Here is a 54,809-nt window from a genome sequence, read left to right on the forward strand (position 1 = left end):
CCCACGACAGAAGGAGAAACCATGGCGACTCAGCGTATTGCTGCCGCCGAGGCTTCCGGCGACGCGACCAGCGGCGGGGGCCTGACCGACGACCAGAAGGCGAAGCTCCGCGAGGTGCTCGGCCTCACGGACGCCGCCGACGACGCAACCTTCGCGGCCGCCCTCGAGGCGCTCGTGAAGAAGGCGCAGGCCGACGCCGGCGAGGACGCCGCGGATGGCGGCGCCGACGAGGGCACCGAGGCCGCGCCCGCGGATGGCGGCGCCGACGAGGGCACCGAGGCCGCGCCCGCGGACCCCGCCCCGGCCGAAGGTGCGCCCGAGGAGGACCCGGCCAAGAAGAAGGTCGCCGCCTCCACCGGCACGCAGGCCCCGGAGACGGTGACCGTCGACGCCGAGCAGTGGAACCAGGTCCAGCAGTTCATGGCCTCGGCCCGCCAGCGCGAGGAGGCCGAGCAGGTCAAGCGCGCCGACGACATGGTCGACGCCGCGTTCCGCGCCGGGAAGATCGGCAAGCCGTCCGTGTCTGCGTACAAGGGCATGGCCCGCAGCGACTACGAGGGCACCAAGAAGGTCCTCGACACCCTCGCCGCCTCGTCGGCGTTCCCCGTCAGCGAGCTCGGCCACAGCGTCGACGTCGCCGACGCCCCCGAAGACGTCCGCGACAACGCGGTCTACAAGGCCTGGGAGGTCTGATCATGTCCGGCATCGCACAGTTCACGCAGGGCGGCCCCCGCACCTTCGTCCCGGCCAGCGGCGAGGTCATCCTCGGCGGCCAGCTCGTCGAGGCCCGCGGCAGCGGGCGCATCGGTGTCGCCGCCGCCGGGTCCGCGAAGGTCCTCGGCGTCGCGCTCACCGACGCCGTCGCCCCGGAGGGCTTCCCGCCCGCCAACACCACCGACACGCTCGGCCGCCCGGTCGTCTCGGCCGTCCCGATCCCGACGTCCGTCGCCGTCGCCTACGCCGGCACCGAGGTCAAGGTGAAGTACAGCGCCGCGGCGAACTTCGGCGACAAGCTCGTCGCGACCGCGACCGGCACCGTCGCCCCCGCGGCCGCCACCCCCGACGCCCGCACCATCGTCGGCGTCTGCACCGAAGAGTCCGGCGTCGCGGCCAACGCGACCGGCCTGATCCGGCTCGCCTGAGCCCTCACGAAAGGACAACACGCACATGGCTACCAGCATCGTGAGCGTCTCCGACGGGTCGCGCTTCACCGTCTCCGACCTCATCAAGCAGCCCCTCTTCGTTCCGACGAAGCTCAAGGAGCTGATGGAGAACCAGTTCATCAGCGAGGCGCTGTTCCGCAACGCGGGCGCCAACCCCGCGGGCGTCGTCGCCTACCGCGAAGGCGATCCGACGTTCCTCGACCGCGACGTCCAGGAGATCGCCGAGTTCGGCGAGATCCCCGTCGCGACGGGTGAGCTCGGTCTGCCCCGCACGGCGTTCGCCGTGAAGAAGGCGCTCGGCATCCGCGTCTCCAAGGAGATGATCGACGAGAACAACGTCGACGCGGTGAACAAGCAGATGACCGGTCTGCGCAACACGTTCATCCGCGCGAACGACCGCTCCGCGAAGGCGCTGCTGCAGTCCAACGCGGTGCCGACCATGCCTGTGTCGGCCGGGTGGGACACCACGAACGGCAAGCCGCGCACGGACATCGTCCGCGCCATCGAGAAGGTTTCGACCGCCGCGCCGGCCGAGGCCACCGCCGACGAGTACTACGGCTTCCAGCCCGACACCCTCGTCGTGCACCCGGGCCTGCTCGCCACGCTGATGGACAACGAGCAGATCCTCAAGGTGTTCAACGGCAACGTGGCGGGCGAGTCGATCGCCTACACCGGCGCGATCCCCGGCCAGCTCCTCGGCCTCAACGTGATCCAGTCCCGGACGTTCCCGATCGACAAGGCGCTCATCCTCGAGCGTGGCACCGTCGGCTTCTACAGCGACACCCGTCCGCTGCAGTTCACCTCGCTCTACCCGGAGGGCAACGGCCCGAACGGCGGCGCGCGGGAGACGTGGCGCTCGGACGCCTCGCACAAGCGCGCCCTCGGCCTCGACCAGCCGAAGGCCGCGATCTGGCTGACCGGGCTGGTGACCCCGTGACCCAGTACCGGCTGGCCGCCATCGAGTGGTGGCAGGAGGTCGATCACACCACCGTGTGTGACGCCTGCGGCGCGCGCGGCGAGCGGCAGGTTGAGACCATCCGGCACCGTCAGGGCGACGTGGTCGACGTCGACGGTGCCGACGAGGCCCGGCTGTTCGCCGCTGGCGCGCTCGCGCCGCTCGAGGACGAGCCGGCCGAGGACTCGGACGACGACGCCGGCCAGGCCGACGCCGACGCCTCGGGCTCCGACGGGGACGGCGATGCGGACACCCCGCCCGCCGACACCGACGCGGGCGACCAGCCCGCCGAGGACCCCGACACCGACGGCCCGGTCGGCACCGTCGAGTCCGGCCTGATCTCGGCCGAGGTCGAGAAGCCGAAGAAGGCCGCGCCCGTCGACGACTGGCGTGCCTACGCTGTCGCGCAGGGACTCGACGCCGAGGCCGTCGCCAAGATGAGCAAGGTCGACCTGATCGCCAAGGTCGGCGGCTGATGTCCGCGTTCGCCACCCCGGGCGAGCTCGCCGCCCAGTGGCGGACGCTCACCACCACGGAGAACGCCGCGGCCGGCTCCTACCTCGAGTCGGCCGCGGTGCTCATCCGCGACGCCTTCGAACTCGCCTACGGCACCCGCGACGTGCCCGCCGACCGGCTCCCGGCGGCGAAGACGGTGTCGCTCGACATCGCGAAGACCGCGCTCACGACCGGCACCTACGCGGGGCACCTCGTGTACGGGCGCACCGAAGGCCCGCGGGCGAAGTCCGGCACTCTCGCCGCCGCGGGCGGCAGCCTCACGCTGCTGCCGTGGCACCGCGAGCTGCTCGGCCTCCCGGTCAATCCTGAGCCGCGCTACAACTTCCCGGTCGGGGACTACTGATGCTCGGCACCGAGACCGTCGGGTTCGCCCGCTCGCTGGGGGAGGACGACGACGGGAACCCGATCCCGGGTGGCGACTGGACCGTCGAGAACTGCAACGTCCAGTCGGGCAGCGGATCCGAACAGATCGCCGTCGACCGCAACGCGGCGGCGCAGACCCTCACGATCTACCTGCCCGCCGGCGCGCCCGCCGTCGACCACCGCGTCACCCTCACAGTCCGCGGGCTGCCCGGGTGGCGGATCATCGGCGACCCCCTCGAACTCGTCTCCGACGAGGAAGACCCGGACCTCACCGGCTGGGTCCTCATCGTCACTCGCGGGAAGGGCTGACCATGACCGTCCGCGTCCAGGTCGACCCGATGCCCGCCATGCGCGACTGGCTCCGCACCAACATGCCCGCCGCCGGATGGGTCCGCGCGACCCTCCCCGTCGACTGGACACCGAAGAGCGGCGCTCCCGGCGTCATCCTCTCGGACGACGGCGGCCCCGCCGAGTACCCCGTCCGCACGATCCACACTGTGCGGATCACCGCCTGGGGCGCCGACAAGACGACGGTGCGCGAGCTCGCCGCCGAGGCAGCCGGACGGCTCGTCGCCGGCCGCCCGCCCGGCATCGCCCACACGTCGAAGAACGCGGGCGCCGTGCTCGACGCCCGCGACCAGGCGACGGGCGCCTACCTTGCGTCGGTGCTCATCACCACTCAGGCACGGATGAAGGACCTGTGATGGCTGACCCGAAGTTCAAGCTCGACAAGCGCGGCGGCGCCGAGGTGCTCAACCAAATCGCGGCCGAGCAGATCAACGCGCTCGCCCGCCAGATCGCCGCCCAGGCCGGCCCCGACGCCGAAGTGCAGGCGTACACGACGGACCGCGCCGCGGCGTCGGTGTCCGTGCCCGCCTACCAGCAGGCCGCCGACGGCGTGCTCACGCGCGCCGCAGCAGCGGCGGGCGTCGAGGTGCGGCTCAAGTAGCCGCACCCTTCCCTGTTGTCCCCTGACCCCCACCGCCGGTGGGGGTTTCGTTATCCCCTTGAAGGAGGGAAACCCCCATGGCCGAGAATCCCGACGCCACACTCATCCCCGACGAGGCGGAGGTGTGGATCTACCTCGCCACCGCCGGCACCGCCATCGACGAGAGCCTCATTCCCGACGGACCCGACGACGACCTCGAAGCCCTCGGCTGGGACCTGGTCGGGCTCATCGACGCCGCGAAGGGCATCCCCCTCACGCCGTCCGGCGAGCTCAAGGAGTACGACGCGTTCGGCCGCCCGCGGTTCCGCGTCAAGTTCAAGAAGGGCAAGCTGTCCACCGGGTTCACCGCGCTCGAGGTGACCAACCCCGTGGTGCGGAAGATCGTGCTTCCCGGCTCGGCGCCGAACAAGATCGGCGCGCCGAAGGACGTCCAGATCTTCGTGCTGTACCGGTACGTCGACGAGGCCACCACGCAGGGCCAGATCGTCTGGTGCTCCCTGACGAAGGCGCCGGTGCAGCTCAAGAGCCACAGCGGCATCATCGACGGCGAGCTCGCTTCCGCGGAGATCGAGATCGCGCACACGACCGACGCGGCCGGCGACATCTTCATCGTCATCGACGGCACCACCGACGACGTCGAGAAGACGTTCACCATCGCGGCCGGCGTCACCGAGTACACCGTCACCGCGGGATCGGACACCACGGCCGCGATCACCACGAAGACCGCGGCCGCGCTGCAGTCGGCGCTGCGCGCGGTCCCGTCGGTGCAGGCGCTCCCCGCCCCGGGCGTCACGGTCACCGGCACGACCGGCGGCCCGCTCGTCGCGAAGTTCACCGGCCCGATCAGCCCGGTGTCGGCGACCGGCACGGGCGGCACCGTCGGCGTCGCCTGACCCCGTGATCGTCGGTCCGCGCCGTAGGTTCCTCCCTCGGCGCGGCGCGGGCCGGCTTCACCACCTCCTGCCGAGGGAGACGATGCCGAGGGAGGCACAGCCATGTCCGAGAACGATTCCAAGATCCCCGCCCACGCCCCGCAGCCGCAGGACCACAAGAAGAAGAAGTCCGACGCGGCACGCGAGGCCGAGGCGAACGGCGGGTTCGTCGACATCGAGTACAAGGGCCTCGAGCTGCGGGTGCCCGTCCGCGGCAAGGTCCCGCTCAAGGCGCTGATGGCGTTCAAGCGCGGCGACGAGTTCGAGGGCACGCGGATCCTGTTCGGCGACGAGCAGTGGGAGGCCTTCCTCGAGACCGACCCGCTGGCCGAGGACTTCAACCAGATCGGCGCGCTGATCCAGGAGGCGGCGGGAAACTAGTCCGCCTCGCGCTCCTGCTCACCGAGCACGGCGACGAGATCGAGGCGGATCTCTTTCACTACTACCGCATTGACCTGCTCGGCCTGTACCGCGGCAAGCTGTCGCCCCGCCGACTCGATGTGCTGATCACGGACCTGTTGAAGCGCCCGGGCTCCTCGCTGGTCCGGGCGCTCAACGAGGGCCACCCCGGGTGGTCGCAGACCGATCACCTGCTCGCCGATCTCTGGGCGATCATCGTCCGCGCGAACAGCACCGCGGACAGCACCCCCGATCATCCCGTGCGCGCCCTCATGGAAGCGCGCGCTCGCGCCGCCCAGAAGGCCGCGCGCACCAGCGAACTCAAAGACCGCTTCCGGCGGCTCAAGACCAGGTACAGGAACAGGAGGGGGCCGAGTTGACCACCATCGGGTACGCCACGCTGCAGATCATCCCGTCCCTCGACGGCGTCTCGGCGGCGGTGCAGCGCAGCCTCGGCAGCGTCCTCCCCGGCATCGGGCGCGCCGCCGGTCGCAGCCTCGGCGAGGACCTCGCCGCCGGCGTCGACCAGGCCAAGACGAAGGTCGAGGCCGCGTCGGCGAAGATCGTCGCGGCGAACAAGAAGGTCGAGGACCAGGCGGGCAAGGTCCGTGTCGCAGAGCAGCAGCTACAGGCGCTCCGCGACCGCGGTGTCACCGACGCCGGGCGCCTCGCCGCCGCCGAGGAGAAGGTCGCATCGGCGCAGCGGAACCACACGGCCGCGCTCGGTCAGCAGGAGAACGCGACCCGCGACCTGCAGGTGGCGCGGCAGCGGCTCGCGACCGCCCGTGCAGAGTCGGCCAACGCCGCGCAGAACGAGGGCGAGCAGACCCGCCGGTTCGCGGGTGCCGTCGACACCGTCGGCCAGAAGGCCGGCGGCGCGATCGGCAACCTCAAGAACCTCGCGGTCGCCGCCGCCGGCATCGGCTCGGCCATGGAGATCGCCTCCGCGGCGATGGACATGCAGGGCGCCACCGCGAAGATGAACGCCTCCCTCGGCGCGACGGGGCCGCTGGCCGAGGAGTACGGCAAGACCGCCGCGTCGCTGTACGGCAAGGGGTTCGGCGCCTCGATGGAGGACGTCACCAAGGCCGTCGAGTCCGTCGCGACGACGTTCCCCACCCTCGGCGCCGAGGGTGAAGTCGCCATGGACAAGGCCGCTGGCCGCGCCCTGAACCTCGCGAAGGTCTTCGACATCGACGTCGCCGAGGCTTCGCAGACGGCGTCGCAGCTCATCACGAACGGGCTCGCGAAGGACAGCACGCAGGCGATGGACATGCTGACCGCCGCGTTGCAGCGCGTGCCCGCCGCGATGCGTGGCGAGCTCCCCGAGGTGCTCAACGAGTACGGCAAGCACTTCCAGACCTTCGGGCTGTCGGGTCAGGCCGCGATGGGCCTCATCGTCGACATGGCGCCGCAGGGGAAGATCGCGCTCGACAAGACCGGCGACGCGATCAAGGAGCTGTCGATCCGCGCGACCGATGGGTCGAAGTCGACGACGGCCGCGTTCGAGGCCATCAAGGTCGACGGCGACGCCATGGCGAAGGCCATCGCGTCCGGCGGCCCGCAGTCGCAGGCTGCGATGCAGGAGATCGCGAAGGGGCTTCTCTCGATCCAGGATCCGGCCGATCGCGCGCAGGCGGCGATCGCCCTGTTCGGCACTCCGCTCGAGGACCTCGGCGTCGACAAGGTCCCGCAGTTCCTCACCGCCCTGTCGGGGTCGTCGAAGTCGATGACCGACACGGCGGGCGCCGCCGACCAGCTCGGCGAGACGCTCAACGACACCGCGCAGTCGAAGCTGACCGCGCTGAGCCGCGGGATCCAGACCGGCCTGGTCGAAGGCCTCGGCTCCGCGATCGGGTTCATCCAGGAGAACAAGCAGCTCCTCGGCGATCTCGGCATCGCGGCGGGCGTCGCGGGCGGCGCGCTGCTCATCATGGCCGGCCCGGCGGTGCTCACCGCGATCAAGACGATGGTCACCTCGACCCGGGTGTGGACCGCGGGGCAGTGGCTCCTCAACGCCGCGCTGAGCGCGAACCCAATCGGCATCGTGGTGACCGCGATCGCCGCGCTCGTCGCCGGCATCGTCATCGCCTACCGCAACAGCGAGACCTTCCGCGACATCGTCGCCGGCGCGTGGAACTGGATCAAGGACGCCGCGTCGGCGGTCGTCTCGTGGTTCACCGACACCGCGTGGCCGTTCCTGCAGGGCGCCATCGACAACATCGGCGAGAAGTGGCAGTGGCTCGTCTCGGTCGCCCAGGCGGTGTGGGACGGGGTCCGGGACAAGTTCAACGGCATGGTCACCTTCGTCACCAGCCTCCCCGAGAAGATCAAGGCCGCCGCCACCGGAATGTGGGATGGGATCCGCGACGCCTTCAAGGGCGCGATCAACTGGATCATCCGGGCGTGGAACAGCATCGAGTTCAAGATCCCCGGGTTCAAGGTCGGCCCCGTCGGCTACGACGGATTCACCCTCGGCGTGCCCGACATCCCCGAGTTCGCCCAGGGCGGCTGGACTGGCCCAGGCGGCAAGTACGACATCGCCGGCATCGTCCACGCCGACGAGTTCGTGCTCTCGAAGCGCGCCCGCGCGGCGATCGAGGGCACCAACCCCGGCCTCCTCGACTTCATGAACGCGACCGGGCAGGTCCCCGGCTACGCAGACGGCGGCAAGGTCGAGAGCTACGGGCTCCCCGCCAACGCGAACAGCGGCGGCTACGGCGGCAAGGGCGTCGAGTTCCCCGAGTGGCTGCTCGCGCTCGGCCGGCAATTCAACGTCAAGCCCAGCACCTACGAGAACCACCAGACCGGTGAGGGATCCGGCGGCGCGGCATACGGGTACGCGCCGAACCCGCAGGGCCTCAACCGCGGCGTCGACTGGTCCGGCACGGTCGCCGACATGCAGCGGTTCGCCGACCACCTGATGACGATCGCGCCGTCGCAGACCGGCCTCGAGCAGGTCATCTGGTGGAACCCCGAGACCGGCCAGAAGGCCGGATGGGCCGGGCGTCGCAACGTCACCAGCGACTCGTACTACGACTACCCGCAGGGCTACCCCGACCACCGGGACCACGTGCACACGCGGTTCGCCTCCGCGGTCGGCGCCGACGCCGGCACCACGACGACAACCACGGACACGGGCGCAGGCGCCTCGCCGATCTCCGCGGCCGCCAGCACCACCAGCACCGCGGTCGCGGACTACACCGGCCTCACCGGCGACGCCCTCAAGACCAAGTACGACGAGGACACCGCAGCCGCCAAGGCCGAGTACGACACCGCGCTCGACGCGCTCAAGGCGAAGTACGGCATCGGCGGCGGCTCGTCCGCGCTGTCCGACCGAGCCCGCGACCTCGCCAAGCGCAAGCGCGACCTCGCGGCCCAGTACCGCAACGACAAGGACGCGGCGAAGGGCGACAAGGACAAGCTCAAGCAGCTCGCCGACGCCTACACCGCCGCGTCGAACGCGCTCAAGGACGAGGGCGACCAGCTCGCCGACGACAAGGACACCGCGTCGTCGAAGAAGACCGGCGACAAGGCCGCCTACGACGCCGCGAAGGACGAGCTCGACGCAAAGTTCAAGGCCGCCACCGACGCCCGCAAGAAGGCGTACGAGGCCGCGAAGGGCGACGGGAAGGGCACCGGCACGGGCACGGGATCCGGGTCGGGCAGCTACCCGACCACGATCTCCGGGTGGGCCGGATTCATCGGCGAGCACTTCGTCGGCGGCCAGATCAAGTCGCTGCTCTCCGTCTTCGGGATCCCCGACAACCCGAGCTGGATGCAGGGCCTCGGCCAGCTCGTCGGCGGGATCAAGGTCTCCGACAAGAACGGCAAGTCGCTGTTCGACGGGAGCAACCCGCTCGCCGCGCTGACCGGCGCGGCCGACGGCAAGACGACCACGCCCGCCACGGCGGCTTCCAGCACCGGCACCGACAGCAAGACGGTGATGCCGGGCGGCGCGCTGCCCCTCACCGGCCAGCAGGCCACCCCAGCGCAGCCCGCCACCGAGACCCTGACGAGCACCCTGTCGGCGCCGCCCGCGAAGTACAAGGGCGGCAGCCAGCCGATCTACGACGCGGTCTACAAGGAGTTCCGCGCCGCCGGATTCACCGACGCCATGTGGCCCGACTTCGTGAACATCGAGAACAACGAGGCCGCGTGGGACCCCGAGGCCCGCAACCCAAGCTCGGACGCCTACGGCTTCGCGCAGTTCCTCGGCAAGGGCAACGTCGACAAGTACCTCGGCGGCCAGAACCGCAACGTCCCCGTCGACGTCCAGGCGCGCGGGATGATGCAGTACCTCAAGGACCGGTACGAGAACCCCACCAAGGCATGGGAGTTCTGGCAGAAGAACGGCTGGTACGCCGAAGGCGGGCACACCGGCCCCGGCGGCAAGTACGACATCGCCGGCATCGTCCACGCCGACGAGTTCGTGCTCTCGAAGTGGGCGCGCGGCTCCATCGAGCGCAAGGCGCCCGGGCTCCTCGACCGCATGAACGCGACCGGGCAGGTCCCCGGGTACGCCGAGGGCGGCCGAGTCGGGTTCTCGCTGGACTGGACCGACATCGCCCGCCGCGGCATGGACGTCGCTATGGCGACGGTCCAGGGGCAGACCGGGAAGAAGCTCCCGGCCGGCGGGCAGGTCGTCTACAACATCGCGGCCCGGGACACCGAGGACGCATTCATCCGTGCACAGCGGCAAGAGAAAGAGCGTGCCGCAGCCAAGCTTTCGAGGTTCTGACATGCCAGTTGCAACGATCACCCTCGAGTCGCTCCTCCACGGCGAGGTCGTCGACACCGTCGTCGTCTCCTCATCGAACGACGACTTCCTCGAGGGCGACATCATCCTCGACACCGAACCCGACGGGATCTACGACGCCGCGTTCACCGCGCGCACCGTCACCGCCGCGTTCGCGCCCGGCGGCCGCATCATCGGCGACTCGATCCCGATCCGCGAGCTCACGCTCCCGTTCCACCTCACGCCCGCGTCCCGGCCGCGGTTCCAACGCCTGTGGGGCACACCGGGGAACTTCCGCAAGGTCCGGTACCACTACGACGGGCCGAGCGGCCGCCGGTCGCTCACGCTGCGCCTGTCGAAGCAGGTCGCCTACCAGACGGAGGACGGGTTCGACGCCGCCATCGACGACGCCTACCACGCGGTCGCGGTCGCGCTGGCCGTGAACCCAATGTTCGAGGGCGTCGAGGATGTCCAGGCGTGGACCAACCCCGACGACCGCTTCACCGTCAAGATCACCGCGACGGGCGGCACATTCACCCTCACGTTCGGCGGCAACACCACCGCGGGGATCACGTACAACGCCGCGCCGGCCGCCGTGCAGTCCGCCCTCGAGGCCCTGCCGAACGTCGGCGCAGGGAAGGTCACCGTCACCGGCACCGCGGGGAACTACCTCGTCGTGTTCGCCGTCGGCACCAACGGCGTGCTCACCGGCTCGGCGTCGAACCTCACCGGCCTCGGCAAGGAGGTCGACATCGACTACGCGCCGAACACCGGCTGGTTCGAGGTGTGGAACCCCACCGACCAGGACCTGTGGCCCGAGTGGGAGCTCGACCCGGCGAAGGAGTGGCAGTTCCCCGACTTCGCGTTCAACGGCGCCGAGCGTAAGTGGAACCGGCCCATCGGGTCCGACGCCGCGCGGATGATCGTGACCCCGGAGCTGACGCAGATGCTCAGCATCATGTCCGACCCGCTGATGGACACGTACGTGTCGGCGGACCTGTCCAACGCCGCCGGTCTGTTCAACGGCGTCGAGCCGGTCTACCCGGTGCCGCAGTACACCGGCACCGCCGACGACCCGATCCTGATGCCGGTGGTGTGCCGCGGCCCGGCCGGCGCGAAGGCGTCGCTGTCGATGCGGCGGTTCTGGTCGGCCGAGAGCGGACTCGAGGCCGCAGCATGACGACCGCGACGTACGCCGAGCCGTACACCGGCACCGACCACGCCGACTTCCGCGAGTGGGCGCGCGAGCTCCGCGACTACCGCATCGAGCGCGCCTACGACCGCCCCGTCATCGAGCTGTACGACGGCAACTGGGTCTTCCGCGGCCGCGTCTACGGCGAGCTCGGCGGCAGCTTCGGCCTGATCGTCAACGAGACCGGCACCATCCAACTGCGGCTGCCGATCGACCTCGACGACCGCCGCGGCACCTGGGCCGCGTTCTGGGCGCTCGACGAGGAAGCCCGCGGCACCAGCAACATCCACGTCATCATCGAGACGATGGGCGCCCGCATCGCCGGGCGCATGAAGCCCAAGGACGGCGTCACCCTCACCCGCAGCGACCAGGGCGACGAGGTCACGATCGACTTCCTCGAAGACACCGAGGAGTTCAAATACATTCACACCGCGGGGAATCCGTTCCTGCCGATCAGCCTGATCCAGCAGCCGAAGGCGTGGATGCTGCCGCTGCAGGCCGACCACGGGCTGCTGCTGACCCTCGCCGCGAACATGCCGCGACTGCAGCTCGCGAACATCAACGTCGACGGCATCATGAAGCTGCTCAACCCCGCGAACTGGACGATCGAGGGCGCGCTCGACGGTCTGCTCCACCTGTGGCACGAGTCGCAGATCGTTATCATGCCGCGCCATTTCGGGGACTCGGTTGCGCCGCTCGCGCTCATCGTCGGCAGCATCAACACCTCGTGGTTCGACGTGGCCGCGCCGATCCTCGAAGACGCCGAGCTGCAGATCGTCACCCGCCGCTGGAAGAACGGCGACCCTGAGCCGTGGCCCGGCGCCGGCACCAACTGGCGGCAGGGGCAGCTGTTCGTCGGCATCGAGGACAAGTCGGCGTTCCGCAAGGGCACCAGCATCGGCGGCAACCTCCTCACCGGCTTCACGCGCACCATCGCCGACGTCCTGTCGAACCACGTCGAGGACAGCTACGACCTGTTCACCGGCGAGACGATCGACGAGACCGGCTACCGGCTCCCCGGCAAGCTGTTCACCGCCGCCGAGCACCCCTATGTCGTGTACCGCGACGCCGACATCACCGGCATCCTCACGTCGTCGTTCTCCCGCGGTCCCGGCGGGCCGTGCCGCATCACCGTCGGCGGCCAGTCGATGCCCGGCGTCAACGAGCTCATCAGCGCGCTGGTGCAGTACGGCGGCGACGTCCTCGGCGACAACCTGTCCGCGGCGATCTCGGCCGGCGTCGGGTTCTCCGTGTCCGTCGGCTCCCTCGGCGGCGCGCTCGACTCGTTCCTGAACCCGATCTACAAGGACTCGATCCTCGCGCACATGAGTGTGCCGCTGCTGCTGCGCGCCCAGCGGCAGGGGTGGGGCCACTACCTCGAGACCACCAGCACGAACGTCACGCAGGCATTCACCGCCGCGTCCGTGATGGACCTGCGCGCGCGGCGCCGCGAGACCGACCCCGACACCGCGTTCACGCTGCAGGTCGCGAACGCGCTCCCGTGGCTGATCGGCGACAACGGGTTCGGGCACTGGTGGCTGGGCGACCGCGTCGGCGGCACTTCGAAGTACCTGATGCCGCGGGTGTTCGTGCGCCGCAACCGGAAGCTGTCCGGGTCGTGGGACGGCGGGAAGGGCATCGCCCTCGAGGCCGAGTTCGGTTCGACGCGGAACTCGAAGGACGCCATGGAGCGGATGACCGAGCTCGTCGCGAAGGCGATGAGCGGACTACAACAGATCGGACTCTGGTGATGACCGAACTGACCCCGGAATTGGTGGCCGACGAGCTCGTCGCCGGCCGGCGGGTGCTGTACGTGACGGACTCGCACGCTCGGGACCGTGCCGCGCTCGAAGCGATCCTCGCGGTGACGCCGACGCAGATCGTGACGAAGGTGTACCGCAGCTACGGACAGCACGAGATCAGGTGCTCGACGGGCGGGCGGGTCTGGTTCGTCGCCGCGACCACGTCGGCGGCCCGCGGATGCCAGGCGGACACCCTGGTGCTGGACACCTGGCGCGAGGACGTCCGCGCTTCCGTCCTGCCGGTGCTGTGCGGCGCCGCCGCGCCGCGCCTGTTCGCGCAGCGGCGCCCCCTCGTCGAGGAGGTGCTCGGTGCCTGACGACCTGACCCCCGAGGCCGCGAAGGCCATCGCTGACCAGGTGATCGACGAGACGGTCATCCCGAAGAAGGTCCCCGCCCTCGACGACATCGAAGGGCAGAAGACGGCGCTCGCCGGCGCGCTCGCCTCCGCGCTGCTCACCGCGACCGAGATGCCGATGCACATGCTGCAGCCCTACGTCGCCGATCTCGCTTCGCAGATGGTCGCGTTCGGCGTGCGCCAGACCGACCAGATCGACTCGACCGCGATCCACGCGCCGACGTGGATCACCGACGGCGTCCGGCAGGAGGCCGTGCAGCTCCCCGAGCAGCCGCAGCCCACCGAGGCCGAGCCCTACGTCGCGCGCACCGCGACCGCGCCGGCCCCGCCGAAGAAGATCAAGGCCGCCGCCCGGGCGGTGCCGCTGTGACCACACCCGGCGGCGTCACGAACCTGCCGACCGGCGCGCTCACGCTCGAGACAATGCAGGCCCGCCTGCAGGACATGTCCGGCGGCGCGATGCGCTCCCGCGCCGGCGAACGGTTCCCGTCGATCATGGGCGGCTCGTCGGGCGGCAACCCGCTGCTCGACTACACGCCGTTCGGGATCCTCGTTCGGATCTTCTCCGAGTTCAACAGCGCCGTCGCCAACGCGGACCCCGCGGACATCAACGGCCCCGAGGACCTCCCTGGGCTGCTGCTCAACTTCATCGAGAACCTGCCCGTCGTCGGCGAGTTCGTCGGGCTGCTCGAGGCGATCCTCGGCACCTACGACGGCGACGACGAGGTCCTCCTGCAGATCCAGGCGCTGTTCCGGTTCCTGCGGCCGGACGGCTTCATCGACGCCGGGAAGCTGTTCGGCGACCTCCCACAGGAGATGATCGACCGCCTCCGCGGATTCCTGCAGTTCATCCTCGACCCCTCGTGGCTGGCGAACCTCGTCCCCGGACAGATCGGCTCCGGCTGGTCCAACAACCTGCTCACCAACCCCGGATTCGACGGTTCAGTCTCCCTCGACTCCGACGACGGATGGGAGCACGACGCCACCGTCTTCCAAGGCGACTCGAAGGGATCGGCGCGGCTCACCGCCGACGGTGCGCGCCACTCCCTGTCGAACAAGGTAATCCAGGGCGCCGCGGGGCAGACGCTCCGCGTTGGCGGCTGGGTGAAGTGGTCGGGGGTGACCGCAGCGGCCGGCCGCGCCTTCGCGGTGGAGATCCGTCCGTTCGACGCCAACGGAGTCGAGGGCGCACCGATCGTCGTCGGGGCGATCAACTCCCCGACGGCCTCGGGCGGCTGGCAGGAGATCGTCGCCGATGTGTCCTGGCCGACGGGTGCCGCGTGGATCCGCACGCGCATCGTCGTCGAGGCGTCGGTGACCGCGGGCACCGTGTGGTGGTCGAGTCTGCAGACCCGCAAGGGCGGGTTCATGCCGCAGGATCGGATCAAGGACCTGCCCGACAATCTCGCGTCGCTGTTCGGCAACTTTTTCGGCCTCGGCAACGCGCTCAACGGATTCCTCCGCGGCAATGGCGCACCAACCACGGGCGGCGAGGGTGACAACCTCCTCGAATGGGTGCGGGAGGCGCTCGGGCAGTTCACGGGCCGCACCAACACGACGTCGACCACCGCCGACAAGGCGCAGGGCGTCGGCTCCAACGCGCTGACGAACACCGTGAGCATCCAGGCCCAGGTGCAGGACCTCGTGACGGTGCAGGATGCCGGTTGGACGGCGCGCCCGCTGTGGGCGTCGATGGACTACACCGCCGACGCGACGTTCCCGCTGTACCTGATGCAGCGCAACACGTCCCACTCGCACAGCTGGTCGGGGAGCCTGGGCGGTTCGACCGGCAGCGCGGGCGGCTCGGTGAGCATCAGCATCAGCGGCACGACCAGCACCGAGAGCGCGGGCGGCTCGTCGCACTCGCACTCGTTCAGCGGCAGCGACTCCGAGAACATCGCGCACACGCACTCCCTGTCGGGCGGGACGGTGTCGGGGTCGAACTCGGCGACCAGCGCCGAGTACGGGGCCTACACGTTCACCAGCTCGCAGGCCTACGTCGGGTTCATCCGCTGCGGCAGCGTGCAGGAGAAGCGCCTGTTCAGCTTCCGCGGCTACTACACCGCCGCCGTCGGCGACCTGCGCCTCGACATCTACCGCCTCGACAAGGCCACCGGCACCATGACGCTGCTGCACACCTCGAGCAACCTCGCCGGCGCCCTCACCACGTCGGCGCAGTGGATCCAGTACGTCATCCCCGCCGGCACCGCAGGGATCAACGTGCAGCCCGGCGACATCCTCGGCGTCCAGTTCCGAATCGGCAGCGGCACCATGGCGCTGCAGGGAATCGACAGCCTGCTCACCGACAACCCGCCCGGGTTCCTCCCGCGGCGCGTCGGGATGCTCCGCTCCGGCACGATCACCGCCCCGGCGACCATGGCCGAGAGCGTGTGGAGCGCGGGCGCCGGGTTCGTCCCGTACATCGAGTGCGGCATCGACACCGGTCAGGCATCGGCGCCGCTGTCGATCGCCGACAACTTCGACGGCTCCCTCTCGCGGCAGTGGCTGATGACCGGGGTCAACGAGATCGGCATCGCGTCGAACAACATCGGCATCGTGCAGTCCGGCACCGAGCTCACAACCGGCTGGGCGTGGGGCAAGTTCAACACGCAGCTGCGCACCGACCAATCCGAAGTGGGGATCACGGCCACCGCGACGACCGCCGAGGAACAGGTCGTGTGGTTCAAGGGCAACGGTCCGAACCAGCACGTCGGCCTGGCGGTCTCATCGAGCTACGCCACGCTGTACACGATGAGCGGCGGCACACGCACGAACCGGACGCAGATCCCGATCGGCACCGTCGACGCCGACTACCGCGTGCGGTACACCGCGAGCAGCAAGCTCTTCGTGGTCTACCGCAACAACGTGCAGATCGGCTCGTGGACCGACTCCGGGAACGTCGCCCCGACAGGGCTCGGCAACCGGTTCGGCGGTGTCGGCCTGCACGCCACCCGCGGGCAGTGGTTCGGTCTCGGGTCGACGAAGGCGAGCCCCATCGACAACTGGCTCCTGGCGGACGTATGACCGAGGCAGGCGAGATCCAGGTTCCCGGCGCTCCGGATCGCTACTACCGGGCGGGCGAGGTCGTGAGCCTTCCAGCGTCGGCCGGGAGCATGTACGCGGTCTACGAGGTCGGCGCGCAGATGTGCGTGTTCCGCGACGGCCAGTGGTGGTGCAGCCCCACCGAGCTCGTGGTCGAGGTGCTCGGACTGTGAGCCTCGGGTGGTCCGACGACGGCCCCGCTCTGGACCTCGGCCGCGCACTCGGATGGTCCGACGATGGCCCGACAGACCCAGATCCCGACCCCGTCCTCGGGTGGACGCCCGAGCTCTGGCAGACCGCGGCCTTCTCCGCCGACGGCACCCTCGTCGTCAGCGGGTACCCGCGCCTGTACGTGCCGGGGCCGCAGCTCGCGGCCGACGGCGTACTCACGGTCAGCGGGTACCCGCGGCTCTACGTCGCCGGGCCGCAGCTCGCCGCCGACGGGGTCCTCGCCGCGAAGGCGTGGGCCAAGCTGTACGCCAGCACCGCCGCCGACGGTGACGGTGTCCTCGCCGCCACCGCGACGATCCCCGCGCGCGGCCCGCTCGCGCAATCCGGCGCCGGCACGTTCACCGCGCCATGGTGGGCGCGCTACGCCGACGTGATCCTCCTATCCGGCGGTGCATCCGGGCAGACCGGCAACGGCGCCATCGGCACCGCGGGTAAGGGCGGCAACCCCGGCCAATGGGCCACCACGACGATCGACCTCGGCCAGTACCACGGCCCCTGGTCCATCACCCTCGCCGTCGGCCAAGGCGGCGCGCAGGCCGCGAACAGCGACAACGCGGCGCCGAACCCCGGCGGCAACACCACCGCCGCATGGACCGGCGCCGGATCGCTCACCGCGACCGGCGGATCCGGCACCGTCGCATCAGGCCAGAACGGCGGAACGCCGGGCACCCGCACCTACCAGGGCATCGACTACACCGGCGGCGCGGGCGGCACCGGCAACGCAGGCGCCGGCCAAGCCCCCGGCGGCGCAGGCGCAGGCGGCAACGGCGGCATCTTCGGATCCCGCACCCGCGGCGGCCCCGGCGCGCCAGGGCAGGCGTGGATCGTCTTCCGACAGAACTAGGAGCACCCCCATGGGAATCAAGATCGCCGGCACCCGGCAGGATCTCGCGAACACCTACAAGGCGAAGGGCAGCTACTTCGGCCTCGCCACCGGCAACCCGGGCGACGACGCCTCACCCGAGAACGAGGTCAGCGGCGCGGGCCCCGAGGGCGCGTACGCCCGCGTGCAGGCGACCACCTCATCGGGGACGACCGGCACCGTCCTCTACGGCAACGTATCCATCCACGCGCCGGCCACCGGCAGCACGTACACGGTCACCCACGCGATCATCTGCACCGCCGCCAGTGGCGCCACGATGTTCGACTGGGCGCTCCTCGCCGGTGGCGGCCAGCAGGTCGGCCCACTCGGCGGCGTCATCACCCTCACACAGGCCAGCTTCACCCAGACGTAGAACCGTTACCCCCTCCCGAGCCCCGCGAGCACCAGCCCGCGGGGCTCTCGTGTACCCGCAGGAGCCCCGATGCGCCGCACCGTCAACAGCTCAGCGTGCGAGCTGTTCGCCGTGGTCGCCGTCGCAGTCCTGCGCCCCACCGCGCGCGCTCGCGAATGGCGCACCGATCACCCCCACCAGCCCAGGAGGCACCATGACCCCGATCACCGTCGCGACGGTCCGCGGATGCGGCGAGCCGCTCACTAACCACCTGCTGCTCAACGTGATCCGAGCGCTCCCGAAGGACCGGTTCCGGCACGTCGAGATCGTGCACCCCGCCACCCTCGGCCCGGTCGGCGGGCCGATCAACTCCCCGTCGATGCGCGCCACCATCGAGGAGGGGATCCGGCTCCTCGACGACGCGTACGCCGCGGCCCCGGGCAAGTTCATCGTCCTCAGCTACTCACTCGGCGGGGTCATCGTCAGCGAGTGGCTCAACCGCCGCGACCCAGGCGGCCAAGGCGGCGGCCTTCCGAAGCTCGCGCTCGCCGGGTTTGTCGCGAACCCCGCCCGCGTCGAGGGCCGCAGCTACGGCCGCACCGCCGCCGGGCAGGGCATCTACGCGGCGACGCAGCGGCACCGCCTCGGCTGGGCCGAGATCGCCGCGCCCGGCGACATCATGACCGCCATGCCCGCCGACTCGCCGCTGCGCGCCGGCGCCGGCCTCATCCGCGCCATGAGCCTCGCCGACCCGATCGCGTGGGCCGCCGACGTAGCGCCGCAGCTCGCCGCCGCGCGCCTGGCGCTCCTCGGCCGCGAGCCGTGGCAGGCCATGAACCCGCGGTTCTGGACCCGCTGGAAGGACGCGATCGACGGCATGTACGCCTACGCGCGCCTCGGCAGCCACACCGACGCCTACTTCCGCCGCGACTGGCGGGATTGGCGCGGCCAGCCGATCAGCGGCATCGAGCTCCTCACCCGCGCGGTCAAGACCACGGCCGCCTGAAACCGAAAGGACACCACCATGCCTGATCCGACATGGCTGCCGAAGGTACTGCGCGACGCGGGCCTCCGGTGCGACGAGTTCCCGGGCGCCTACGACCGCGGTCACGGCGACTTCGGCGAGATCTGGGGCGTCGTCGCCCACCACACCGGCAGCTTCGGCGAGACCCCCAACGGCATCGCCAACCATCCGAGCCTCGGCCTCGCGTCGCAGCTCTACCTCTCCCGCGACGGCGTGTACACGTTCGTCGGCGCCGGGATCGCGTGGCACGCCGGCACCGGCTCCTGGCCGGGCCTGCCCGCCAACGACGCGAACCGTCTCACCATCGGCATCGAGGCCGCGAACGACGGCGGCGGCACTCCCGGCAAGCCGCACCACACCCCGTGGGCCGACCAGCAGTACAAGGCGTACGTGCGCGGCGTCGCGGCGATCCTCAACCGCCTCGGCCAGCCGGCGAGCCACGTGATCGGCCACAAGGAGTGGGCCGCCGTGCAAGGCAAGTGGGACCCGGGCGGCATCAACATGGAGATCTTCCGCCGCGACGTCACCGCGCAACAGGCTGACCTCAAGGGCGCCGTGCCGCCCGCGCCGGTGCGCAACGAGATCGACTTCTACGCCACCCAGGCCGGCCACGCGTGGATCGGGAAGCGCCTCACCATCGGCGAGGTCAACGTCGGCAAGGACGGCCGCGGCCGCGCCGCCGAGTTCGAGAACGCCATCGTCTACTGGTCCGCGAGCACGGGCACCCGCGCCGTGCCGCGCGCGGACCGGTCGATGCCCGCCGGCACCTCGGGGCTGCTCGAGGAGTACCAGCGCCGCGGCGGCACCGGCGGCGCGCTCGGCTTCCCGGTGCGCGAGTTCGCGCGCCTGACCGCGAAGGGCGCAGCGTCCGGCGCGGTGCAGGCCTTCGAGGGCGGCGTGCTCTACCGCCGCGACGGCGACCCCCGCGGCGCGGTGGTGCTCGGCGCGATCGGCGCCCGGTGGGGCGCGGACGGCTACGAGCAAGGCCCGCTCGGCTACCCGCTCGACGACGAACAGCCCACCTCGGACGGCGGCCGCGTGCAGCAGTTCGAGCGCGGCACCCTCACGTGGCACCCGTCCGGGGTCACGCGGCAACTCTCCAAGGAGGTATGACCATGTCCAACACCTACACCGACGGCACGACGGCGACCAGCCTGCGCGACGTCGTCACCGACGTCGCCGAGAAGGCCGTCAAGACCTTCGCGCAGACGCTGCTGCTGTTCCTCGTCGCCGGCACCTCGGTGCTCAACGTGCCGTGGTCGACCGCGGTGCAGGGCGCCGCGATCGCCACGATCGGCACCGTCGTCCTCGCCCTGGCGCAGACCGCCTGGGCGTCCGCGAACCCGTACGTCGAGACGCTCGCCCGCGCGGCGCGTACGTTCCTCGTCACCCTCGGCGGCGCGATCCCCGTGGTCGACGGCTCGCACGCGTTCGTGTTCACCGATGTCAACTGGGCGCAGGCCGCGGGCATCGCGGGCACGGCGGCCCTGATCTCGCTGCTCACTTCGGTGGTGTCGCTGCCGATCGGTCCGAACCGCGCGTCGCCGAGCCTGGTCCGGTGAACCCGGTGCTCGCGCGGTTCTGGCAGCTCATCGACAGCGAGACGGTGCGCCTGTACCAGGCGGTCATGTACACGTGCTACTTCACCGCCGGCGTCTACATGGCGTCGTTCGGCCGCGCGCCGTCGACGATCCAGCGCGCCATGGGCGAGCACGCCCACTACACGTGGATCGCGCTCATGATCGCCTGCCCGCTCGTCGTGCTCCTCGGGACCCGCGTCCCGAACAAGTGGTCCGGCCTGTGGCTGCAGCTCGGCGGCAACCTCGGCGTCGTCACCTGTCTCGCGACTTACGTGGCCGCGGTGCTGCAGTCCCCGTGGTGGGGCACTGGCGTGTTCGCCGTGTGGGGCTACGTCGGCCTCACCGTGTGCACCGCGGCGATCATCCTCCGCGACGGCCGCCGCATCCACCAGACCCGCGTGCTCGCGCGAGCTCTGCGCGCTCAGGGGGTGCGATGACCACCGACCTGATCGTCGGCCTCGGCGGCGGTGGTGTCCTCGGGTCGATCGTCGTCGCGTTGATCGGCGCGATCGCCGGCCGCGGGAAGTCGCGGGCCGAGGCGGCGAAGTTCCTCACGGACGCCGCGGCTGAGCTGACGACCACCGCGGCGTCGCTGACCGCCGGGGTCAACGCCCAGCTGATCGCGGTGCGGGCCGAGCTCCGCGGCCTGACGGAGGCGGTGGACCACCTCACCGAGCGCGTCGACGACGTCGTGCCGCTCATCGAGGCCGACCACCCGCAGACCGCGGCGGCGCTGCGGTCTGCGAACGCAGCGGTCAAGCGCGCGCTGTAACCGCCCATGGCGTCCGAGCTCGAGCATGGAACGGCCCCTCACCCATCCCCAGGGTGAGGGGCCGCTTTCGTCGTCTCGGGCAGCTACTCGCCGCGGCGCGCCCCGTCGATCCGTCGGGCACGGACCTGCAGCGCGACCTCGACGACCGCGATGCCGGCGGGCAGCAGGTACGCCCAGGCGGGTACGCCGGTGAGCGCGAACACGAGCACGAGCACGACGACGGTGGTGCTGACGGTGATCGTTCGGGACATGGTCGTTCCTCCTGGTGAGGGGTAGTCTCTACGGGGTGGGTCCCCCTTGGCCGGGTTTAGCGGCCGGGGCGGGGCTCCCGCTCTATTCGCCCTCGTCCTCCTCTTCATCTTCCTTCCTCTTCCGGATGGGGTAGTCGATCAGGTGCTCCCTGACCTTCATGCCCGTCTGGATGAGTACGGCGATGCCGGTGACGAGGGCTATCCAGGCCGGTGGGCTCATCGTGGTGTCCTTTCCTGGGCGGTATTTCCGCCCTCCCCTTTCGGGTAACACCAGTCTATACCCTCATGAGGGATTAGTGCAAGTCTTTCTCTGAGAAATCTTCGGGCAGATATTCGGCCACGGTATCGGGCAGCCATCCGTACCGGGTTGACTTGCCTTCGCCCGTCCCGACCTTGGCGTCGGGCGCGGGGAACGTGTCGTTGCGCACGCGGCCTTTCAGCCGCTCAAGCGGCTGGCCGCCCAGCTCGGCGATGTTCGCGAGGGTGAGGAACAGTCTGGTCATGTCCCGATCGTACCCCTGATGAGGGATTTTAGGAATCTCACGTTTCCCTCTTGCGTAATCCCTCATGAGGGATTACTGTCGAGTCATCACCGAGAACGGAGAAACAAATGACCATCACCGCCACCTGGACCCGCGCCCCGAAGCTCGGCGACCGCGTCCAGCTCATCGACCCCCGCCCCATCCCGCGCAAGCTGCGCGCCGCGATCGAGGCTGGCGAGACCGTCCTCGGCACCGTCGTCCACGTCCGCCGTCCCTCGGGGATCTCGGGCCACGGCGCACCGCCTGTCGGCATCCAGTGGGACACCTACGGCACCGAGATCAGCAACCACGACCAGAAGCGCCTCGCGCTCGTTGAGGGTGTGCCGACGCCCAAGCAGACCGAAGCCGCGGTGCGCGTGTTCAGCGACCCGGCGGCCACCGCGGAGCAGCGCGCGGAAGCCGCCCGCGTCGTCGAGGCCGCGGACCGCGCGGCGAGCATCAAGGCCGCGAAGGCGAACCGATGAGCGCGCCGACCAAGATCACCGGCCTCAACCGTCAGCAGACCGAGGCGATCAATCGCCTCGTCGACGACGAGTTGCTTCTCCCGTACCCCGGCCCGCTCGTCGTTACCGCAACCACCGCGACCTTCCCGTGGGAGCCGGGCCTGGCCGCCTCCCGGGTGCGTCACGCTCAGCTGTCCCTCGGGCGCATCGACGGAACGCGCGGCGGCCACTATCAGGCGCTGCACGCCGTGATCCGCAAGCTCAAGGCGCAGACGCAGGTCAACCTCCCAGTCTTCGACGCGCTCGTGCGCGGCAAGTAGCCCGTACCCGGCAAGCCGGCGCCCCCACGTCGTGGTGGGGGCGGGCGCGACGCCCCGCGCTCGCGGTGGCGCACCACCCCGCCACTCGGCGGGGCAATCACCCACACCCTCAAGAGGAGTACAGCCATGCCCACGATCAAGCAGCACGCCGCCATGATGGCCGCCGGCGCCGCCCTGGCCGCGATGGTCTTCGCGACCCCGGTGGCGAACGCCAACGCCGCGCCCGACGACTTCGGCCCCGCGGCGATCGAGTCGGCCGACAGCCCCCGCGACGTCGGCGCATCCATCGACGACGCGAGCGGCCCGCGCGACACTGTCACCGACGAGACGCCGAACGGCGCTGGTGTGCTCCCGCAGAGCGCGAACGGTCCGCGCCGGGTCGGCGCGCCGATCGACTCGGGGAACTCGCCCCGCCCCGTCGGGAAGTAGTCGCCTGACGACCTCCTGACCACGTAGCCCCGCGCCGCCCGGCTCGGGGCTACCGGTCTATCTCGAATTCCTGCTTGATCCAGGGCTCACCTTCACCGGTGACTAGGTGTCTCGCGAACCACTTGCGTCCATCGGCATCGACGAACCTAAGTTCGATCCGAGGCACCGCCGTTCCGGGCATGTTGTCGTACATCATGCGCTCGATCTTTGTGCGCTTCCTGAACTTCTCGATCTCCATGTCCTCAGGCGTACTCGCAAGGCTGTAGACGTGATGCGTCCCGCCCGCGTCCAACACCTGGGTGTGCGGCTGCTCCGGCGCTAAGACCGTGTCGCGAAGCGCACGGAACGAACTGTCAGCGAAGTTGAGCTTGTCGACACGTGCGTGCAGGCGGAAGATCGGCGAGTCACTAAAGTTCGTGATGGAAACTGTTCGGTTGCGCACTTCAACGTGGATCAATCGCGCTTGCCGCTTCGCTCGATCCCTCCGCTCGCTCTCCTCGAAGTCCTTATCTGCCTTACGGTCCTGACGATCACCGATCGAAATTACGAGCGCCAGACTTAGTGTCGCGGCAGTCAAGTTCGCACCGATCCACGTGGGAACGTTGCCCCAGTCGAAGCTCTCGGGCCCGACGATGTTGAGGACTACAACTATGAGCACCTCGCAGATCCCAGCGAGGACGACGAACGCCAGCCACTGCCGGAGGTGGCTCTCGCTAACGAATGCTACAGCCCTCCTTCGCTGGTCGCCCGCCCATCGGTAGGGGCGGACGATGACGGGCGACAGCTTTCTCACCCAGTGACCGCACTTACCTTCTCGCCTCGCCATCCCAATCCTCCTAGCGCACTATCGATCTTCATATCGCGGCCGCTCGACGTACGTCACGTGATCACACGCCAGGCAGACATAGGACCGGTACGGCGGATCGTGAAGGTTATCCCAGCCCACAAGCACTCGCCGCGGCCCAAACTTGCAACCGCACGACTCGCATCGCTCCGGGCCGATCTCGACGCTCGCCATGCCGGGAAGGTACGACGAGAGGCCGACAGGGAACCGATCGTCACGCTGGTGCGTCCAATAGGTATGAGCCTCGTTCGCTACGCCCTCATCCGATTCCGTGGCTGGTACGCCCTCGCGATGGCCGGCCGGGGCCGCGGCGCGCCGCCGGCCCCCGACCAGGACGCACGGATCATCGAAGCGATCCGCCGCGCCGGATCACATGCGAGCGAGTAGATCCGCCTTCTTCGCCGCGAACTCCTCATCCGTCAGGATCCCGGCGGCGTGCAGGTCGCTCAGCTTGCGAATCTGGTCCGCGAGGTCCGGCGCCGGCGCGGCCTGCTGAATCACCGTCGGCCCCGGCGCCGCGGCCGCGGTGGCCGCGTCGCGCACCCTGCGGAAAGCCGCGATGAAGGTCTCGCCGCGGCCGTGCGCGACCTGGGAGATCTGCGCCGACCGCCCGGAGATCGAGATGTCGATCGTCTCCCCCGACATCTTCTTGCCGAAGCCGAGCGACCCGATCGCCTTGAAGTCGAACTCCTCGACCTGCGCGCCCAGGAACCCCTTGTCGAAGAAGAACAGCCGCTGTGTCGTCAGGACCAACATCCCCTGCCGCTTGTCGTAGATGCCCTGCGCGAGCTCGACGACGCGCTCGTCGAGGTGGACATACTGGCTCAGCGCCGCGGCCTCGAGGCGACCGAAGAACCGGCCCATCTTCCCGAGCCGCTCGAGCGCGTCGCCGACGCCGAGGTCGTCGATGGGGAACTTCACGTTGTCGAGGACCTCGGCGAGCACCTCGTGGTGCTTGTCGCCGGCCATGTCGACGGACCACTCGACGACGGTGGTGTCCGGCGACTCCGGGCGTACGCCGGCGGTGATCTTCGAGGCCCACCGGTTCTTCCGGATGGAGCGCTTCACGTCCGCGACGATCGGGTTGCCCGGGTCGGTGACGGTCGCGTCGATCGCGCCGAAGGCGGCGGCGATGGCCGGGTGGACAGCTTCAAATGGACCCTGGATTCGAGTCGCTGAGTTCCTCACGATTCCCACGCGGGGATAGTACGGCGCCCCGTCGACCAGGCGCCTATATTCGGGCATTCCGCAGATGGGCGTCGCGACAAAGGACACCGGCGTCCGGGGGCCTACTCCCCCGGTTCCTCCGCGANCGCCNCCGCGATCGCNGCGGCCGCGCGCTGACCGGCCTCCCTGTCCAGGTGCCCGTAGATGTCCGATGTCGTCTTGATCGACTCGTGGCCGAGGTGCGCCTGCACGGTGGTGAGCGGCACGCCGGCCTTGATCATCAACGACGCGCACGTGTGCCGCAGATCGTGGATCCTCGGCCGCGGCACCATGCTCTTGACTGCTGGCGCCCAGTACGTGGACCGGAACACGTCGATGTTCACGCGCGTCCCCACCGTCGACTGAAAGAGCAGTTCGCCCGGCGCGCGCTCGAGCTCCGTTCCGATGGCCGCGAGAAGGTCTGCGGCGACGTTCACGGTGCGCACCGACTTCTTCGACTTGGGCGGCCCGAGCCGCATCCCATCGCCGCGGTTCTCCCCGTACTGCCGCTTCCACGCCTGGGTCACCCGAGCTGTCCCCGCCGCTACGTCGACGTCGGACACGTGGAGCGCCGTCGCCTCGCTCCACCGCATCCCGGTCCCGGCGAGCCACATCACCAGGCCTTCGTACGGACCGCAGGCCTCGGCGATGGTGCGCACCTGCTGCGCGGTCAGGAACACCGGCTGGATGGTGCGCGAGGAGTCTCCGACGCTGACGCCGTGACACGGATTCTTGTGCAGGTCACCGTCTTCGACAGCCCCGTTGAGTACACCGGCCACGAACGCGAGGTGGTTCTTGACCGTCTTCCCGGTCTTGCCTGCGGACTGCAGTCCCTTGACCCATCGCCGGACGTCAGCCTTGGTGACCTCGTCTAGTTGCAGCGCGCCGATGCCATCGCGAAGTGTTGCAACGTATCTGCGGTAGTTCCCCTTGGTCGCGGAGCTGGCGCTCGTCGACTCTTCGATGTGCTGGTCGAGGTACTGCGCGAGGGTGGGCGTCGCCGGCGCGTCGTCGTCTGCCTCCTCCTCGGCCTCATCGAAGGTCGCCGCGAGCGCCTTCTCGACGCCGATCATGCCCATGAGCTGGGCCAATTCCTCGGCGCGAGACAGGTCTGTAAGCGTGACGGAGCGCTGTTTGCCCTGGTCGCGGTAGAGCACCGAGTAGGTAGTCACACCCTTGCGAGAGGTGTGTGGTCGCACGCTCGCCATACACCGAGGGTAGTGCGAGAACCGTTGATACGTCCACCAGATCTGTTGAGACGTGTCGGTCGTAGCCCTCTGAACTGGTCTTTCACTGCTCTCCCGCCAGGACTCGAACCTGAAATGTCTGAACCAAAATCAGAAGTGTTGCCGATTACACCACGGGAGACCGGGTCCGGGGCGTGCCCGGAACCGTCGTGAAGCATTGTGCCACGGACGCTCGACCGCGGCGGTTCTCGTAGGATTGCGCCGACTCTCGACGCGAACGCACGATACGGACGACACCTCAGGAGCAGCGATGGCGAACGGAACAGCGGTGGTGATCCTCGCCGCGGGCGCGGGCACGCGGATGCGGTCGAAGGTCCCCAAGGTGCTGCACCCGATCGCGGGCCGCACCCTGCTGGGCCACGCGCTGCACGCCGCCGCGGGCACGAAGCCGGAGCACCTCGTGGTCGTGGTCGGCCACGACCGGGACCGGGTCGCCGAAGCCGCGCTCGCCACCGCGGGCGAGCTGGAGCACGAGATCCTGGTCGCGGTGCAGGAGCAGCAGCGCGGCACCGGCGACGCGGTGCAGGCCGGGCTCAGCGCCCTCCCGGCGGACTTCTCCGGCACCGTCATCGTGACGGCCGCCGACGTCCCTCTCCTCGACGCCGCGACGCTGCGGGAGCTCCTCGACACGCACACCGGCGGCGACGGGGCGGCGGTCACCGTGCTCACCACCGCGGTCGCCGATCCCACCGGCTACGGCCGCGTGCTGCGCACGCAGGACGGGCAGGTCACGCAGATCGTCGAGCAGAAGGACGCGACGCCCGAGCAGCTCGCCATCACGGAGATCAACTCCGGCGTGTACGCCTTCGACCACACGCAGCTGGTCGCCGCCCTCGCGCAGCTGCGGCCCGACAATTCGCAGGGCGAGCTGTACCTGACCGACGTGATCGGCATCGCCCGCACGGCCGGCCAGCTGGTGCGCGGCGACCACGTCGACGACGAGATGCTGGTCGCCGGCTGCAACGACCGGATCCAGCTCTCCCACCTGGGCCGGGAGCTGAACCGGCGGATCGTGGAGCGGCACCAGCTGAACGGCGTCACCGTCGTCGACCCCGCGAGCACCTACATCGACGTCGACGTCGAGATCGCGCCCGACGTGGTGATCCAGCCGGGCACGCACCTGCGCGGCGCGACGGTCGTCGCCGAGGACGCGGTCATCGGCCCCGACACCACCCTGATCGACACCGAGGTGGGCGCCGGCGCGACGGTGCTGCGCAGCGAGGTGCACCTGTCGGTGATCCGCGAGAACGCGACCGTCGGGCCGTTCAGCTACCTGCGGCCGAACACCGACCTCGGGCCGAAGGGCAAGATCGGCGCCTTCGCCGAGACCAAGAACGCGCAGATCGGAGCGGGCAGCAAGATCCCGCACCTGAGCTACATCGGCGACGCGACCATCGGCGAGGGCAGCAACATCGGCTGCGCGACCGTGACGGTGAATTACGACGGGGTGAACAAACACCGAACGGTGATCGGCGACCACGTGCGCATCGGCTCGGACACGATGCTCATCGCGCCGGTGGAGGTGGGCGACGGCGCGTACAGCGGAGCGGGTACCGTGATCAAGCGCGACGTGCCGCCGGGAGCCCTGGCGGTCTCCGCCGCGGATCAGCGGAACATCGAGGAATGGGTACTGCACCGGCGTCCGGGCACGAGCTCCGCCGAGGCGGCCCAGCAGGCTATCGCGAGGATTGACGAGCAGTGAACAACTGGATCGATAACCAGAAGAACCTGATGCTGTTCTCGGGCCGTGCCCACCCCGAGCTGGCGCAGCAGGTCGCCGACGAGCTCGGTGTGCAGGTCACCCCGCAGACGGCACGCGATTTCGCCAACGGCGAGATCTTCGTGCGGTTCGAGGAGTCCGTGCGCGGTAGCGACGCCTTCGTCCTGCAGAGCGCGCCCTACCCGGTCAATCAGTGGATCATGGAGACGCTGATCATGATCGACGCGCTCAAGCGCGGTTCCGCCAAGCGGATCACGGCCGTCCTGCCGTTCTACCCGTACGCCCGCCAGGACAAGAAGCACCGCGGCCGCGAGCCCATCTCCGCGCGCCTCGTGGCGGACCTGCTCAAGACCGCGGGCGCCGACCGGATCATCACGGTCGACCTGCACACCGACCAGATCCAGGGCTTCTTCGACGGCCCCGTCGACCACATGCACGCACAGCCGATCCTCGCCGGGTACGTCCGCGAGAAGTACGGCACCGACAACATGGTGGTCGTCTCCCCCGACGCCGGCCGCGTCAAGGTCGGCGAGAAGTGGGCCGACGCACTCGACGGCGCGCCGCTGGCGTTCGTGCACAAGACGCGCGACCCCAACGTCCCGAATCAGGTCAAGAGCAACCGCGTCGTCGGTGACGTCACCGGCCGCACCTGCGTCCTCATGGACGACATGATCGACACCGGCGGCACCATCGCCGGCGCCGTGGGCGTGCTCATGGAGGCCGGTGCGAAGGACGTGATCATCGCGACCACGCACGGCGTCTTCTCCGATCCCGCCACCGAGCGCCTCGCCAACTGCGGCGCCCGCGAGGTCATCGCCACCAACACCCTGCCGATCCCGCCGGAGAAGCACTTCGACAACCTCACCGTGCTCTCGCTCGCCCCGCTGCTGGCCCGCACCATCAACGAGGTCTTCGAGAACGGCTCGGTGACGAGCCTGTTCAACGGCAACGCGTAACGCGCCGTGGCGGGCGTCCGCGGCGACTTCCGGGCCGAGATCTGGCTCTCGGAGGTCTTCGCCGCCTGCCGCTTCGTCTCGCTCCCGAACCACCTGGCCGACGAGATCGCCGACACCGTCGACGGCTCCCGCCCCGGGTTCGGGAGCGTTCGCGTCTCCGCGACCATCGGCCTGACCACATGGGCCACGTCGATCTTCCCCGACGCGAAACGCGGCACCTACGTGCTCCCGCTGAAGAAGGCCGTTCGCACGGCCGAGGGCGTCGACGTCGGCGACACCGTCGACGTGCACCTGAGCGTCACGGACTAGATTGGCCGGTATGGACGCGACGATCTACCACAACCCGAAGTGCAGCAAGTCCCGCCAGGCGCTCGCCCGGCTGGAGGAGGCGGGCGCGACGGTGACGGTGGTCAAGTACCTCGACCAGGTCCCGTCGAAGGCCGAGCTGGCGAAGCTCATCGACGATGCCGGGCTCACGGTGCGACAGGCCGTGCGCACCCGCGAGGCCGAGTACAAGGACCTCGGCCTCGCCGACGCGACCGACGACGCGCTGCTCGACGCGATGGTCGCGCACCCCAGGCTCATCGAGCGGCCCTTCGTGGTGACGGACAAGGGCACCCGCATGGCCCGCCCCACCGAGGCCGTCGACGAGATCCTGTAGCGAAGGGCGATGCTCTTCCGGCAGCTCGAGTACTTCGTCGCCCTCGCGCGCGAGCAGCACTTCGCGCGCGCGGCCAGCGCGTGCTACGTCTCGCAGCCCGCGCTGTCCGAGGCGATCCGCAAGCTCGAGCACGAGCTCAAGGTGCCGCTCGTGCTGCGCGGCTCCTCCTTCGAGGGCCTGACCCCCGAGGGCGAGCGGCTCGTGCCCTGGGCGCGCCGCATCCTCGCCGACCGCGACGCCCTGGAGCACGAGGTCACGGCCCTGCGCACCGGTCTCACCGGGGAGCTGAGCCTCGGCGTGATCCCCGCGGCCGCCACCTCCGCCGCGCTGCTCACCGACCCGTTCTGCGCCGCCCATCCCCTGGTCCGCGTCCGGGTGTGGGCGGGCCTGCGCTCCGCCGACGTGGTCGAGCGCATCCGTCGGTTCGAGCTGGACGCGGGGATCGTCTACCCCGAGGGCGTCGACGTCGACGGGCTGTCGGTGACGCCGCTGTACACCGACCGGCTCGCGCTCATCGCGCGCGAGGACCTCCTTCCCGACGGTGACTCCCCGCTCGCGTGGGCGGACGCCGCGCAGCTGCCGATGTGCCTGCTGCACGAGGGCATGCACGGGCGGGATCTCGTCGACGCGGCGGCCCGGACGCACGGGGTGCGGCTCACGCCGCGCCTGGAGGCCGACTCGGTGGCGACGCTCCTGGCGATGGTGGGCGCGGGCCGGTGGGCGTCGATCGTGCCGCGGGCGTGGATCGCGACGTACCGCGCACCGTCGGGCACGCGGACCGTGGAACTCGAGGGCGCCGGCGAGCTCGCCACCCCGGTGGCCCTCGTGCGCGGCGGCGGCGAGCCCGAATCGGTGATCGCCCGGGCCCTCGCGGAGAGCGCGCAGCGCGCCGGCTGACCTCCTGCCTGCGGTGATCGGCGCCGCCTATCGAGCGAGCGGACACCCGTATTGGACGGCCCCGCCCGGACGCGCGAAGGTGGATGTCAGAGGGACGAAATCCATTCTCCCCCTCGCCCATTCAAGGAGTGATCATGGCGAAGATCCTGTGTGTCCTGTACCCCGACCCGGTGACGGGCTACCCGCCCGAGTACGCCCGCGACTCCATCCCCCTGATCGAGGCCTACCCCGGCGGCCACACCATCCCCTCCCCCGCCGCCATCGACTTCACGCCGGGTGAGCTGCTCGGCTGCGTCTCCGGCGAACTGGGCCTGCGGAAGTACCTCGAGGCGGCCGGCCACGAGCTGGTCGTGACCTCCGAGAAGGACGGACCCGAGTTCGAGCGGCACCTCGCCGAGGCCGAGGTCGTGATCTCGCAGCCGTTCTGGCCCGCGTACCTCTCGGCGGAGCGGATCGCGAAGGCCCCGAACCTCAAGCTCGCGCTCACCGCGGGCATCGGGTCGGACCACGTCGATCTGGACGCCGCGATCAAGGCGGGCATCACCGTCGCCGAGGTCACCTACAGCAACTCGATCAGCGTCGCCGAGCACGCCGTGATGCAGATCCTCACGCTGGTCCGCAACTTCGTGCCGTCGTACCAGTGGGTCGTCGACGGCGGCTGGAACATCGCCGACTGCGTCGAGCGCGCCTACGACCTCGAGGGCATGGACGTCGGCATCATCGCCGCCGGCCGGATCGGCCAGGCCGTCATGCGCCGCCTCGCCCCCTTCGGCGTGCGGCTGCACTACTTCGACACCCGTCGCCTGCCGCTGGAGCTCGAGCAGGAGCTGAACCTGACCTACCACGAGTCGGTCGAATCGCTGGTCCGCTCGGTGGACGTGGTGGACATCCACGCGCCGCTGCACCCGAAGACCTACCACATGTTCGACGCCGAGCTGCTCGCCACGATGCGCCGCGGCAGCTACATCGTCAACACCGCGCGCGCCGAGATCGTGGTCCGCGACGACATCGTCGCCGCACTCGAATCCGGGCAGCTCGCGGGGTACGCGGGCGACGTCTGGTTCCCGCAGCCGCCGGCCGTCGATCACCCGTGGCGCACCATGCCGCACCACGCGATGACCCCGCACGTCTCCGGCACCACCCTCTCCGCGCAGGCCCGGTACGCCGCGGGCACCCGGGAGATCCTCGAGGACTTCTTCGCGGGGTCGGCGATCCGGGACGAGTACCTCATCGTCGACGGCGGCGCGCTCGCCGGCGTGGGCGCGAGCTCGTACACGGCCGACGGTTCCGCCAGCCCGGGCGCGCACGTCTGATCCCCGACGGTGCGCGGTTCCCGGCCCGGGCGACGGCTCAGCCGCGCCGCTCGGCGGGGCTGCGCACCAGCAGGGCGACGGCGACGCCCACCACCACGCCGATCACGGTGTCGATGCCGCGGTAGAGCAGCATCCGCACCGGATCGGTGGGATCGGCCAGCTCGGTCATCAGCATGATCAGCGGGGTGAAGAAGCCGATCGCGACGGCGTAGTGCCGCGCCATGTACAGCTCCGTCGGGAACAGCAGCGCGATCGCCACGAGCGCCAGCGCGGTGGGCCCGGGGTCCAGCGCCAGGAGCGCCGCGGCCACCGCGAGCCCGACGAAGGTCCCGACGGTGCGGTGCGTCGCCCGGGTGATCACGAGCCCGGCCTCCGCGTCGGACGGCCGGCCCGCGTCGATCACCGCCAGCGGCACCGCGGCGGCCGCCATCGCCCAGTTGGCGTGATCGACGCCGATCAGCACGCCGGCCGCGCCCGCAAGACCCACGGCGAGCGCGTAGCGCAGCGCATGGACGCCCACGCCGGGCGCCGGGCGGCGCAGCACCATCGCGATGCCGTCCCACCAGGGCCGGCCGCGGAACGGATCGGGCCGGCCGACGGCGCCGATCACGATGGCGAAGACGACGGTGGCGGCACAGATCGCGAGCGCCTGCGCGGGCGGGGCCAGCCCCGCCGGCAGCGTCGCGGTCGCGCCCATCGCGAACAGGAAGAAGAACGGTCCGGCGGGGCGCAACCGCACCGCGTCGGACAGGACGGAGCAGACGGTGGCGAAGACCACGCCGACCACCACGAGCACCCAGGGCGGCGCCTGATGGTGCGCGAGCGTGATGCCGAGCGCCTCCCCCGCGAGGAGCAGGCCACCGGCCTGCACCTGGTGCACGATCCGCGGCCGGCCGTGCTCGCCGCGCCCGTACATGCCCGCGAAGGCGCCGAACTCGGCGTAGATCAGCAGCTCGGGGCGCCCCCAGGCGATGAGTGCCAGGCCCGGCACGAGGAGCGCGATCGCGACGCGGAGCGCGTGTCCGCCGTCGCGCAGATCGGGGCGGTAGCGCTCGGGGAGGCGCATCCCCACCGGACGCGGCACGCGGGGCTAGGCGTAGGCGGCGAACACCGCGGCGAGGATCGCGCACACGGCGGCGCCGCTGACCGCGCCGGCGGCGAGGAGCGCGTTGGTCGTGTAGGCGGCGTCCGAGGCCGGGCGGCGCGGCGCGGAGATCACGCACGCGGCGACGACGCCCGCGAGGGCCGCCACCGCCAGTACCACCACTGCGATCCAACTCATCTTCGCTCCCTCCGGTCCCGTGGAATCCGCCCATTACCGTCGAATCGATATCGCCGGTACGGTCACGGACCATCATCGCACGCGCGGGTTTTCGCGCCCCGCCGCATCGATCGTTCTTCCCCCGCCGCACCGTCCAGACCTGAGTTAGGGTGAAAACCGTGGTCCCGAATCAAGGTGTGATCTCGCCGTTGACCCACGCCGCGATGTTCGTCGTGGCGACCGTCGAGCGGGGCCGGGAGGATCGCGTCCACGAAGCACTCGACAACCTCTCCGGGCTCACCCGCTCGGTCGGGTTCCGATACCCCGAGAAGCAGCTCTCCCTCACCACCTCGTTCGGCTCCGACGTCTGGGACCGGCTGTTCTCCGGGCCCAAGCCGCGCGGCCTGCACCCGTTCGTCCAGCTCGACGGTCCGCGGCACACCGCGCCGTCGACCCCGGGCGACATCCTGTTCCACGTCAAGGCGAGCACCCTCGACATGTGCTTCGAGCTGTCCTGGCGGATCCTCGACGCGCTCGGCGACGCGGTGACGGTGGTCGACGAGGTGCACGGTTTCCGGTTCTTCGACAACCGCGACCTGCTCGGCTTCGTCGACGGCACCGAGAACCCCGACGGGCCGGCGGCCGTGACCGCCACCCGGGTGGGCGACGAGGATCCCGACTTCGCCGGCGGGAGCTACGTGCACGTGCAGAAGTACCTGCACGACATGGCGGCCTGGCGCGCGCTGTCGACCGCTGAGCAGGAGCGGGTGATCGGTCGCACCAAGCTCGAGGACATCGAGATGGCCGACGACGTGAAGCCGCCGGACTCGCACATCGCGCTCAACGTGATCGAGGACGAGAACGGCGAGCAGCTGCAGATCATGCGGCAGAACATGCCCTTCGGCGAGCTCGGCAAGGGCGAGTTCGGCACCTACTTCATCGGCTACTCCCGCGACCCCGGCGTCACCGAGCAGATGCTGCGCAACATGTTCCTCGGCGATCCGCCCGGAAACACCGACCGGATCCTCGACTTCTCCACCGCGCACACGGGCGGCCTGTTCTTCACCCCGTCGGGCGACTGGCTCGACGCGCCGCCCGATCTCCCCGCCGCCGACGGCGCACCGTCGACGGAACCGACCGGCACGACCACGCCCGCCCGCGCCGAGGGCTCGCTCGGCATCGGCGGCCTCAAGGAAGGTAAGTCATGAACAATCTGCACCGTCACCTCGCACCGGTCACCCCCGAGGCCTGGGAGGAGATCGAGACCGAGGCCTCCCGCACCTTCAAGCGCAACATCGCCGGCCGCCGCGTCGTCGACGTCACCGGCCCCGACGGCCCCGAGGCGGCCGCGGTCGGCACCGGCCGCCTCCTCCCCGTCGACGGCCCCGCCGAGGGCGTCCAGGCGCAGCTGCGCGAGAGCCGCCCACTGGTGCGGCTGCGCGTGCCCTTCACCGTCTCCCGCGACGCCGTCGACTCGGTGGAACGCGGTGCGCAGGACGCCGACTGGGATCCGGTGAAGGCCGCTGCCAAGCAGCTCGCCTACGCCGAGGACCGCGCCGTCTTCGAGGGCTACGCCGCCGCGTCGATCGCGGGCCTGCGCGCCTCCTCGTCGAACAAGGCCATCGCGCTGCCGAGCGACCCGATCGACGTGCCCGACGCCGTCGCGAGCGCGCTCGAGGACCTGCGGCTCGCGGGCGTCGACGGGCCGTACTCGGTGCTGCTCTCCGCCGACGTCTACACCTCGATCAGCGAGACCACCGACCACGGCTACCCGATCCGCGAGCAGCTGCGGCGGCTGGTGGACGGCGAGATCATCTGGGCGCCCGCGATCGACGGCGGTTTCGTGCTCACCACCCGCGGCGGCGACTACGAGCTGCGCCTGGGCACCGACGTGGAGATCGGCTACCTCAGCCACGACGCGACCACGGTGCAGCTCTATCTGCAGGAGACGTTCACCTTCCTGGCCTACACCGCCGAGGCGACCGTGCCGCTGACCTCCTAGGACCGCCGGTCCGAGGAGCGGAACACCCACCGAGAACCGAGGAAAGGCCTCCCCATGAGCGAGCTCGACGGCGTCTTCGACGACATCTTCCAGCGATTCTTCGGCGGCTCGGCGGGGAGGCCCGCGACGGCGCGGGTGGACCTCAACCGCCTGCTCAACGATCAGGCGAAGACGCTGCTCGCCGAGGCGCAGATCGCGGCGTCCGACTGGGACAACCCGGAGATCACCCCGGAGCACCTGCTGTACGCGGCGGCGATGACCGAGCCGACCCGCGACGTGCTCGTGCGGCTCAAACTCGATCCGGACCGGGTCGCCGCGTCGATGAAGGCCGCCGCGCAGGCCAGCGCGAACCCCGATGCGATGAACGGCGCCCCGTCGCTCAGCCCCGCCTCGCGGCGCGCGCTCCGCGTCGCGCAGCAGCACGCCGCCCAGAACGGGCAGTCCTACGTGGGGCCGGAGCACATTCTGCTCGGCATCGCCGACAATCCGGACACCGTTGCGGCACAGGCACTCGCGGGCGGCGGGATGTCCGCGCCGGCGCCGGGCGGCAAGCAGGGCAGGGCCGCGATGCCGGGGGCCACCGGCCCGGCCGCGCAGCAGGAGAGCACGACGCCGACACTCGACGAGTACGGCCGCGATCTCACCGCGGAGGCCCGCGCCGGCAAGGTCGATCCCGTCGTCGGCCGCGCCGAGGAGATCGAGCAGACCATCGAGATCCTCTCCCGGCGCCGCAAGAACAACCCGGTGCTGATCGGCGATCCCGGCGTGGGCAAGACCGCCATCGTCGAGGGGCTGGCGCAACGGATCGTCAACGACGACGTGCCGAAGACCCTCGCCGGGCGCCGCGTGATCGCGCTCGACGTGAGCTCGATGGTCGCGGGCAGTAAGTACCGCGGCGAGTTCGAGGAGCGGCTGACGAAGGTGCTCGACGAGGTGCGCGAGCACTCGGACGAGCTGGTGGTCTTCATCGACGAGCTCCACACGATCATCGGTGCGGGCGGCGGGGGCGAGGGCTCCATGGACGCCGGCAACATGCTCAAGCCGGCGTTGGCGCGGGGCGAGCTGCACGCCATCGGCGCCACCACCATCGACGAGTACCGCAAGTACATCGAGAAGGACGCCGCCCTCGAACGCCGCTTCCAGCCGGTCATGGTGAGCGAGCCGTCGGTGGACGACACGATCGAGATCCTGCGCGGCCTCATCGACGTCTACGAGGAGCACCACCAGGTGCGCTACGACGACGCGGCGCTGGTCGCGGCCGCGGAACTCTCCGACCGCTACATCACGGACCGGTTCATGCCGGACAAGGCGATCGACCTGGTCGACCAGGCCGGCGCCCGGGTCCGCCTGCGCACCAAGACCTCCGACCCGGACACCCGCTCGATCGAGGACGAGCTCTCGGCGCTGCGCCGCGAGAAGGACAGCGCCGTCGAGGGCGAGAACTACGAGGCCGCCAACGAGATCAAGGGGAAGATCGCGGACGCCGAGCAACGCCTCGCGGACGCGGGCGGCGGCGACGGCGAGCCCGAGGTGACGGTCACCGACATCGCCGAGGTGGTCTCCCGGCGCACCGGGATCCCCGTCGCGGACCTGACCTCCGAGGAGCGGGAGAAGCTGCTGCGTCTTGAGGACGACCTGCACGACCGCGTGGTCGGGCAGGACGAGGCGGTGCTCGCCGTCGCCGAGGCCGTGCGCCGCGCCCGCGCCGGGCTCAAGGACCCGAGCCGCCCCATCGGCTCCTTCTTGTTCCTCGGCCCGACGGGCGTCGGCAAGACCGAGCTCGCGAAGGCGCTGGCCGCCACCGTCTTCGGCGACGAGGATCGCCTGATCCGGTTCGACATGAGCGAGTTCCAGGAGAAGCACACCGTCTCGCGGCTCGTGGGCGCGCCTCCCGGGTACGTGGGCTACGAGGAGGCCGGGCAGCTCACCGACAAGGTTCGGCGGCAGCCCTATTCGGTGATCCTGTTCGACGAGGTCGAGAAGGCACACCCCGACGTCTTCAACGTGCTGCTGCAGCTCCTCGACGACGGGCGCGTGACCGACGCGCAGGGGCGCACCGTCGATTTCAAGAACACCATCGTGATCCTGACCAGCAACATCGGCGCCGACCTGATCCTCGCTGCGCCCGAGGACGATTGGGAGTCGGTGATACCGCAGGTCAAGGAGCGGCTCCACTCCCACTTCCGCCCCGAGTTCCTCAATCGCATCGACGACACGGTGATCTTCCACCGCCTCGACCGGACGCAACTGCGCAACATCGTCGAGATGATCCTCGACGGCACCCGGCGGCTGCTGCGCGCCCAGGACGTGGAGCTGGACGTGACGACGAAGGCCGAGGACTGGCTGGCCGACGAGGGATTCCAGCCCCAGTTCGGCGCCCGGCCGCTGCGTCGCACGGTGCAGAAGGAGCTCGACAACCGCCTGTCGTCGATGCTGCTGCGCGGGGACGTCCGTGAGGGCGACACGGTGCGAGTCGACGCCGACGACGACGGCCTGGTGCTGTCGGTCGTCGAGAAGCACGCCGACGGTTCCGTATCCGAGGGATCTCTGCCGGCGGATGACGCGCAGAAGTCGGAGCAGGAGAAGGACTGATCAGACCAGGGTGTCGCGGAAGAGCTGAATCACGTCGTCGAGGGCCCGGCGGGTGGGCTGGCCGGGCTCGTCGATGAGGTGCTCGGTGAGCACGGAGTGCGGCGGGATCATCGCGTCGGGGTTGGCGTCGGCGTCGTCGAGCTCGACGGCGATGAAGCCGTCGCCGAGCTGCTCGCGGAGGAAGTCGAAGCGCTCGCCGGGCACCATGCGATCGCCCTTGAACCGCAGGCCCATGACCTTGAGGCCCTGCTTCGCGCAGCGCACCTTGACGGTGTCGAGGTCCTGCGGGGAGATGTCGATGGTGCGGCCGGTGCCCGGGATGGGGCGGAAGGGCAGCGACGGCTGGCTGAGCACCGGCGCGAGCATCACGTCGTCGACGGCCATCCCCAGCGCGAAGCCGCCGGTGAAGCACATGCCCACCGCGCCGACGCCCTTGCCGCCGCAGCGCTCGTGCTCCTGTCGCGCGAGGGCGCGCAGCCAGGTGACCACCGGTGAGGTCTTGCCCGTGGCGAGGATGGTGAACTCCCGGCTCACGCACAGCGTGGCGGCGAGCTTGGCCATCGCCTTCCCCGATTCGAGGGCGCCGATGGCCTTCGGGTTCCCGGCGTCGAGGCCCGGGGTGCCGAACAGGTGCGGGAGCACCGCGGTGAAGCCGGCGTCGACCACCTTCCGGGCGAAGTCCAGCACCTTCGGCGTGATGCCGGGGATCTCGGCGATCACGATCACCGCCGGGCCGGAGCCCTTGCGGTAGACGTCGTGGGTCACGCCGGCGTCGGCGAACGACTCCTTCGTGAAGTCGGCGAGGTTGGCGGCGGCATCGGCTGTGGCGTTCACGGCACCCATCGTGCCCGACCGTCAGCGCAGGCGCTGCGCGATCGCCTCCAGCGCCGGCCACGGGTCGTCGCCGAGCGCCTGCACGGCGACGTGGTCGGCGCCCGCATCGAGGTGCGCGCGCACGCCCGCGGCGATCGCGTCGCCGTCCCCGTGCACGGCGAGCGCGTCGACGAGGCGGTCGCTGCCGGGCCGCTCGAGGTCGGCCTCGTCGAAGCCGAGGCGCCGCAGGTTGGCGACGTAGTTGCGCAGGCGCAGGTAGAAGTCGACGGTGCCCCGGCCGACCTCCCGCGCGCGGGCCTCGTCGACGCCGAGCACGACCTTCTGCTCGGGCGCGAGCAGCACCCCGTCGCCGAGGATCTCGCGGGCGCGGCGCGTGTGCTCCGGCGTGGTCAGATAGGGGTGGGCACCGGCGGTGCGATCGGCGGCGAGCCGCAACACCTTGGGGCCGAGCGCGGCGAGCACCGTCTGCTGCTTCGGCACGCCCTCCGCGGCGAGCACGTCGAGGTAGTCGACGAGGGCCTGGTACGGGGTGCGGTAGTCGGCGGTGGCCTCGCGGTGCCCGGCGCCGATGCCGAGCACGAACCGGCCGGGGAACAGGCCCTCGATCCGATGGAAGGCGGCCGCGGCCGATCGGGCGTCGTCCTGCCAGATGTTGAGGATGCCCGTCGCCACGACGAGGTTCTCCGTCGCCGCCAGCAACGGATCCACCACCGCCAGGTCGCCGCCGGGCGAACCGCCCAGCCACACGGTGCCGTAACCCAGTTCCTCGGCGCGTGCCGCGAAAGCACCGTCGGCCTGCGTGGCGGCGCGCCAGATCCCGATCCTGCCCAGAGTCGTCATGCCCGGTGCAACGCCGGGCGGTCGCCGCGGCTTCCCGGTTCAGATCACGGCGCGCGGAAGGGTGGGCCGGGCGGGCGCGTAGAAGACCCCCGCGGCGGCCCGCGCGGCGGCGCGGGCGACCGCGCGCACGTCCGCCTCGTCGCGCCAGGCGACGATGCGGCCACCGTCGACCTCGAACGTGCCCCGCACCGGGAACTGCACCCGCAGCGGGCCGTAGACGAGGGCGGTCACCCGCTCGGTGACGGCCGTCGCGCAGTCGGACTGCTCTGACATCAGCAGGACCGCCTGCATCGCGACGCGCGTGCGGGCGTGCCAGCGGAAGTGCCGGGCGATCGCGGCACGGCCGCGCAGGGGACGACCGCCCGTGCGCCGGTACACGACGTCCTTCGCCAGCAGCTGCTCGGCGATGTCGTAGTCGCCGCCGCCCAGGGCGTCGACGAAGCGCTCCGCGACGTCCTGCGGCGACCACAGCGGGGCGTTGTTCACGGTGTCGATGGTGCCCATGTGGCGTGGACGTCGCGCGAACTGGACATGACGTAACGGCGAAGGTTCGATTTCACTCCTGAGCGGGCCGTTCGCTAGACTGTGCGGCGACCTTCTCGGCGAGGGCGGCCCCGGCCGCCGTGATCGACGCGAACGGCACTTCTCCCGCGGATCCGCGAGGCGCAGTGCGGACCGCCTCGGCATCGTCGAGGCCGATTCACCGCACTTGAAGGAACATCATGTCTGAGCAGAACAAGCTCGCCGCCACCGTCCGCACCGAGTTCGGCAAGGGCGCCGCCCGCCGCGCCCGTCGCGACGGCCTCGTCCCCGTGGTCCTCTACGGCCACGGCACCGAGCCGCAGCACTTCACCGTCGTCGCGCGCGAGTTCGCCGCCATCCTGCGTAAGGACGGCACCAACGCCGTGCTGAACCTGGACATCGACGGCAAGGAGCAGCTCGCGCTGACCAAGCAGGTCGTCGTGCACCCGCTGCGCAACTACATCGAGCACACCGACCTCCTCGTCATCAAGAAGGGCGAGAAGGTCACGGTCTCCGTGTCCGTCATCGTCGAGGGCGAGCCCGCCGGCGGCACCCAGGTGGCGCAGGACCTCAACGAGGTCGAGATCGAGGCCGACGCGCTGAACATCCCCGAGAACATCGTCTTCAACGTCCACAACCTCGAGGCCGGCACCCAGATCTCCGCCGGGCAGCTCGAGCTCCCCGCCGGCGCCACCCTGGTCACCGACGCCGACGCGCTGGTCATCAACATCACCGAGATCGCCGCGGCGCAGACCGACGACGAGGCCGAGGCCGAGGCCGCCGACGAGGCTGCCGAGTAATTCGATGACCGACCGGCCACTCATCGTCGTGGGGCTGGGGAACCCCGGCGAGAAGTACGCCGGAACCCGGCACAACATCGGCTTCGACGTGGTCGACGAGCTCGCATCGCGCGCCCGCACCTCCTTCTCCCGGCACAAGAAGTCGGGGGCGGAGGTCGCGGGCGCGCGGCTCGTCGGCCGCCAGGTCCACCTGGCGAAGCCGCAGTCCTTCATGAACCTCTCCGGCGAGCCCGTGGGCGCGCTCGCCCGGTTCTACTCGGTGGAGCCCACCGACGTCATCGCCGTGCACGACGAACTGGACATCGACTTCGGTCTCGTCCGGCTCAAGCGCGGCGGCGGCGAGGGCGGCCATAACGGCCTCCGCTCCCTGACCCAGCACCTGGGCACCAAGGACTACCTGCGCGTGCGGGCCGGGATCGGCCGCCCGCCGGGCCGGCAGGACCCCGCCGACTACGTGCTCAAGCCCTTCGCCAAGGTGGAGAAGCCCGAGGTGCCGCTGCTGGTCGCCAACGCGGCCGACGCCGTCGAGCTCCTGATCCGCGACGGCCTCGAGGCCGCCCAGAACACGGTGCACGCCTGGTGATCACCTTCCGGCGGGTCACGCGCGAGGACTTTCCGCTCCTCGCGTCGTGGCTCGCCGAGCCGCACAACCGGCGGTGGTGGAACCACGAGACCTCCCCCGAGGCGATCGAGCGCGATTTCGGGCCGTCCGTCGACGGCGTCGAGCCCTCCCAGGACTGGCTCGCACTGGGCGCCGGGAGTGCAGCGAGCGGGCCCGATGAACTCGACGGTGCCGGGGCCCCGTTCGGGCTGATCCAGCGGCAGCGGTGGATCGACTACGCGGACGAGCCCGAGACCGCGGCGGTCGATGCGCTCGTCGGGCTCGGTCCCGCCGACTGGGGCATCGACTACCTGATCGGCTCCCCCGCCGCGACCGGCCGCGGCCTCGGCACCGCGATGATCGCGGCGATGTGCGAGGTGATCTTCACCGAGCTGAGCGGCGAACGCGTCGTGGTGGCGGTCGCGGCGGGTAACCGCCGGTCGTGGCGCGCGCTCGAGCGCGCGGGCTTCGCCCTCGTGGGCCACGTCGACATCCCGCCCGACAACCCCGTCGACCCGCCGGACCACGTGGTCCACGCGCTTTCGCGCCCCGTCTGACCGCGACACGATCTACCTGCGGATACGGGTACACTGGTTCCCCGTGAGTTCGATTGCCGACGAGGTCTCCCGCCGCCGCACCTTCGCCATCATCAGCCACCCCGACGCGGGTAAGTCGACGATGACGGAGGCCCTGGCGCTGCACGCCCGGGTGATCAACGAGGCGGGCGCGATCCACGGCAAGGCCGGCCGCAAGTCGACGGTCTCCGACTGGATGGAGATGGAGAAGGCGCGCGGCATCTCCGTCAGTTCGACCGCGCTCCAGTTCAACTACACGCCCTCCGACGCGTCTCCGGACGAGGAGCCGTCGGTGATCAACCTGGTCGACACCCCCGGCCACGCCGATTTCTCCGAGGACACCTACCGCGTGCTGACGGCCGTCGACGCGGCGGTGATGCTCATCGACGCCGCGAAGGGCCTGGAGCCGCAGACGCTCAAGCTCTTCCAGGTGTGCCGGCACCGCGGCATCCCCGTGATCACCGTGATCAACAAGTGGGACCGGCCCGGCCGCACGCCGCTGGAGCTGCTCGACGAGATCTCCGAGCGCATCGGGCTGACCCCCACCCCCCTGTTCTGGCCCGTCGGCATCGCGGGCGACTTCCGCGGCCTGCGGGACGTGCGCAAGGACGAGTACGTGCACTTCACCCGCACGGCCGGCGGCGCGAAGATCGCTCCCGAGGACCACCTTTCGACCGACGCGGCGCTCGAGCGCGAGGGCGACGTGTGGGCCGAAGCGGTCGAGGAGACCGAACTCATGACCGAGATGGGGCAGGGCCACGATCAGGAGATGTTCCTGGCGGGCCAGACCTCGCCCGTGATCTTCACCTCGGCGATCCTCAATTTCGGTGTGCGCCAGCTGCTGGAGGCCCTCGTCGAGCTGGCGCCGCCGCCGCACTCGCGGACCACGATCGACGAGTCCGAGCGCGAGGTGACCGATCCGTTCAGCGCCGTGGTCTTCAAGGTGCAGGCGGGCATGGACTCGGCGCACCGGGATCGCCTGGCGTTCATGCGGATCGTCTCCGGCGAGTTCGAGCGCGGCATGGTCGTCCAGCACGCGCAGACCGGCAAGCCCTTCGCCACCAAGTACGCGATGACGGTGGTCGGTCGCGACCGGGAGACCGTCGAGACCGCGTATCCCGGCGACGTCGTGGGCCTGGTCAACGCCAACGCACTCGCCCCCGGCGACACCCTGTACGACGGTGCGAAGGTCCAGTTCCCGCCGATCCCGTCCTTCGCGCCCGAGCATTTCGCCGTGGTCCGCGCGGACTCGGCGGGCAAGTACAAGCAGTTCCGCAAGGGCGTCGAGCAACTCGGTACCGAGGGCGTCGTGCAGTTGCTGCGCAACGACGTCCGCGGCGACGCCTCGCCCGTCATGGCCGCGGTGGGCCCCATGCAGTTCGAGGTCGTGGTCGCGCGCATGAAGACGGAGTTCAACGTCGACGTGCAGGTCGAGCACCTGGGCTACTCGGTCGCGCGCCGGACCGACGCGGCCAGTGCGGATGAGCTGAACCGGCAGCGCGGCGTCGAGGTCTTCGAGCGCAACGACGGTGCCCTCCTGGCACTGTTCTCGGACAAGTGGCGGCTGCAGTACATCGAGAAGGAGCACCCGTCGCTCACCCTCGAGCCGCTGGTGGCCGCGGCCGACTGACGCCGCGAGCCCCGCCGGCCGCGGCGAGACCCGCCGCGCACCGGGTGCGCACCTCGCCGATCAGACGGTCCGCCTCGGCGGCGTCGATCAGGCCGCGGGCCGCAAGGGCGAGCAGCCCGTTGATACCGGCCCAGCACTGGATCACCTCCGCTCGCGCCACGTCCGCGGGCTCCCCGACCGCGGTGATCACCACGTCCAGGGCCCGCGCGAGGTAGCCGCGCACCTCCGCCCGTGCCGCGCGGACCGTCTCGGACTCCTCGCCGTGCACGTCGGTGAGACCGAGCACGCGGAAGGCGATCGGCTCCCGGCGATGGAAGTCGAGATACTCGTCGAAGGCCAGACGCGCGGCCTCCTCCCCCGCGCTGCCCGCGACCGCGGCCGCCATCGCCGCGACGTGCTCGCTCCCGATCCGACAGGCCAGCACGGCGTAGAGATCCGCCTTCCCGCCGGGGAAGTTCGAGTAGATGCTGGTCAGCGCGATGCCCGCGTGCGCCGCCAGCTCGTCGACCGAGGTGCCGCGATAACCGGCCGGGCGCGCGAACAGCACGTGCGCCGCATCGAGGAGAGCCGCCCGGGTGCGACGCCGGCGCTTGTCGGAGGGTTCCGTCAGCAGCGATTCCATGGCACTATCCTAGTCGAACTTCGTTTTCACAGTCAGACTAGGAGAACAGCGATGACCATCTCGCCCGATCAGCTCGACGCCGGGGCCGCCGACGGCTCCGCGATCATGCAGCAGTTCATCCCCGCCTCGCCCTTCGTGGCACTGCTCGGCGTGCAATTGGAGGACATCTCGGACGGCACCGCCACACTCCTCGTCCCCTACCGGCCCGAACTCACCACGGTCGGCACGATGCTGCACGGCGGCCTCATCGCCGCCGCGGCGGACATCGGCGTCATGGTGGCGGCGTGGGCGGGCCGCCCGGTGCCCGACAAGCTGCGCGGGGTCACCGCCTCGCTGTCAGTGAACTTCATCGCCCCGCTCATCGAGGACGGCCTGCGGGTGCGGGCGCACCGCCTGTCCACCGGCCGGAGGACGAGCCACGTGCGGTGCGACATGTACTCGCAGGCCGGCGACACGCTGATCGCGAGCGCCACCGGTACGTATCAGGTGGGCTGACCGTCTGAAAACCGCATCGGATCGACCCACGATCCGAATCCTTCGCCGTGCCGCGATTCAAGGCCGGTTTCGGACGCGATCAGACGCGGGCGCGCTGCGGGACCTCGCGGGCGAGGAGCAGGGCGACGGCCCCCAGCAGGGTTCCGGTGATCCGGCGCTGCCACGCGGCCCACGCGGGGCGCCGCACGATCAGCGCCGCCACCGCGCCGGCGGCCACCACGATCGCGGCGTTGACCAGCATCGACACCGTGATCTGCACGCCGCCCAGCAGGAAGCCCTGCGCCGCGGTGTGCCCGCGAGCGGGATCGATGAACTGCGGGATCAGCGCGAGGTACATGATCGCCGCCTTGGGGTTGAGCAGGTTGGTGACGAGCCCCATGCGGAACAGCTTGGCGTTCGAATCGCGGGGCAGGTCTGCGGTTTCGAAGAGCCCGCGACCGCCGGGGCGCAGCGCCTGCCACGCGAGGTACCCGAGGTACAGCGCGCCCGCGGCCTTGAAGCCCATGAACAGCCACGGCACGGCGACGAAGACCACCGCCAGCCCGAGGTTGGCGAGGGTGAGGTAGACGACGAAGCCCACCCCCGTGCCGGCGAGCGAGATCAGTCCCGCCGTGCGGCCCTGACTGATGCTGCGCGAGACGAGATAGATCATGTTCGGCCCGGGCGTGAGCACCATCGCCAACGCCGTCACCACCATTCCCGCCACCGCGGTCCACGAAACGATCATGAGACCCATCGTCGCGAGCAACTGGTATTGCGGTACATAGCCAGTCGAGTGTGACTGGCCCCTGCTCGCCCATACAGGCATCGATCTGCGGCCAGTGAGCCCGCAGGCGACGAGGGTCCGGGCCTCGATCCGGGCGCTATGCGATCACGACCACCAGTGGCACATCCGACATGCAGCGATGTCCGATGTGTCACTGGCGGTCATGGTTTCACAGCCGCTCGTGCAACGTCCGGTCGAAGTGTCCCTCGGACAACACGCAGCACAGCTGCACCGGATCAGGAGCCGAGGATGGCCTCGATCTCGTGCTCCTCGACGTCGCTGATCGACGCCGGCGAGAACTTCGGGTCGCGGGTCTTGTCGATGAGGACGGCGCGGATGCCCTCGACGAAGTCGGGGCGGCGCACCAGGCGGGCGCCCACCACGGCCTCCTCCGCGAGGCACTGGGCGAGCGTGCGGTCGCGCGACCCCTGGATGAGGTCGAACGTGACGAAGACCGAGGTGGGGCAGGCCGTGGACAGCTGCTCGCGGGCCGTGTCCGCCCAGGCGCCGGAGGTCGTGGCGAGGCCTGCGAGGATCTCGGTCACCGAGTCGCGGCCGAAGACGTCGGCGATCTCGTCGAGCGGCAGCGTCGAGGCGGGTGCGGTGTCGCCGAACCGGGCGAGCACGGCGTCGAGGTCCTCGCCGGCCAGCAGGGCGTCCTTGACGTTCGGCATCGCCGACGACGGGACGAAGTGCGTCGCGAGCCCGACGGCGAGCGCATCGCCCGCGCCGATCCGGGCCGCGGTCATCCCCATCAGCTCACCGAAGCCGCGCGGGAGCCGGCCGAGGATGTGCGTGGCGCCCACATCGGGGAGGAAGCCGATCGCGACCTCGGGCATGGCGATGAGCGCCTTCTCCGAGACGACGCGATGCGAGCCGTGGATCGAGACGCCCACGCCGCCGCCCATGTTCACGCCGTCGATGAGGGCGATCACGGGCTTGGGGAACTCCGCGAGGCGGAGGTTCATGTCGTACTCGTCGCGGAAGAAGGGGGTGAAGTCCTCCCCCGCCACCACCTGGTCGCGGATGGCACGGATGTCGCCGCCGGCGCAGTACGCCTTGGGCGAGGCGGAGGTGAGGAGCACGCGCGTCACGGCGTCGTCCGTCTCCCAGGCCTGCAGCGCCGCGTCGATCGCGTGCACCATGTCCATGGTGAGCGCGTTGAGCGCCTTCGGACGGTTCAGCTCGATGTGGCCGGTGCCCCCGACCACGGTGGTGACGATCTCGGCGTCGCTCACAGCCCACTCCTCGCGATTAGTCGCATATCCAACTAAATCAGTATGGCAGGTGTCCGCGTAACCTGGACGCGCGATGGCGAATCTTCTCGGCGCGGATGCGCTGCACCTCGAGTACCCGACCAAGACGGTCTTCGATTCGGTCTCCCTCGGCGTCAACGAGGGCGACCGGATCGGCATCGTCGGCCGCAACGGCGACGGCAAGTCCAGCCTGCTCGGCATGCTGGCCGGCACCCGCGAGCCCGACTCCGGCCGCGTGACCCGACGGGGCGGGGTCCGCGTGGGCGTGCTCACCCAGACCGACCTGTTCGACGACGAGGAGACCGTCGGGCACGCGGTGGTGGGCGACACCGAGGAGCACGTCTGGGCGGGCGACCCGAAGGTCCGCGACATCCTCGCCGGCCTGCTCACCGACCTGCCCTGGGACGCCCGGCTCGGCGAGCTCTCCGGCGGGCAGCGCCGCCGCGTGCAGCTGGCGCAGCTCCTCGCGGGCGAGCACGACGTGCTGATCCTCGACGAGCCGACCAACCACCTGGACGTCGAGGCCATCGAGTGGCTCGCCGGCCACCTCAAGACCCGGTGGCCCGCGAACCAGGGCGGCCTGCTCATGGTGACCCACGACCGGTGGATCCTCGACGAGGTCTGCACCGCGACGTGGGAGGTGCACGACCGCATCGTCGAGCCCTTCGAGGGCGGCTACGCCGCGTACATCCTGCAGCGCGTGGAGCGCGACCGGCAGGCGGCGACGATCGAGCAGAAGCGGCAGAACCTCGCGCGCAAGGAGCTGGCCTGGCTGCGCCGCGGCGCCCCCGCCCGCACGAGCAAGCCCAAGTTCCGGATCGACGCGGCGAACGCCCTCATCTCCGACGTCCCGGAGATCCGCAACCGGACGGAGCTGCAGTCGCTCGCGGTCTCGCGGCTCGGCAAGGACGTCGTGGACATCCTCGACGTGGGCGTCGCGTACGGCGACAGGCAGGTGCTCAGCGACATCGAGTGGCGCGTCGCGCCCGGCGAACGCACCGGCATCCTCGGCGTCAACGGGGCGGGCAAGTCGACGCTGCTCGGGCTGATCGACGGTGCCGTCCAGCCCACGACGGGCACCGTCAAGCGCGGCAAGACCGTCAAGGTGCAGACGCTGACGCAGCGGCTCGACGAGCTCGAGCAGCACTGGGACGATCCCGTCCGGGTGGTGCTCGCGAACCTCGCCACGAGCTTCACCGTGGGCAGCGGGTCCAAGGCGCAGGAGCTCACCCCGTCGCAGCTGCTGGAGCGGCTGGGCTTCGCGAGCGCGCAGCTCTCGACGCCGGTCAAGGACCTCTCCGGCGGGCAGAAGCGGCGCTTGCAGCTGCTGCTCATCCTGCTGGACTCGCCGAACGTGCTCATCCTCGACGAGCCGACCAACGACCTGGACACCGACATGCTGGCCGCGATGGAGGACCTCCTCGACTCGTGGCCGGGCACGCTCATCGTGGTCTCGCACGACCGCTACTTCCTCGAGCGCGTCACCGATCAGCAGTACGGCATCCTCGAGCGGCGCCTGCGGCACCTGCCCGGCGGCGTCGACGAGTACCTCGCCCTGCGGCGGGCCCAGCACGGCGCTAGCTCCGGATCCGGTTCCTCCCGTGCGGATTCGGCGCCCGCCGACGCACCGGCCGAGTCCGGGCTGAGCGGCGCGGAACTGCGGGCGGCGCAGAAGGAGGTCACGGCCGTCGAGCGCCGGATGACCAAACTGACGGAGCAGGTCGAGAAGGCGAAACTGGCGCTGGCCGAGCACGATCAGGGCGACTACGCGGGCCTCGCGGAGGAGATGAAGAAGATCTCCGCACTGGAGGACGAGCTGGCCGAGCAGGAGCTGCGCTGGCTGGAGCTGTCCGAGGCGCTGGAGGGCTGACGGATCGGCGGGCAGCCGGCCCGCCCCGATCCATCCCCACCCCGCAGAAATCTCCGGTCGCGGCGCAAATCTGCGGGGCGAGCGGAGATAACTGCGGGGAGCGGTGGTTTCCGCTGGTAGCGCGTCAGGCCACGTTGGCCGCGTACTTCGCCGGGTCGGCGTCGAACTTCGGGGCGCACGAGGGGCAGCAGAAGAAGTACCGCTCACCGTCGTAGTCGCGGAACAGTCCACGCTCCTCCGCGGCGGACTTCACCACCGGATTTCCCACCATGACCGGGCAGGTGGTCTTCTCGTCCGACGGGGCCGGGACCGGTGCCGTCTCGACGGGCGAATCTCCGGCGGGCGACTGCGCCGCGACGCCGCGGAATCCGCGCAGGCGCAAGCTGTTCCCGACGACGAAGACGCTGGAGAAGGCCATCGCCGCGCCGGCGAGCATCGGGTTGAGCATGCCCAGGGCCGCCACCGGGATGGCCGCGACGTTGTAGGCGAACGCCCAGAACAGGTTCGTCTTGATCGTCCGGAGCGTGCTGCGCGACAGGCGGATCGCATCCACCGCGGCGCGCAGGTCCCCGCGGACCAGGGTGATGTCCGCGGCCTCGATCGCGACGTCGGTGCCCGTGCCCATCGCCAGGCCCAGGTCGGCGGCGGCGAGCGCGGGGGCGTCGTTGACCCCGTCGCCGACCATCGCGACCACGCGGCCCTCGGCCTGCAGGCGGGTCACCACGGCGACCTTGTCCTGCGGCATGACCTCGGCGATCACCTCGTCGATGCCGACCTGGGCGGCGATGTGCCGCGCGGCGGCCTCGTTGTCGCCGGTGAGCAGCACGGGGGTCAGGCCCAGTGCGCGCAGTTCCCGGATCGCCTCCGCGCTGGTCGGTTTCACGGTGTCGGCGACGACCAAGACGCCGCGCGCGGCCCCGTCCCAGCCGACCGCCACGACGGTGGCGCCCCGGGCCTCGGCGGCGGCCTTGGCCGCGACGAGCTCGTCGGACAGGCGCAGCGCCCAGTCGGCGAGCAGCGACTCGCGGCCGACGATCACGCCGTGGCCGTCGACGACGCCCTGCACGCCCTGCCCCTCGACGTTGGCGAATCCCTCGACGGGCGCGAGCGTTCCGACCTTCGCGGTCGCGCCCTTGGCGATCGCCTGCGCGATCGGGTGCTCGGAGGCGTCCTCCAGGGCTCCGGCGAAGCGCAGCACGTCGAGCGGGTCCACGCCCTGCTCGGTGATCACGTCGACCAGGGTCATCCGGCCGGTGGTCACCGTGCCGGTCTTGTCGAGCACGACGGTGTCCACGCGGCGGGTCGATTCGAGGACCTCGGGGCCCTTGATGAGGATGCCCAGCTGGGCGCCCCGGCCGGTGCCGACGAGCAGCGCCGTCGGCGTCGCCAGGCCCAGCGCGCACGGGCAGGCGATGACGAGCACCGCGACCGCGGCGGTGAAGGCCGCCGAGACCGGAAAGCCCGCGCCGAGCCAGCCACCCAGGGCGATCGCGGCGATCGCGATGACGATCGGCACGAAGACGCCGGAGATCCGGTCGGCGAGGCGCTGGACCTCGGCCTTGCCGGTCTGGGCCTCCTCCACGAGGCGCGCCATCTGCGCGAGCTGCGTGTCGGAGCCGACGCGGGTGGCCCGCACCACGAGGCGTCCCCCGGCGTTGACCGTGGCGCCGGTGACCGCATCGCCGGGGCCGACCTCGACGGGCACCGATTCGCCGGTGAGCATCGAGGCGTCGACCGCGGAGGTGCCGGAGACGACCACGCCGTCGGTGGCGATCTTCTCGCCGGGCCGCACGACGAACTCGTCGCCGGCGCGCAGCTCGTCGACGCCGATCTTCACCTCGGCCCCGTCGCGCAGGACGGAGACCTCCTTGGCGCCCAGCTCGAGCAGCGCGCGCAGCGCCGCCCCGGCCCGCCGCTTGGAACGCTTCTCGAAGTACCGCCCGGCGAGGATGAACATGGTGACACCCGCGGCCACCTCGAGGTAGATGTTGGCGGCACCGTCGGACGGCGCGAGCGTGAGGGAGAAGGGGTGCTTCATCCCCGGCTCCCCCGCCGTGCCGAGGAAGAGCGCGTACAGCGACCACAGGAACGCCGACAGCGTGCCCATGGAGATCAGGGTGTCCATCGTGGCCGTGCCGTGCTTGAGGTTCGCCCACGCCGCCTTGTGGAAGGGCCATGCGCCCCACAGGATCACGGGCGAGGCGAGGGCCAGGGAGGCCCACTGCCAGTAGGTGAACTGCAGCGCGGGGACCATCGCCATGGCGATGACCGGCACGCTGAGCACGACGGCGCCGATCAGCCGGGTGCGCAGCGACGCCAGTTCGACGTCGGCGGGAGTGCTCTCCTCGCCGCCCGGACCCGACGGTGCCGCCACCCCGGAGACCGTGGCGCTGTAGCCGGTGCCGACGACCTCGTCGATGATCCGCTGCGGGTCGACGCCCTCGGGCGCGACCACCTTCGCCTTCTCGGTGGCGTAGTTGACGGTGGCGCTCACGCCCTCGATCTTGTTGAGGCGCCGCTCGATCCGGTTCGCGCACGAGGCGCAGGTCATGCCACCGATGTCCAGTTCGATGTGCGCGCCGCCGGTGGTGCCGCCGGGTGTGCTCATGGTCGATTCCTCCTCGTCCGAGTGTGCGTCAGTGTCCGCCGTGGCCGTCGGCCGACGGTCCGGATGTGGTTGCAGGGGTGGGGTTCTGCGGCGCCGNCGACGCGGCCGCGTCGACGACGAAGCTCGCGGTGCGCACCACCCCGTCGACCTGGAAGTCCAGGTACAACAGGTATCTGCCCGCGGTGGGGGCCTGCGCCTGGAAGGCGATGGCCGGCCCGCCGGTGGCGCCCGGCTTCGGCTCGGCACCCTCGGGATGCACGTGCAGGAAGGCGAGATCGCCCTGCCGGAGCGCGACGAGGTGGCCGAATGCCCCGAGGTAGGGCTGCAGCGCCGTGACGGGGGCGTCGCCGCGGGTGACGCGCAGCGTGACCGGGCTCGAGGCGCCGGCGACGAGATCACCCTCGAGCGCGACGGTGAAGCCGTCGACCTGCGCGATGCGCGACGGCGCCGGATCGGCGGGGGCGTAGCCGCCCGCGACCTCGACGGTGCGCGTCAGCGTGACGGCGGAGCCCGTCGCGGGGGCGAAATCGGCGTAGAGGCGGTAGGTCCCGGCCTCGGCCCAGCTCCACGGCACCGACCAGGTGCCCGTGGCGCGGTCGAGGACGGGGTGGACATGCCGGAACTGCGTGCCGTCGGCGCGGACCACGATGAGGTGCAGGTCCTTCTCGTGCGTGGTCGTGTACGCGGTCACCGGGGCGCCGGCGGCGTCTTCGATGCGGAAGCTCAGGATGCCCGCCTCCCCCACCGCGCGCGGAGCGCTCACCGGCGCGAAGGTGAGCCCCTCGGCGCTGAGCGCGACGCCCTTGAGTGTCGCCGCGGCCGGGGCGGTCGCGGCCGGCGCGGCGTGCTCGCCGTGCCCCTGGTCGGCCTGGGCGTTCCACTCGGCGACGGCGGCGTCCGGCACCACGGCGCCGGCGATGCCGTACGCGCCGCCGAACGCCACCACGAGGCCGGCGCCGTAGACCGCCAGCTTGGCCGCCGGATTCATCGAACGCCGCGTCGTCTTCCGGCCGTCCATGGTTCCTCCTCGGATCGGGGGTACCCCCTGCGGGTATCTGACTCCGAATGTATACCCCTAGGGGGTATCGAGCAAGGCCGCGTCGGCCCCGATTCCGACAAGGGTGAGAAGGGTGCGCCTACGGCACGACGGTGGCGCCCGGCACCGGGCCGGAGGCCACGCGCACCGTCCGGCAGACCCCCGCGCCGGCGAGCTCGGTGCCCACGTCGACGGCGTCCTCGGCACTGGCACAGAGGAACGCGCAGGTGGGGCCGCTGCCGGAGACGATGCCGGCGAGCGCGCCCGCCTCCAGGCCCGCGCGCAGGGTGCGCCGCAGTCCGGGCTGCAGCGACAGCGCGGCGGCCTGCAGGTCGTTCGCGAGCAGCGGCGCCAGACGATGCGGATCGCCGGAGGCCACGGCGGCGAGCAGCTCGTCGGGGCTGCCGGCGCGCGGCGGATCGCCGGCCTCCCGCAGCCGGTCCAGCTCGTGGTACACCGCGGGGGTACTGAGCCCCTCGCGCGCGAGGGCGAGCGTCCAGTGGAACTCGCCGCGGGCCAGCGCGGGGATCAGCCGCTCGCCGCGGCCGGTGCCGAGCGCGGTGTGGCCGTGCAGCGAGAAGGGGACGTCGGAGCCGAGCGTCGCGGCCACCTCGTCGAGCTCGCCGCGGCCGATGTCGAGGCCCCACAGCGTGGCGGCGCCGAGCAGCGCGGCGGCCGCGTCCGCGGAGCCGCCCGCCATGCCGCCGGCCACCGGGATGCCCTTGGCGATGTCGATGCGCATGTTCGGGTCCCGCCCGTACCGCTCGGCCAGCGCGACCACGGCGCGGGCGGCCAGGTTCGTCGGGTCGGTGGGCACGTCGCGCACGCCCTCCCCGGTCACGTGCAGGGTCAGCGCGTCGGCCGGGGTGAGGGTCACGTCGTCGTGCAGCGAGAGCGCCTGGAAGACGGTGACCAGCTCGTGGAAGCCGTCGGGTCGCACGTCACCGACGCCCAGGTGGAGGTTCACCTTGGCGGGCGCCCGCACGGTCAGCGGGGTCGGAACCACGGAAAGCACGCGGTCCAGACTACGGGGCCGGTGCCGCGGGCCTGGCGGCGGCGAGGGCGGCGAACTGCTCGACCGACAACTTCTCCCCCCGCTCGCGCGGATCGATACCGGCCGCGAGCAGCAGTTCCTCGGCCGCCGCCGGCGATCCGGCCCAGGTCGCGAGCGCGGCGCGCAACGTCTTGCGACGCTGCGCGAAGGCCGCGTCGACGGCCGACCACAGGCGGGCGCGGTCCACGTCGACCCGGTCCTCGGGGCCGTGCAGGTCGATCCGGACCAGCCCCGACTCGACATTGGGCTCGGGCCAGAAGACCGCGCGCCCGACGGTGCCGGCCTTGCGCACCCGCCCGTAGTACGCCGCCTTGACCGACGGGACGCCGTACACGCGCGACCCCGGGGCCGCGGCGAGCCGGTCGGCCACCTCGAGCTGCACCATCACGAGCACGGTGCGCAGCGTCGGGACCTCGGCCAGCAGGTGCAGCAGCACCGGCACCGAGACGTTGTACGGGAGGTTCGCGACGAGCACCGTCGGCGATCCCGCGGCGGAGACCTGCGCGCCGGACACCTTGAGGGCGTCCTCGCCGATCACCGTGAGGTTCCCGGCGAGCTCGGGGGCACGCTCGGCAACCGTCGTCGGGAGCTGTTCCGCCAGAACGGGATCGATCTCGATCGCGGTGACCGAGGCGGCGGCGTCGAGCAGCGCGAGGGTGAGCGAGCCCAGGCCGGGGCCGACTTCGAGGGCGACGTCGTCGGGGCGGACGTCCGCGGCGGCGACGATCTTGCGGACCGTGTTCGGGTCGTGCACGAAGTTCTGCCCCAGCGTCTTCGTGGGGCGAACGGACAACTGCCCGGCCAACGCGCGGATCTCCGCGGGGCCGAGCAGTCGTGCCTGATTCTTGAATTCGGCGCCGGTCACAGCGGCTGAGTCTACTGGGACTACTCCGAGTTGCCGGACAGGCCGAGCTTCGAGGAGCACGCGGGCCACGCGCTCCAGCCCTGCGCCTTGAGCGTCTTGCGGGCGATCTCGATCTGCTCCTCGCGGGTGGCGAGGTCGGCGCGCGGGGCGTACTTGCCGCCGCCGTGGCGCAGCCAGGTGCCGTAGTCGAACTGGACGCCGCCGTAGAAGCCGTTGCCCGTGTTGATCGCCCAGTTGCCGGTGGACTCGCACTGCACGAGGCGGTCCCACACCGAACCCGGAGCCACGTAGGGCGCGCCCGGGGCCGTGCCCACGGCTGTGACGCCGGCGACACCCGGGTCGAGGACCTTGGAGCCCACCTTCTCGCGGGAGACGACCTTGCCGTCCACCACGTGCTCGCGGTACTGGACCTCCTGCTTACCCGGCTTGCCCGGGTCGGTGACCTGGGTCTTGCCGTTGGTCAGCTTCGGGTCGTCGACCTTCTTGGGCGGCGCCGTGTACGGCTCGGTGACCGTCACGGTGG

The 54,809-nt window shown here is 70.8% G+C and carries 60 protein-coding genes, 1 tRNA gene and 2 pseudogenes (1 of these 63 only partly in view); 42 read left to right on the top strand and 21 right to left on the bottom strand.

Annotation, left to right across the window (positions count from 1 at the left end):
- The first annotated feature begins 21 nt into the window (after positions 1 to 21).
- From ACNAYW_RS15780 to ACNAYW_RS15825, 10 genes are all read left to right on the top strand, one after another.
- Positions 22 to 693: a phage protease gene (locus ACNAYW_RS15780; protein WP_415850618.1), complete on the top strand. Its 672-nt coding sequence runs from the start codon at positions 22 to 24 to the stop codon at positions 691 to 693.
- Positions 694 to 695: 2 nt separating this feature from the next.
- Complete coding sequence (locus ACNAYW_RS15785) at positions 696 to 1,142, top strand: hypothetical protein (RefSeq protein WP_415850619.1); 447 nt, start codon at positions 696 to 698, stop codon at positions 1,140 to 1,142.
- Positions 1,143 to 1,167: 25 nt separating this feature from the next.
- Positions 1,168 to 2,100, top strand: coding sequence for a phage major capsid protein (locus ACNAYW_RS15790; RefSeq protein WP_068524335.1), 933 nt, complete (start codon positions 1,168 to 1,170; stop codon positions 2,098 to 2,100).
- Complete coding sequence (locus tag ACNAYW_RS15795; protein ID WP_415850620.1) at positions 2,097 to 2,594, top strand: hypothetical protein; 498 nt, start codon at positions 2,097 to 2,099, stop codon at positions 2,592 to 2,594. Before ACNAYW_RS15790 ends, ACNAYW_RS15795 begins: the two co-directional genes overlap by 4 nt.
- Positions 2,594 to 2,977, top strand: a complete 384-nt coding sequence (locus ACNAYW_RS15800) for a hypothetical protein (protein WP_114515596.1) — start codon at positions 2,594 to 2,596, stop codon at positions 2,975 to 2,977. Before ACNAYW_RS15795 ends, ACNAYW_RS15800 begins: the two co-directional genes overlap by 1 nt.
- Positions 2,977 to 3,306: a hypothetical protein gene (locus ACNAYW_RS15805; protein ID WP_415850621.1), complete on the top strand. Its 330-nt coding sequence runs from the start codon at positions 2,977 to 2,979 to the stop codon at positions 3,304 to 3,306. The genes ACNAYW_RS15800 and ACNAYW_RS15805 overlap by 1 nt, the downstream gene beginning before the upstream one ends.
- A 2-nt stretch (positions 3,307 to 3,308) precedes the next feature.
- Entirely contained in the window at positions 3,309 to 3,701 is a 393-nt protein-coding gene (locus ACNAYW_RS15810) for a hypothetical protein (RefSeq protein WP_415850622.1), read from the top strand.
- The gene (locus ACNAYW_RS15815) at positions 3,701 to 3,946 is read left to right on the top strand and encodes a hypothetical protein (RefSeq protein WP_068524330.1); all 246 of its coding nucleotides are present in this window, start codon (positions 3,701 to 3,703) and stop codon (positions 3,944 to 3,946) included. Before ACNAYW_RS15810 ends, ACNAYW_RS15815 begins: the two co-directional genes overlap by 1 nt.
- 77 nt (positions 3,947 to 4,023) lie before the next feature.
- Entirely contained in the window at positions 4,024 to 4,839 is an 816-nt protein-coding gene (locus ACNAYW_RS15820; protein ID WP_415850623.1) for a hypothetical protein, read from the top strand.
- Between the two features lie 102 nt (positions 4,840 to 4,941).
- Positions 4,942 to 5,259 (top strand): adenylosuccinate synthase, encoded by a 318-nt coding sequence (locus tag ACNAYW_RS15825; RefSeq protein WP_415850624.1) that lies wholly within the window; start codon positions 4,942 to 4,944, stop codon positions 5,257 to 5,259.
- On the opposite strand, the gene ACNAYW_RS15830 is transcribed toward ACNAYW_RS15825, so the two are convergent.
- Positions 5,256 to 5,534 carry a hypothetical protein gene (locus ACNAYW_RS15830; RefSeq protein ID WP_415850625.1) on the bottom strand — a complete coding sequence of 93 codons (279 nt, stop codon included), beginning with the start codon at positions 5,532 to 5,534 and terminating at the stop codon, positions 5,256 to 5,258. The two genes, ACNAYW_RS15825 and ACNAYW_RS15830, sit on opposite strands and share 4 nt — an antisense overlap.
- Positions 5,535 to 5,653: 119 nt before the next feature.
- Here ACNAYW_RS15830 and ACNAYW_RS15835 point away from each other — a divergent pair, with 119 nt between their 5' ends.
- From ACNAYW_RS15835 to ACNAYW_RS15900, 14 genes are all read left to right on the top strand, one after another.
- Positions 5,654 to 10,018 (top strand): aggregation-promoting factor C-terminal-like domain-containing protein, encoded by a 4,365-nt coding sequence (locus tag ACNAYW_RS15835; RefSeq protein WP_415850626.1) that lies wholly within the window; start codon positions 5,654 to 5,656, stop codon positions 10,016 to 10,018.
- Between the two features lies 1 nt (position 10,019).
- A complete protein-coding gene (locus ACNAYW_RS15840) occupies positions 10,020 to 11,195 on the top strand; it encodes a hypothetical protein (RefSeq protein ID WP_415850627.1) in 1,176 nt (391 codons plus the stop codon).
- Positions 11,192 to 12,958: a Gp37-like protein gene (locus tag ACNAYW_RS15845; RefSeq protein WP_415850628.1), complete on the top strand. Its 1,767-nt coding sequence runs from the start codon at positions 11,192 to 11,194 to the stop codon at positions 12,956 to 12,958. Before ACNAYW_RS15840 ends, ACNAYW_RS15845 begins: the two co-directional genes overlap by 4 nt.
- The gene (locus tag ACNAYW_RS15850) at positions 12,958 to 13,326 is read left to right on the top strand and encodes a hypothetical protein (RefSeq protein ID WP_415850629.1); all 369 of its coding nucleotides are present in this window, start codon (positions 12,958 to 12,960) and stop codon (positions 13,324 to 13,326) included. The genes ACNAYW_RS15845 and ACNAYW_RS15850 overlap by 1 nt, the downstream gene beginning before the upstream one ends.
- Positions 13,319 to 13,735, top strand: a complete 417-nt coding sequence (locus ACNAYW_RS15855; RefSeq protein WP_415850630.1) for a hypothetical protein — start codon at positions 13,319 to 13,321, stop codon at positions 13,733 to 13,735. The genes ACNAYW_RS15850 and ACNAYW_RS15855 overlap by 8 nt, the downstream gene beginning before the upstream one ends.
- A complete protein-coding gene (locus ACNAYW_RS15860; protein ID WP_415850631.1) occupies positions 13,732 to 16,389 on the top strand; it encodes a hypothetical protein in 2,658 nt (885 codons plus the stop codon). Before ACNAYW_RS15855 ends, ACNAYW_RS15860 begins: the two co-directional genes overlap by 4 nt.
- Positions 16,386 to 16,580: a hypothetical protein gene (locus tag ACNAYW_RS15865; protein WP_415850632.1), complete on the top strand. Its 195-nt coding sequence runs from the start codon at positions 16,386 to 16,388 to the stop codon at positions 16,578 to 16,580. Before ACNAYW_RS15860 ends, ACNAYW_RS15865 begins: the two co-directional genes overlap by 4 nt.
- Complete coding sequence (locus ACNAYW_RS15870; protein WP_415850633.1) at positions 16,577 to 17,482, top strand: glycine-rich domain-containing protein; 906 nt, start codon at positions 16,577 to 16,579, stop codon at positions 17,480 to 17,482. The genes ACNAYW_RS15865 and ACNAYW_RS15870 overlap by 4 nt, the downstream gene beginning before the upstream one ends.
- Before the next feature lie 10 nt (positions 17,483 to 17,492).
- The gene (locus ACNAYW_RS15875; protein WP_415850634.1) at positions 17,493 to 17,873 is read left to right on the top strand and encodes a phage tail fiber protein; all 381 of its coding nucleotides are present in this window, start codon (positions 17,493 to 17,495) and stop codon (positions 17,871 to 17,873) included.
- A 193-nt stretch (positions 17,874 to 18,066) separates the two neighbouring features.
- Positions 18,067 to 18,858 carry a hypothetical protein gene (locus tag ACNAYW_RS15880; protein WP_415850635.1) on the top strand — a complete coding sequence of 264 codons (792 nt, stop codon included), beginning with the start codon at positions 18,067 to 18,069 and terminating at the stop codon, positions 18,856 to 18,858.
- An 18-nt stretch (positions 18,859 to 18,876) separates the two neighbouring features.
- Complete coding sequence (locus ACNAYW_RS15885) at positions 18,877 to 19,989, top strand: N-acetylmuramoyl-L-alanine amidase (protein WP_415850636.1); 1,113 nt, start codon at positions 18,877 to 18,879, stop codon at positions 19,987 to 19,989.
- 2 nt (positions 19,990 to 19,991) lie between these two features.
- Complete coding sequence (locus ACNAYW_RS15890; RefSeq protein ID WP_415850637.1) at positions 19,992 to 20,438, top strand: holin; 447 nt, start codon at positions 19,992 to 19,994, stop codon at positions 20,436 to 20,438.
- Positions 20,435 to 20,893: a hypothetical protein gene (locus tag ACNAYW_RS15895; RefSeq protein WP_068524316.1), complete on the top strand. Its 459-nt coding sequence runs from the start codon at positions 20,435 to 20,437 to the stop codon at positions 20,891 to 20,893. Before ACNAYW_RS15890 ends, ACNAYW_RS15895 begins: the two co-directional genes overlap by 4 nt.
- Complete coding sequence (locus ACNAYW_RS15900; protein ID WP_415850638.1) at positions 20,890 to 21,228, top strand: hypothetical protein; 339 nt, start codon at positions 20,890 to 20,892, stop codon at positions 21,226 to 21,228. Before ACNAYW_RS15895 ends, ACNAYW_RS15900 begins: the two co-directional genes overlap by 4 nt.
- An 83-nt stretch (positions 21,229 to 21,311) precedes the next feature.
- On the opposite strand, the gene ACNAYW_RS15905 is transcribed toward ACNAYW_RS15900, so the two are convergent.
- The 3 genes from ACNAYW_RS15905 to ACNAYW_RS15915 form a co-directional block, all read right to left on the bottom strand.
- The gene (locus tag ACNAYW_RS15905) at positions 21,312 to 21,479 is read right to left on the bottom strand and encodes a hypothetical protein (RefSeq protein ID WP_326482731.1); all 168 of its coding nucleotides are present in this window, start codon (positions 21,477 to 21,479) and stop codon (positions 21,312 to 21,314) included.
- Between the two features lie 82 nt (positions 21,480 to 21,561).
- Positions 21,562 to 21,699: a hypothetical protein gene (locus ACNAYW_RS15910; protein WP_225536036.1), complete on the bottom strand. Its 138-nt coding sequence runs from the start codon at positions 21,697 to 21,699 to the stop codon at positions 21,562 to 21,564.
- A 73-nt stretch (positions 21,700 to 21,772) separates the two neighbouring features.
- A complete protein-coding gene (locus ACNAYW_RS15915; RefSeq protein ID WP_326482730.1) occupies positions 21,773 to 21,982 on the bottom strand; it encodes a hypothetical protein in 210 nt (69 codons plus the stop codon).
- 107 nt (positions 21,983 to 22,089) lie between these two features.
- Between ACNAYW_RS15915 and ACNAYW_RS15920 the strand changes: the two genes are divergently transcribed.
- From ACNAYW_RS15920 to ACNAYW_RS15930, 3 genes are all read left to right on the top strand, one after another.
- Complete coding sequence (locus ACNAYW_RS15920; protein ID WP_415850639.1) at positions 22,090 to 22,485, top strand: hypothetical protein; 396 nt, start codon at positions 22,090 to 22,092, stop codon at positions 22,483 to 22,485.
- Positions 22,482 to 22,784: a hypothetical protein gene (locus ACNAYW_RS15925; protein ID WP_415850640.1), complete on the top strand. Its 303-nt coding sequence runs from the start codon at positions 22,482 to 22,484 to the stop codon at positions 22,782 to 22,784. The genes ACNAYW_RS15920 and ACNAYW_RS15925 overlap by 4 nt, the downstream gene beginning before the upstream one ends.
- Positions 22,785 to 22,910: 126 nt before the next feature.
- Positions 22,911 to 23,213: a hypothetical protein gene (locus ACNAYW_RS15930; RefSeq protein ID WP_415850641.1), complete on the top strand. Its 303-nt coding sequence runs from the start codon at positions 22,911 to 22,913 to the stop codon at positions 23,211 to 23,213.
- Between the two features lie 49 nt (positions 23,214 to 23,262).
- Here ACNAYW_RS15930 and ACNAYW_RS15935 read toward each other — a convergent pair whose 3' ends face one another.
- The 4 genes and pseudogenes from ACNAYW_RS15935 to ACNAYW_RS15950 all read right to left on the bottom strand — a co-directional run bounded on the left by ACNAYW_RS15935 (position 23,263) and on the right by ACNAYW_RS15950 (position 26,631).
- Positions 23,263 to 24,006: a hypothetical protein gene (locus tag ACNAYW_RS15935; RefSeq protein WP_415850642.1), complete on the bottom strand. Its 744-nt coding sequence runs from the start codon at positions 24,004 to 24,006 to the stop codon at positions 23,263 to 23,265.
- Positions 24,007 to 24,426: 420 nt separating this feature from the next.
- The gene (locus ACNAYW_RS15940; RefSeq protein WP_415850643.1) at positions 24,427 to 25,254 is read right to left on the bottom strand and encodes an SHOCT domain-containing protein; all 828 of its coding nucleotides are present in this window, start codon (positions 25,252 to 25,254) and stop codon (positions 24,427 to 24,429) included.
- 132 nt (positions 25,255 to 25,386) lie between these two features.
- Positions 25,387 to 26,471 (bottom strand): annotated as a pseudogene (locus ACNAYW_RS15945) (tyrosine-type recombinase/integrase); the annotation flags it as partial.
- 88 nt (positions 26,472 to 26,559) lie between these two features.
- Positions 26,560 to 26,631: transfer RNA gene (locus tag ACNAYW_RS15950), tRNA-Gln, on the bottom strand.
- A 129-nt stretch (positions 26,632 to 26,760) separates the two neighbouring features.
- On the opposite strand from ACNAYW_RS15950, the gene glmU reads away from it, so the two are divergent.
- The 6 genes from glmU to ACNAYW_RS15980 all read left to right on the top strand — a co-directional run bounded on the left by glmU (position 26,761) and on the right by ACNAYW_RS15980 (position 32,057).
- On the top strand, positions 26,761 to 28,212 hold the full coding sequence (gene glmU, locus ACNAYW_RS15955) for a bifunctional UDP-N-acetylglucosamine diphosphorylase/glucosamine-1-phosphate N-acetyltransferase GlmU (protein ID WP_415850644.1): 1,452 nt from the start codon (positions 26,761 to 26,763) through the stop codon (positions 28,210 to 28,212).
- Entirely contained in the window at positions 28,209 to 29,186 is a 978-nt protein-coding gene (locus tag ACNAYW_RS15960) for a ribose-phosphate diphosphokinase (RefSeq protein ID WP_415850645.1), read from the top strand. Before glmU ends, ACNAYW_RS15960 begins: the two co-directional genes overlap by 4 nt.
- 6 nt (positions 29,187 to 29,192) lie before the next feature.
- Positions 29,193 to 29,495: a DUF1905 domain-containing protein gene (locus tag ACNAYW_RS15965; RefSeq protein WP_415850646.1), complete on the top strand. Its 303-nt coding sequence runs from the start codon at positions 29,193 to 29,195 to the stop codon at positions 29,493 to 29,495.
- Positions 29,496 to 29,505: 10 nt separating this feature from the next.
- Positions 29,506 to 29,847: an arsenate reductase (glutaredoxin) gene (gene arsC / locus ACNAYW_RS15970; RefSeq protein WP_415850647.1), complete on the top strand. Its 342-nt coding sequence runs from the start codon at positions 29,506 to 29,508 to the stop codon at positions 29,845 to 29,847.
- 9 nt (positions 29,848 to 29,856) lie between these two features.
- Positions 29,857 to 30,744 carry a LysR family transcriptional regulator gene (locus ACNAYW_RS15975; protein ID WP_415850648.1) on the top strand — a complete coding sequence of 296 codons (888 nt, stop codon included), beginning with the start codon at positions 29,857 to 29,859 and terminating at the stop codon, positions 30,742 to 30,744.
- A gap of 134 nt (positions 30,745 to 30,878) precedes the next feature.
- On the top strand, positions 30,879 to 32,057 hold the full coding sequence (locus tag ACNAYW_RS15980; protein ID WP_415850649.1) for an NAD-dependent formate dehydrogenase: 1,179 nt from the start codon (positions 30,879 to 30,881) through the stop codon (positions 32,055 to 32,057).
- A gap of 37 nt (positions 32,058 to 32,094) precedes the next feature.
- Here ACNAYW_RS15980 and ACNAYW_RS15985 read toward each other — a convergent pair whose 3' ends face one another.
- Together ACNAYW_RS15985 and ACNAYW_RS15990 are read right to left on the bottom strand one after the other, a co-directional pair.
- The gene (locus ACNAYW_RS15985) at positions 32,095 to 33,123 is read right to left on the bottom strand and encodes an FUSC family protein (protein ID WP_415850685.1); all 1,029 of its coding nucleotides are present in this window, start codon (positions 33,121 to 33,123) and stop codon (positions 32,095 to 32,097) included.
- A 24-nt stretch (positions 33,124 to 33,147) separates the two neighbouring features.
- On the bottom strand, positions 33,148 to 33,339 hold the full coding sequence (locus ACNAYW_RS15990) for a hypothetical protein (protein ID WP_415850650.1): 192 nt from the start codon (positions 33,337 to 33,339) through the stop codon (positions 33,148 to 33,150).
- A gap of 149 nt (positions 33,340 to 33,488) precedes the next feature.
- Between ACNAYW_RS15990 and ACNAYW_RS15995 the strand changes: the two genes are divergently transcribed.
- From ACNAYW_RS15995 to ACNAYW_RS16005, 3 genes are read left to right on the top strand one after another with little or no spacing between them, the layout of a single operon-like run.
- Complete coding sequence (locus ACNAYW_RS15995; RefSeq protein WP_415850651.1) at positions 33,489 to 34,526, top strand: Dyp-type peroxidase; 1,038 nt, start codon at positions 33,489 to 33,491, stop codon at positions 34,524 to 34,526.
- Positions 34,523 to 35,320, top strand: a complete 798-nt coding sequence (locus ACNAYW_RS16000; RefSeq protein WP_415850652.1) for a family 1 encapsulin nanocompartment shell protein — start codon at positions 34,523 to 34,525, stop codon at positions 35,318 to 35,320. Before ACNAYW_RS15995 ends, ACNAYW_RS16000 begins: the two co-directional genes overlap by 4 nt.
- A gap of 54 nt (positions 35,321 to 35,374) precedes the next feature.
- Entirely contained in the window at positions 35,375 to 37,912 is a 2,538-nt protein-coding gene (locus ACNAYW_RS16005; RefSeq protein ID WP_415850653.1) for an ATP-dependent Clp protease ATP-binding subunit, read from the top strand.
- On the opposite strand, the gene ACNAYW_RS16010 is transcribed toward ACNAYW_RS16005, so the two are convergent.
- From ACNAYW_RS16010 to ACNAYW_RS16020, 3 genes are read right to left on the bottom strand one after another with little or no spacing between them, the layout of a single operon-like run.
- The gene (locus ACNAYW_RS16010; RefSeq protein ID WP_415850654.1) at positions 37,913 to 38,755 is read right to left on the bottom strand and encodes a dienelactone hydrolase family protein; all 843 of its coding nucleotides are present in this window, start codon (positions 38,753 to 38,755) and stop codon (positions 37,913 to 37,915) included.
- Positions 38,756 to 38,767: 12 nt separating this feature from the next.
- Positions 38,768 to 39,586 (bottom strand): LLM class F420-dependent oxidoreductase, encoded by an 819-nt coding sequence (locus ACNAYW_RS16015; RefSeq protein ID WP_415850655.1) that lies wholly within the window; start codon positions 39,584 to 39,586, stop codon positions 38,768 to 38,770.
- Between the two features lie 39 nt (positions 39,587 to 39,625).
- Positions 39,626 to 40,090: a limonene-1,2-epoxide hydrolase family protein gene (locus tag ACNAYW_RS16020; RefSeq protein WP_415850656.1), complete on the bottom strand. Its 465-nt coding sequence runs from the start codon at positions 40,088 to 40,090 to the stop codon at positions 39,626 to 39,628.
- 218 nt (positions 40,091 to 40,308) lie between these two features.
- Here ACNAYW_RS16020 and ACNAYW_RS16025 point away from each other — a divergent pair, with 218 nt between their 5' ends.
- Genes ACNAYW_RS16025 through ACNAYW_RS16040 form a run of 4 tightly spaced genes read left to right on the top strand, consistent with a single transcriptional unit; the run spans position 40,309 to position 43,714 of the window.
- On the top strand, positions 40,309 to 40,908 hold the full coding sequence (locus ACNAYW_RS16025) for a 50S ribosomal protein L25/general stress protein Ctc (protein ID WP_415850657.1): 600 nt from the start codon (positions 40,309 to 40,311) through the stop codon (positions 40,906 to 40,908).
- A gap of 4 nt (positions 40,909 to 40,912) precedes the next feature.
- Positions 40,913 to 41,491, top strand: coding sequence for an aminoacyl-tRNA hydrolase (gene pth, locus ACNAYW_RS16030; protein WP_415850658.1), 579 nt, complete (start codon positions 40,913 to 40,915; stop codon positions 41,489 to 41,491).
- Positions 41,488 to 42,066, top strand: coding sequence for a GNAT family N-acetyltransferase (locus tag ACNAYW_RS16035; protein WP_415850659.1), 579 nt, complete (start codon positions 41,488 to 41,490; stop codon positions 42,064 to 42,066). The genes pth and ACNAYW_RS16035 overlap by 4 nt, the downstream gene beginning before the upstream one ends.
- 43 nt (positions 42,067 to 42,109) lie before the next feature.
- Positions 42,110 to 43,714, top strand: a complete 1,605-nt coding sequence (locus tag ACNAYW_RS16040; RefSeq protein WP_415850660.1) for a peptide chain release factor 3 — start codon at positions 42,110 to 42,112, stop codon at positions 43,712 to 43,714.
- Here the strand turns inward: ACNAYW_RS16040 and ACNAYW_RS16045 are convergent.
- A complete protein-coding gene (locus ACNAYW_RS16045; protein ID WP_415850661.1) occupies positions 43,680 to 44,336 on the bottom strand; it encodes a TetR/AcrR family transcriptional regulator in 657 nt (218 codons plus the stop codon). The two genes, ACNAYW_RS16040 and ACNAYW_RS16045, sit on opposite strands and share 35 nt — an antisense overlap.
- A 51-nt stretch (positions 44,337 to 44,387) precedes the next feature.
- Here ACNAYW_RS16045 and ACNAYW_RS16050 point away from each other — a divergent pair, with 51 nt between their 5' ends.
- A complete protein-coding gene (locus ACNAYW_RS16050; RefSeq protein ID WP_415850662.1) occupies positions 44,388 to 44,831 on the top strand; it encodes a PaaI family thioesterase in 444 nt (147 codons plus the stop codon).
- A 79-nt stretch (positions 44,832 to 44,910) separates the two neighbouring features.
- On the opposite strand, the gene ACNAYW_RS16055 is transcribed toward ACNAYW_RS16050, so the two are convergent.
- Positions 44,911 to 45,555, bottom strand: a complete 645-nt coding sequence (locus ACNAYW_RS16055) for a LysE family translocator (RefSeq protein ID WP_415850686.1) — start codon at positions 45,553 to 45,555, stop codon at positions 44,911 to 44,913.
- Between the two features lie 278 nt (positions 45,556 to 45,833).
- A complete protein-coding gene (locus ACNAYW_RS16060; protein WP_415850663.1) occupies positions 45,834 to 46,835 on the bottom strand; it encodes an enoyl-CoA hydratase/isomerase family protein in 1,002 nt (333 codons plus the stop codon).
- Between the two features lie 73 nt (positions 46,836 to 46,908).
- Here ACNAYW_RS16060 and ACNAYW_RS16065 point away from each other — a divergent pair, with 73 nt between their 5' ends.
- Positions 46,909 to 48,723 (top strand): ABC-F family ATP-binding cassette domain-containing protein, encoded by a 1,815-nt coding sequence (locus ACNAYW_RS16065; protein ID WP_415850664.1) that lies wholly within the window; start codon positions 46,909 to 46,911, stop codon positions 48,721 to 48,723.
- 124 nt (positions 48,724 to 48,847) lie between these two features.
- Here the strand turns inward: ACNAYW_RS16065 and ACNAYW_RS16070 are convergent, their stop codons facing one another.
- The 5 genes and pseudogenes from ACNAYW_RS16070 to ACNAYW_RS16090 all read right to left on the bottom strand — a co-directional run.
- On the bottom strand, positions 48,848 to 51,331 hold the full coding sequence (locus ACNAYW_RS16070; protein WP_415850665.1) for a heavy metal translocating P-type ATPase: 2,484 nt from the start codon (positions 51,329 to 51,331) through the stop codon (positions 48,848 to 48,850).
- Between the two features lie 97 nt (positions 51,332 to 51,428).
- Positions 51,429 to 52,319 (bottom strand): annotated as a pseudogene (locus ACNAYW_RS16075) (heavy-metal-associated domain-containing protein); the annotation flags it as partial.
- Between the two features lie 148 nt (positions 52,320 to 52,467).
- Entirely contained in the window at positions 52,468 to 53,382 is a 915-nt protein-coding gene (locus tag ACNAYW_RS16080; RefSeq protein ID WP_415850666.1) for a 4-(cytidine 5'-diphospho)-2-C-methyl-D-erythritol kinase, read from the bottom strand.
- Positions 53,383 to 53,392: 10 nt separating this feature from the next.
- The gene (rsmA, locus tag ACNAYW_RS16085) at positions 53,393 to 54,286 is read right to left on the bottom strand and encodes a 16S rRNA (adenine(1518)-N(6)/adenine(1519)-N(6))-dimethyltransferase RsmA (RefSeq protein WP_415850667.1); all 894 of its coding nucleotides are present in this window, start codon (positions 54,284 to 54,286) and stop codon (positions 53,393 to 53,395) included.
- Positions 54,287 to 54,306: 20 nt separating this feature from the next.
- Positions 54,307 to 54,809: the end of a transglycosylase family protein gene (locus ACNAYW_RS16090; RefSeq protein WP_415850668.1), read on the bottom strand. 997 nt of this gene lie beyond the right edge of the window; the window shows 503 of its 1,500 coding nt (coding positions 998-1,500); its start codon lies beyond the right edge, outside the window; its stop codon occupies positions 54,307 to 54,309.

Source organism: Tsukamurella ocularis (assembly GCF_965138335.1).
Classification (GTDB): domain Bacteria; phylum Actinomycetota; class Actinomycetes; order Mycobacteriales; family Mycobacteriaceae; genus Tsukamurella; species Tsukamurella ocularis_A.

Coding starts and splice junctions, on each gene's coding strand:
- ACNAYW_RS15890 (WP_415850637.1), top strand. CDS start 19,992: ATGTCCAACACCTACACCGACGGCACGACGGCGACCAGCCTGCGCGAC.
- ACNAYW_RS15815 (WP_068524330.1), top strand. CDS start 3,701: ATGGCTGACCCGAAGTTCAAGCTCGACAAGCGCGGCGGCGCCGAGGTG.
- ACNAYW_RS16005 (WP_415850653.1), top strand. CDS start 35,375: ATGAGCGAGCTCGACGGCGTCTTCGACGACATCTTCCAGCGATTCTTC.
- ACNAYW_RS15920 (WP_415850639.1), top strand. CDS start 22,090: ATGACCATCACCGCCACCTGGACCCGCGCCCCGAAGCTCGGCGACCGC.
- ACNAYW_RS15930 (WP_415850641.1), top strand. CDS start 22,911: ATGCCCACGATCAAGCAGCACGCCGCCATGATGGCCGCCGGCGCCGCC.
- ACNAYW_RS15975 (WP_415850648.1), top strand. CDS start 29,857: ATGCTCTTCCGGCAGCTCGAGTACTTCGTCGCCCTCGCGCGCGAGCAG.
- ACNAYW_RS16045 (WP_415850661.1), bottom strand. CDS start 44,336: ATGGAATCGCTGCTGACGGAACCCTCCGACAAGCGCCGGCGTCGCACC.
- ACNAYW_RS15825 (WP_415850624.1), top strand. CDS start 4,942: ATGTCCGAGAACGATTCCAAGATCCCCGCCCACGCCCCGCAGCCGCAG.
- ACNAYW_RS15820 (WP_415850623.1), top strand. CDS start 4,024: ATGGCCGAGAATCCCGACGCCACACTCATCCCCGACGAGGCGGAGGTG.
- ACNAYW_RS15780 (WP_415850618.1), top strand. CDS start 22: ATGGCGACTCAGCGTATTGCTGCCGCCGAGGCTTCCGGCGACGCGACC.
- ACNAYW_RS16050 (WP_415850662.1), top strand. CDS start 44,388: ATGACCATCTCGCCCGATCAGCTCGACGCCGGGGCCGCCGACGGCTCC.
- ACNAYW_RS15900 (WP_415850638.1), top strand. CDS start 20,890: ATGACCACCGACCTGATCGTCGGCCTCGGCGGCGGTGGTGTCCTCGGG.
- ACNAYW_RS15885 (WP_415850636.1), top strand. CDS start 18,877: ATGCCTGATCCGACATGGCTGCCGAAGGTACTGCGCGACGCGGGCCTC.
- ACNAYW_RS15875 (WP_415850634.1), top strand. CDS start 17,493: ATGGGAATCAAGATCGCCGGCACCCGGCAGGATCTCGCGAACACCTAC.
- arsC (WP_415850647.1), top strand. CDS start 29,506: ATGGACGCGACGATCTACCACAACCCGAAGTGCAGCAAGTCCCGCCAG.
- ACNAYW_RS15910 (WP_225536036.1), bottom strand. CDS start 21,699: ATGAGCCCACCGGCCTGGATAGCCCTCGTCACCGGCATCGCCGTACTC.
- ACNAYW_RS16000 (WP_415850652.1), top strand. CDS start 34,523: ATGAACAATCTGCACCGTCACCTCGCACCGGTCACCCCCGAGGCCTGG.
- ACNAYW_RS16025 (WP_415850657.1), top strand. CDS start 40,309: ATGTCTGAGCAGAACAAGCTCGCCGCCACCGTCCGCACCGAGTTCGGC.
- ACNAYW_RS16015 (WP_415850655.1), bottom strand. CDS start 39,586: ATGACGACTCTGGGCAGGATCGGGATCTGGCGCGCCGCCACGCAGGCC.
- ACNAYW_RS15845 (WP_415850628.1), top strand. CDS start 11,192: ATGACGACCGCGACGTACGCCGAGCCGTACACCGGCACCGACCACGCC.
- ACNAYW_RS16010 (WP_415850654.1), bottom strand. CDS start 38,755: ATGGGTGCCGTGAACGCCACAGCCGATGCCGCCGCCAACCTCGCCGAC.
- ACNAYW_RS16020 (WP_415850656.1), bottom strand. CDS start 40,090: ATGGGCACCATCGACACCGTGAACAACGCCCCGCTGTGGTCGCCGCAG.
- ACNAYW_RS15805 (WP_415850621.1), top strand. CDS start 2,977: ATGCTCGGCACCGAGACCGTCGGGTTCGCCCGCTCGCTGGGGGAGGAC.
- ACNAYW_RS15830 (WP_415850625.1), bottom strand. CDS start 5,534: ATGATCGGGGGTGCTGTCCGCGGTGCTGTTCGCGCGGACGATGATCGC.
- ACNAYW_RS15915 (WP_326482730.1), bottom strand. CDS start 21,982: ATGACCAGACTGTTCCTCACCCTCGCGAACATCGCCGAGCTGGGCGGC.
- ACNAYW_RS15925 (WP_415850640.1), top strand. CDS start 22,482: ATGAGCGCGCCGACCAAGATCACCGGCCTCAACCGTCAGCAGACCGAG.
- ACNAYW_RS16070 (WP_415850665.1), bottom strand. CDS start 51,331: ATGAGCACACCCGGCGGCACCACCGGCGGCGCGCACATCGAACTGGAC.
- ACNAYW_RS15810 (WP_415850622.1), top strand. CDS start 3,309: ATGACCGTCCGCGTCCAGGTCGACCCGATGCCCGCCATGCGCGACTGG.
- ACNAYW_RS16065 (WP_415850664.1), top strand. CDS start 46,909: ATGGCGAATCTTCTCGGCGCGGATGCGCTGCACCTCGAGTACCCGACC.
- ACNAYW_RS15880 (WP_415850635.1), top strand. CDS start 18,067: ATGACCCCGATCACCGTCGCGACGGTCCGCGGATGCGGCGAGCCGCTC.
- ACNAYW_RS15865 (WP_415850632.1), top strand. CDS start 16,386: ATGACCGAGGCAGGCGAGATCCAGGTTCCCGGCGCTCCGGATCGCTAC.
- ACNAYW_RS15790 (WP_068524335.1), top strand. CDS start 1,168: ATGGCTACCAGCATCGTGAGCGTCTCCGACGGGTCGCGCTTCACCGTC.
- ACNAYW_RS15785 (WP_415850619.1), top strand. CDS start 696: ATGTCCGGCATCGCACAGTTCACGCAGGGCGGCCCCCGCACCTTCGTC.
- ACNAYW_RS15840 (WP_415850627.1), top strand. CDS start 10,020: ATGCCAGTTGCAACGATCACCCTCGAGTCGCTCCTCCACGGCGAGGTC.
- ACNAYW_RS15905 (WP_326482731.1), bottom strand. CDS start 21,479: ATGTCCCGAACGATCACCGTCAGCACCACCGTCGTCGTGCTCGTGCTC.
- glmU (WP_415850644.1), top strand. CDS start 26,761: ATGGCGAACGGAACAGCGGTGGTGATCCTCGCCGCGGGCGCGGGCACG.
- ACNAYW_RS15800 (WP_114515596.1), top strand. CDS start 2,594: ATGTCCGCGTTCGCCACCCCGGGCGAGCTCGCCGCCCAGTGGCGGACG.
- ACNAYW_RS15990 (WP_415850650.1), bottom strand. CDS start 33,339: ATGAGTTGGATCGCAGTGGTGGTACTGGCGGTGGCGGCCCTCGCGGGC.
- pth (WP_415850658.1), top strand. CDS start 40,913: ATGACCGACCGGCCACTCATCGTCGTGGGGCTGGGGAACCCCGGCGAG.
- ACNAYW_RS15850 (WP_415850629.1), top strand. CDS start 12,958: ATGACCGAACTGACCCCGGAATTGGTGGCCGACGAGCTCGTCGCCGGC.
- ACNAYW_RS15980 (WP_415850649.1), top strand. CDS start 30,879: ATGGCGAAGATCCTGTGTGTCCTGTACCCCGACCCGGTGACGGGCTAC.
- ACNAYW_RS15985 (WP_415850685.1), bottom strand. CDS start 33,123: ATGCGCCTCCCCGAGCGCTACCGCCCCGATCTGCGCGACGGCGGACAC.